Annotated in this window: 53 protein-coding genes (1 of these 53 cut by a window edge); 30 read left to right on the top strand and 23 right to left on the bottom strand. The window is 67.4% G+C overall.

Translation table 11 applies throughout. The annotated features are described in order from the left end of the window. The 3 genes from ACOQFS_RS15095 to ACOQFS_RS15085 all read right to left on the bottom strand — a co-directional run. On the bottom strand, positions 1-488 hold the start of the coding sequence (locus ACOQFS_RS15095; protein WP_421563646.1) for an amidase. Its footprint begins 1,081 nt before the window's first position; only the first 488 of its 1,569 coding nucleotides appear in the window; its start codon is at positions 486-488; its stop codon lies beyond the left edge, outside the window. Positions 489-514: 26 nt separating this feature from the next. After that, positions 515-1,504, bottom strand: coding sequence for a Bug family tripartite tricarboxylate transporter substrate binding protein (locus ACOQFS_RS15090; RefSeq protein WP_421563645.1), 990 nt, complete (start codon positions 1,502-1,504; stop codon positions 515-517). A gap of 76 nt (positions 1,505-1,580) precedes the next feature. Then, positions 1,581-2,945 carry a D-serine ammonia-lyase gene (locus tag ACOQFS_RS15085; protein WP_421563644.1) on the bottom strand — a complete coding sequence of 455 codons (1,365 nt, stop codon included), beginning with the start codon at positions 2,943-2,945 and terminating at the stop codon, positions 1,581-1,583. 93 nt (positions 2,946-3,038) lie between these two features. Here ACOQFS_RS15085 and ACOQFS_RS15080 point away from each other — a divergent pair, with 93 nt between their 5' ends. Then, complete coding sequence (locus ACOQFS_RS15080) at positions 3,039-3,995, top strand: LysR substrate-binding domain-containing protein (RefSeq protein WP_421563643.1); 957 nt, start codon at positions 3,039-3,041, stop codon at positions 3,993-3,995. A 145-nt stretch (positions 3,996-4,140) separates the two neighbouring features. Here the strand turns inward: ACOQFS_RS15080 and ACOQFS_RS15075 are convergent, their stop codons facing one another. Together ACOQFS_RS15075 and ACOQFS_RS15070 are read right to left on the bottom strand one after the other, a co-directional pair. Beyond that, positions 4,141-4,596, bottom strand: coding sequence for a MarR family winged helix-turn-helix transcriptional regulator (locus tag ACOQFS_RS15075; RefSeq protein ID WP_421563642.1), 456 nt, complete (start codon positions 4,594-4,596; stop codon positions 4,141-4,143). 44 nt (positions 4,597-4,640) lie between these two features. After that, positions 4,641-4,769: a hypothetical protein gene (locus tag ACOQFS_RS15070; RefSeq protein WP_421563641.1), complete on the bottom strand. Its 129-nt coding sequence runs from the start codon at positions 4,767-4,769 to the stop codon at positions 4,641-4,643. 40 nt (positions 4,770-4,809) lie between these two features. Between ACOQFS_RS15070 and ACOQFS_RS15065 the strand changes: the two genes are divergently transcribed. Together ACOQFS_RS15065 and ACOQFS_RS15060 are read left to right on the top strand one after the other, a co-directional pair. Next, positions 4,810-6,726 carry an FAD-binding monooxygenase gene (locus ACOQFS_RS15065; protein WP_421563640.1) on the top strand — a complete coding sequence of 639 codons (1,917 nt, stop codon included), beginning with the start codon at positions 4,810-4,812 and terminating at the stop codon, positions 6,724-6,726. 177 nt (positions 6,727-6,903) lie between these two features. Next, positions 6,904-7,188: a DUF6150 family protein gene (locus tag ACOQFS_RS15060; protein ID WP_421563639.1), complete on the top strand. Its 285-nt coding sequence runs from the start codon at positions 6,904-6,906 to the stop codon at positions 7,186-7,188. Positions 7,189-7,243: 55 nt separating this feature from the next. On the opposite strand, the gene ACOQFS_RS15055 is transcribed toward ACOQFS_RS15060, so the two are convergent. Continuing rightward, entirely contained in the window at positions 7,244-8,089 is an 846-nt protein-coding gene (locus ACOQFS_RS15055) for a fumarylacetoacetate hydrolase family protein (protein ID WP_421563638.1), read from the bottom strand. 300 nt (positions 8,090-8,389) lie between these two features. Here ACOQFS_RS15055 and ACOQFS_RS15050 point away from each other — a divergent pair, with 300 nt between their 5' ends. Together ACOQFS_RS15050 and ACOQFS_RS15045 are read left to right on the top strand one after the other, a co-directional pair. After that, a complete protein-coding gene (locus ACOQFS_RS15050) occupies positions 8,390-8,989 on the top strand; it encodes a chromate transporter (protein ID WP_421563637.1) in 600 nt (199 codons plus the stop codon). Next, on the top strand, positions 8,986-9,579 hold the full coding sequence (locus ACOQFS_RS15045) for a chromate transporter (protein WP_421563636.1): 594 nt from the start codon (positions 8,986-8,988) through the stop codon (positions 9,577-9,579). The genes ACOQFS_RS15050 and ACOQFS_RS15045 overlap by 4 nt, the downstream gene beginning before the upstream one ends. Positions 9,580-9,746: 167 nt before the next feature. Here ACOQFS_RS15045 and ACOQFS_RS15040 read toward each other — a convergent pair whose 3' ends face one another. From ACOQFS_RS15040 to ACOQFS_RS15020, 5 genes are all read right to left on the bottom strand, one after another. Continuing rightward, positions 9,747-11,060 carry a Yip1 family protein gene (locus ACOQFS_RS15040; protein WP_421563635.1) on the bottom strand — a complete coding sequence of 438 codons (1,314 nt, stop codon included), beginning with the start codon at positions 11,058-11,060 and terminating at the stop codon, positions 9,747-9,749. 70 nt (positions 11,061-11,130) lie between these two features. Next, a complete protein-coding gene (locus tag ACOQFS_RS15035; protein WP_421563634.1) occupies positions 11,131-12,165 on the bottom strand; it encodes a vWA domain-containing protein in 1,035 nt (344 codons plus the stop codon). Positions 12,166-12,214: 49 nt separating this feature from the next. Continuing rightward, a complete protein-coding gene (locus ACOQFS_RS15030) occupies positions 12,215-13,144 on the bottom strand; it encodes a hypothetical protein (protein WP_421563633.1) in 930 nt (309 codons plus the stop codon). Positions 13,145-13,164: 20 nt separating this feature from the next. Continuing rightward, the gene (locus ACOQFS_RS15025; protein ID WP_421563632.1) at positions 13,165-13,776 is read right to left on the bottom strand and encodes a DUF3617 domain-containing protein; all 612 of its coding nucleotides are present in this window, start codon (positions 13,774-13,776) and stop codon (positions 13,165-13,167) included. 26 nt (positions 13,777-13,802) lie between these two features. Beyond that, positions 13,803-14,300, bottom strand: a complete 498-nt coding sequence (locus tag ACOQFS_RS15020) for a hypothetical protein (RefSeq protein ID WP_421563631.1) — start codon at positions 14,298-14,300, stop codon at positions 13,803-13,805. A 150-nt stretch (positions 14,301-14,450) separates the two neighbouring features. On the opposite strand from ACOQFS_RS15020, the gene ACOQFS_RS15015 reads away from it, so the two are divergent. The 3 genes from ACOQFS_RS15015 (at position 14,451) to ACOQFS_RS15005 (ending at position 18,159) form a co-directional block, all read left to right on the top strand. Then, positions 14,451-15,095, top strand: coding sequence for a response regulator transcription factor (locus ACOQFS_RS15015; protein ID WP_409828662.1), 645 nt, complete (start codon positions 14,451-14,453; stop codon positions 15,093-15,095). Beyond that, entirely contained in the window at positions 15,082-16,803 is a 1,722-nt protein-coding gene (locus ACOQFS_RS15010) for a hybrid sensor histidine kinase/response regulator (protein ID WP_421563630.1), read from the top strand. The genes ACOQFS_RS15015 and ACOQFS_RS15010 overlap by 14 nt, the downstream gene beginning before the upstream one ends. 372 nt (positions 16,804-17,175) lie before the next feature. Further along, positions 17,176-18,159, top strand: coding sequence for a hypothetical protein (locus tag ACOQFS_RS15005; protein WP_421563629.1), 984 nt, complete (start codon positions 17,176-17,178; stop codon positions 18,157-18,159). Between the two features lie 54 nt (positions 18,160-18,213). Here ACOQFS_RS15005 and ACOQFS_RS15000 read toward each other — a convergent pair whose 3' ends face one another. From ACOQFS_RS15000 to ACOQFS_RS14990, 3 genes are all read right to left on the bottom strand, one after another. After that, positions 18,214-19,380 carry an ABC transporter substrate-binding protein gene (locus tag ACOQFS_RS15000; RefSeq protein ID WP_421563628.1) on the bottom strand — a complete coding sequence of 389 codons (1,167 nt, stop codon included), beginning with the start codon at positions 19,378-19,380 and terminating at the stop codon, positions 18,214-18,216. A 168-nt stretch (positions 19,381-19,548) separates the two neighbouring features. Continuing rightward, entirely contained in the window at positions 19,549-20,295 is a 747-nt protein-coding gene (gene rlmB, locus ACOQFS_RS14995; RefSeq protein WP_421563627.1) for a 23S rRNA (guanosine(2251)-2'-O)-methyltransferase RlmB, read from the bottom strand. Positions 20,296-20,402: 107 nt separating this feature from the next. After that, the gene (locus ACOQFS_RS14990; RefSeq protein ID WP_421563626.1) at positions 20,403-21,116 is read right to left on the bottom strand and encodes an ABC transporter ATP-binding protein; all 714 of its coding nucleotides are present in this window, start codon (positions 21,114-21,116) and stop codon (positions 20,403-20,405) included. Here ACOQFS_RS14990 and ACOQFS_RS14985 point away from each other — a divergent pair. Next, positions 21,115-21,822, top strand: a complete 708-nt coding sequence (locus ACOQFS_RS14985) for an arylesterase (protein WP_421563625.1) — start codon at positions 21,115-21,117, stop codon at positions 21,820-21,822. The genes ACOQFS_RS14990 and ACOQFS_RS14985 overlap by 2 nt on opposite strands. 37 nt (positions 21,823-21,859) lie before the next feature. Here the strand turns inward: ACOQFS_RS14985 and ACOQFS_RS14980 are convergent, their stop codons facing one another. The 3 genes from ACOQFS_RS14980 to ACOQFS_RS14970 form a co-directional block, all read right to left on the bottom strand. Continuing rightward, positions 21,860-22,054, bottom strand: a complete 195-nt coding sequence (locus ACOQFS_RS14980; protein ID WP_421563624.1) for a hypothetical protein — start codon at positions 22,052-22,054, stop codon at positions 21,860-21,862. A gap of 185 nt (positions 22,055-22,239) precedes the next feature. Continuing rightward, the gene (locus tag ACOQFS_RS14975) at positions 22,240-23,499 is read right to left on the bottom strand and encodes a PLP-dependent transferase (protein WP_421563623.1); all 1,260 of its coding nucleotides are present in this window, start codon (positions 23,497-23,499) and stop codon (positions 22,240-22,242) included. Positions 23,500-23,620: 121 nt separating this feature from the next. Further along, positions 23,621-24,112: a BON domain-containing protein gene (locus tag ACOQFS_RS14970; RefSeq protein WP_421563622.1), complete on the bottom strand. Its 492-nt coding sequence runs from the start codon at positions 24,110-24,112 to the stop codon at positions 23,621-23,623. Between the two features lie 175 nt (positions 24,113-24,287). Here ACOQFS_RS14970 and ACOQFS_RS14965 point away from each other — a divergent pair, with 175 nt between their 5' ends. The 4 genes from ACOQFS_RS14965 to ACOQFS_RS14950 all read left to right on the top strand — a co-directional run bounded on the left by ACOQFS_RS14965 (position 24,288) and on the right by ACOQFS_RS14950 (position 28,581). Beyond that, a complete protein-coding gene (locus ACOQFS_RS14965; protein WP_421563621.1) occupies positions 24,288-25,976 on the top strand; it encodes a SulP family inorganic anion transporter in 1,689 nt (562 codons plus the stop codon). A gap of 114 nt (positions 25,977-26,090) precedes the next feature. After that, positions 26,091-26,864, top strand: a complete 774-nt coding sequence (locus ACOQFS_RS14960; protein ID WP_421563620.1) for a GGDEF domain-containing protein — start codon at positions 26,091-26,093, stop codon at positions 26,862-26,864. Between the two features lie 10 nt (positions 26,865-26,874). Next, positions 26,875-27,729: a MinD/ParA family protein gene (locus ACOQFS_RS14955; RefSeq protein WP_421563619.1), complete on the top strand. Its 855-nt coding sequence runs from the start codon at positions 26,875-26,877 to the stop codon at positions 27,727-27,729. A 78-nt stretch (positions 27,730-27,807) separates the two neighbouring features. Next, entirely contained in the window at positions 27,808-28,581 is a 774-nt protein-coding gene (locus tag ACOQFS_RS14950; protein ID WP_421563717.1) for a sulfurtransferase, read from the top strand. A 63-nt stretch (positions 28,582-28,644) separates the two neighbouring features. On the opposite strand, the gene ACOQFS_RS14945 is transcribed toward ACOQFS_RS14950, so the two are convergent. Then, the gene (locus ACOQFS_RS14945; protein WP_421563618.1) at positions 28,645-29,433 is read right to left on the bottom strand and encodes a substrate-binding periplasmic protein; all 789 of its coding nucleotides are present in this window, start codon (positions 29,431-29,433) and stop codon (positions 28,645-28,647) included. A gap of 144 nt (positions 29,434-29,577) precedes the next feature. On the opposite strand from ACOQFS_RS14945, the gene ACOQFS_RS14940 reads away from it, so the two are divergent. After that, the gene (locus ACOQFS_RS14940; RefSeq protein WP_421563617.1) at positions 29,578-32,022 is read left to right on the top strand and encodes a putative bifunctional diguanylate cyclase/phosphodiesterase; all 2,445 of its coding nucleotides are present in this window, start codon (positions 29,578-29,580) and stop codon (positions 32,020-32,022) included. Here ACOQFS_RS14940 and ACOQFS_RS14935 read toward each other — a convergent pair. The 4 genes from ACOQFS_RS14935 to ACOQFS_RS14920 form a co-directional block, all read right to left on the bottom strand. Continuing rightward, positions 32,012-32,896, bottom strand: a complete 885-nt coding sequence (locus ACOQFS_RS14935; RefSeq protein WP_421563616.1) for a pirin family protein — start codon at positions 32,894-32,896, stop codon at positions 32,012-32,014. The two genes, ACOQFS_RS14940 and ACOQFS_RS14935, sit on opposite strands and share 11 nt — an antisense overlap. Before the next feature lie 128 nt (positions 32,897-33,024). Further along, positions 33,025-33,579, bottom strand: a complete 555-nt coding sequence (locus ACOQFS_RS14930) for a flavodoxin family protein (RefSeq protein WP_421563615.1) — start codon at positions 33,577-33,579, stop codon at positions 33,025-33,027. A 132-nt stretch (positions 33,580-33,711) separates the two neighbouring features. Continuing rightward, positions 33,712-34,125 (bottom strand): DoxX family protein, encoded by a 414-nt coding sequence (locus tag ACOQFS_RS14925; protein ID WP_421563614.1) that lies wholly within the window; start codon positions 34,123-34,125, stop codon positions 33,712-33,714. 40 nt (positions 34,126-34,165) lie between these two features. Next, complete coding sequence (locus ACOQFS_RS14920; protein WP_421563613.1) at positions 34,166-34,867, bottom strand: pirin family protein; 702 nt, start codon at positions 34,865-34,867, stop codon at positions 34,166-34,168. Positions 34,868-34,972: 105 nt separating this feature from the next. Here ACOQFS_RS14920 and ACOQFS_RS14915 point away from each other — a divergent pair, with 105 nt between their 5' ends. The 5 genes from ACOQFS_RS14915 (at position 34,973) to ACOQFS_RS14895 (ending at position 40,126) form a co-directional block, all read left to right on the top strand. Then, the gene (locus ACOQFS_RS14915; RefSeq protein WP_421563612.1) at positions 34,973-35,911 is read left to right on the top strand and encodes a LysR family transcriptional regulator; all 939 of its coding nucleotides are present in this window, start codon (positions 34,973-34,975) and stop codon (positions 35,909-35,911) included. Between the two features lie 97 nt (positions 35,912-36,008). Next, positions 36,009-37,160, top strand: coding sequence for an NAD(P)/FAD-dependent oxidoreductase (locus ACOQFS_RS14910; protein ID WP_421563611.1), 1,152 nt, complete (start codon positions 36,009-36,011; stop codon positions 37,158-37,160). Beyond that, the gene (gene gluQRS, locus ACOQFS_RS14905; RefSeq protein WP_421563610.1) at positions 37,157-38,209 is read left to right on the top strand and encodes a tRNA glutamyl-Q(34) synthetase GluQRS; all 1,053 of its coding nucleotides are present in this window, start codon (positions 37,157-37,159) and stop codon (positions 38,207-38,209) included. Before ACOQFS_RS14910 ends, gluQRS begins: the two co-directional genes overlap by 4 nt. Next, positions 38,206-38,970, top strand: a complete 765-nt coding sequence (gene trmB, locus ACOQFS_RS14900) for a tRNA (guanosine(46)-N7)-methyltransferase TrmB (RefSeq protein ID WP_421563609.1) — start codon at positions 38,206-38,208, stop codon at positions 38,968-38,970. Before gluQRS ends, trmB begins: the two co-directional genes overlap by 4 nt. A 40-nt stretch (positions 38,971-39,010) precedes the next feature. After that, a complete protein-coding gene (locus ACOQFS_RS14895; protein ID WP_421563608.1) occupies positions 39,011-40,126 on the top strand; it encodes a GGDEF domain-containing protein in 1,116 nt (371 codons plus the stop codon). Between the two features lie 161 nt (positions 40,127-40,287). Here ACOQFS_RS14895 and alaS read toward each other — a convergent pair whose 3' ends face one another. Next, complete coding sequence (gene alaS / locus ACOQFS_RS14890) at positions 40,288-42,969, bottom strand: alanine--tRNA ligase (RefSeq protein WP_421563607.1); 2,682 nt, start codon at positions 42,967-42,969, stop codon at positions 40,288-40,290. Positions 42,970-43,249: 280 nt separating this feature from the next. On the opposite strand from alaS, the gene ACOQFS_RS14885 reads away from it, so the two are divergent. From ACOQFS_RS14885 to ACOQFS_RS14835, 11 genes are all read left to right on the top strand, one after another. Further along, on the top strand, positions 43,250-44,167 hold the full coding sequence (locus tag ACOQFS_RS14885) for a dihydrodipicolinate synthase family protein (RefSeq protein WP_421563606.1): 918 nt from the start codon (positions 43,250-43,252) through the stop codon (positions 44,165-44,167). Between the two features lie 75 nt (positions 44,168-44,242). Then, positions 44,243-45,394, top strand: a complete 1,152-nt coding sequence (locus tag ACOQFS_RS14880; RefSeq protein WP_421563605.1) for a branched-chain amino acid ABC transporter substrate-binding protein — start codon at positions 44,243-44,245, stop codon at positions 45,392-45,394. 34 nt (positions 45,395-45,428) lie between these two features. Next, positions 45,429-46,376 carry a 4-hydroxyproline epimerase gene (locus ACOQFS_RS14875; protein WP_421563604.1) on the top strand — a complete coding sequence of 316 codons (948 nt, stop codon included), beginning with the start codon at positions 45,429-45,431 and terminating at the stop codon, positions 46,374-46,376. Positions 46,377-46,403: 27 nt separating this feature from the next. Beyond that, on the top strand, positions 46,404-47,519 hold the full coding sequence (locus tag ACOQFS_RS14870; protein ID WP_421563603.1) for an NAD(P)/FAD-dependent oxidoreductase: 1,116 nt from the start codon (positions 46,404-46,406) through the stop codon (positions 47,517-47,519). After that, positions 47,516-47,812, top strand: coding sequence for a 2Fe-2S iron-sulfur cluster-binding protein (locus ACOQFS_RS14865; protein ID WP_421563602.1), 297 nt, complete (start codon positions 47,516-47,518; stop codon positions 47,810-47,812). Before ACOQFS_RS14870 ends, ACOQFS_RS14865 begins: the two co-directional genes overlap by 4 nt. Further along, complete coding sequence (locus ACOQFS_RS14860) at positions 47,809-49,167, top strand: FAD-dependent oxidoreductase (protein WP_421563716.1); 1,359 nt, start codon at positions 47,809-47,811, stop codon at positions 49,165-49,167. Before ACOQFS_RS14865 ends, ACOQFS_RS14860 begins: the two co-directional genes overlap by 4 nt. Positions 49,168-49,267: 100 nt before the next feature. After that, positions 49,268-49,897, top strand: a complete 630-nt coding sequence (locus ACOQFS_RS14855) for a TRAP transporter small permease (RefSeq protein ID WP_421563601.1) — start codon at positions 49,268-49,270, stop codon at positions 49,895-49,897. Between the two features lie 177 nt (positions 49,898-50,074). Further along, on the top strand, positions 50,075-51,340 hold the full coding sequence (locus ACOQFS_RS14850) for a TRAP transporter large permease (protein ID WP_421563600.1): 1,266 nt from the start codon (positions 50,075-50,077) through the stop codon (positions 51,338-51,340). A 60-nt stretch (positions 51,341-51,400) separates the two neighbouring features. Then, positions 51,401-52,423 carry a TRAP transporter substrate-binding protein gene (locus ACOQFS_RS14845; protein ID WP_421563599.1) on the top strand — a complete coding sequence of 341 codons (1,023 nt, stop codon included), beginning with the start codon at positions 51,401-51,403 and terminating at the stop codon, positions 52,421-52,423. Between the two features lie 68 nt (positions 52,424-52,491). Then, positions 52,492-53,169 (top strand): GntR family transcriptional regulator, encoded by a 678-nt coding sequence (locus tag ACOQFS_RS14840; RefSeq protein ID WP_421563598.1) that lies wholly within the window; start codon positions 52,492-52,494, stop codon positions 53,167-53,169. A 345-nt stretch (positions 53,170-53,514) separates the two neighbouring features. Then, on the top strand, positions 53,515-55,332 hold the full coding sequence (locus ACOQFS_RS14835) for a hypothetical protein (protein ID WP_421563597.1): 1,818 nt from the start codon (positions 53,515-53,517) through the stop codon (positions 55,330-55,332). The last annotated feature ends 352 nt before the right edge of the window (positions 55,333-55,684 follow it).

The following is a 55,684-nucleotide window of genomic DNA, read 5'->3' as shown; positions in this document are numbered from 1 at the left end:
GAAGATCCCCCGGCGTTCAGGTTGGGATTGAACGGATTGCCCGTGGCGCCCCACACGGTGTTGCGCGAATTGGCGCCCGCGCCCATCTCGGGGATGTTGGTCTTGCCCGTGACGATGGCGCCCGCCGCGCGCAGGCGCGCCACCAGCACGTTGTCCTCGGCCGGAATGTGCTCACGGTAGATCTGCGAGCCATAGGTGGTCAGCAGCCCTGCCGTGGCCTCCAGGTCCTTCACGCCCATGGGCAGGCCATGCAGCAGGCCCAGCGGCTCGCCGCGCAGCACCGCCTGCTCGGCGGCTTTGGCCTCGGTGCGGGCACGGTCGTAGCAGGTGGCGGTGACGGCATTCACCTGCGGGTTCACCGCCTCGATGCGCGCGATGCAGGCGTCGAGCAGTTCCACCGGCGAGATCTCGCGCGTGCCGATGCGGTGGCGCAATTCGTTGGCGGTGAGTTCAACCAGAGCGTGGGTTCCAGCGGTCATCTTGGGCATGTCTCCTTGTGGTGTTCAGGCGGGCTTCAGTCTGCGGTGATGCCGGCGCGCTGCGCAATCGCACGCATCAGCGGCAGCTCCTTGTCGATCAGTTCGGCCAAGGCCTTGGACGACGCATGGGACGGCTCGAAGCCCACGGCGATCATCTTGTCACGCGTTTCGGGGTCGGCCACCACCTGGGCCAGGGCCTGCTCCAGCCGCGTCTTCACGGCCGGCGGCAGGCCGCGCGGCGCGACCATGGCCAGCCAGGTGTCCATCTCCAGGCCGGCATAGCCGCTTTCGGCCAGCGTGGGCACCTTGGGCAGCAGGGCCGAGCGCTTGCCAGAGGTCACCGCAATCGCCTTGATCTTGCCGTCCTTGAGCTGCGGCAGCGCAGCCGACACGGTATCCACCGTGAACGGAATCTGCCCGCCCAGCAGGTCGGTCATCGCGGGCGCACTGCCCTTGTACGGCACGTGCTGGATCTTGAGCCCCGCTGCGTGGAAGAACATCTCGCCCGCAAACTGCGAGGTGGTGCCCGCACCGAACGAGCCATACGAATACTTGTCCGGCCCGGCCTTCACCAGGGCTACGAACTGCTTCACATCCGCCACCGGCACGTCCTTGTTGGCCAGCAGGATCAGGCCCGTGCGCCCGGCAATGCCGATGGGCTCGAAACTCTTGACCGGGTCGTACGGCAGCTTGGCGCGCACGGCCGGGTTCACGGTGAAGGTGGTGCCCGAGCTCATCAGCAGCGTGTAGCCGTCCGGCGCCGCGCGGGCCACCGAGCTGGCGCCGATCACCGTGCCGGCCCCCGCCCGGTTGTCGATCACCACGCTCTGGCCCAGTGTGTCGGCCAGCTTCTTGCCGATCAGGCGGCCCAGCACGTCGGTGGCCCCGCCCGGCGGGAACGGAATCACCAGCGTGATCGGCTTGCTGGGGAAGGCCCCGTCCTGCGCCATGGCGGGTGCCCACGCGGCAGACCCGAAGGCGGCACCGAGGACGGCAGACAAAACAAGCAGCTTCTTGCGGTTCATGGCGTGGCTCCAGAAAAGGTGAATGAAGGACAAAGAACGGGAAGGAAAGAATCAGACAACTGCGGGGCGAGCGCGATCAGCCCCGCGCCGCCAGCACGGACCGCCCGCGCTGCAAAAAGCCCTGAAACTGCGCATCGGGCACCAGCAGGCCGCCGGTGGTCCACACCAGGTGGGTGGTCTGGTGCAGCACGGCGTCGATGCCCGTGCAGCGCAGCCAGGCCTGCCCGGCCGTGGTGCCCGCCAGCATCGCCGGGCCGCTGAAGCCCGCAGCGGCCGAGGGCTCGATGCGCTCGCCCAGGGCATCCAACACCTGCACCAGGCGCGCAAACAGCGTGTCGTCGGCCACCGTGAACACCCCCGACAGCAGCGGCTGCATCAGCCCGGCCGCCAGCAGCGATGCACGCGGCACGGCCAGGCCGTCGGCCTCGGTGCGGTTGGTCAGGCCCCAGTCGTACACCGACGGGTGCTGCCCCACACCTTGCGTTGCATCGGCCATCATTTGCACCATGAAGCATGGCGACTGCACCGGCTCGGCAAAAAAACAATGCACATGCGGCCCCAGCAGCTGCCGGAGGCCAAAGGTGATGCCCGCCGGCGCGCCGCCCACGCCGCAGGGCAGATAGACGATGAGCGGGTGCTCGGCGTCCACCGGCACGCCCTGTGCGGCCAGCTGCTCTTTCAGGTGCAAGGCTGCTGCGCTGTAGCCCAGCAGCAGCGAGAACGACTGCTCGTCATCCACGAAGTGGCACTGCGGATTGGCGGCCGCCTCGGCACGCCCTGCGGCCACCGCGCGCTCGTAGTCGCCCGTGTGCTCCACCACCTGCACACCGCGCTGGCGCAGGCGGTCTTTCTTCCACGCCTTGGCGTCGGCCGACATGTGCACCGTGGCCTGAAAACCCAGGGCCGCAGCGACCACGCCAATGCTCATGCCCAGGTTGCCCGTGGAGCCCACCGCCACCTGGTAGCGGCCCAGCACGGCGCGCGCCTGCGGCGTCGCCAGCTCCCGGAAGTCACCGCCGGGCTCGACCAGGCCATGCTGCAGCGCCAGCCCCTCGGCAAACTCCAGCACCTCGTGCATGCCGCCCCGGGCCTTGATGGAGCCCGCCACCGGCAGGCGGTGGTCGGCCTTGATGAACAGGCGACCCTGGCCCTCCTGCCAGCCGAGCGCGGGCTGCAGGGCAGAAGCAGACAACAGCGGCGACTCCACCACGCCAGCGGACGCCGCCAGCTCGGGAAACACCTCAGCCAGCAGGCCGGCAAAGCGGCCGAGGCGGGCATTGGCCGCCTTCGTATCATCCAGACTAATGGATCGCCCCAAAGCGGACAATGCTGCGGCGGGCTGTGCCTCCCGGGCCGGGTTCGTCCACAGCGCGGGCTGGGCGTTGCGCACGCGGGTGGACAGCAGGGCATCGGGGGTGGTCTGGGGTTCAGCGATCGTCATGGCATTGGGATGTCGAAAAGTCTTGCCGCCATTTTTCGCCGGTCACGCCAACGTCACAAACCATTTATATTGAGCAAGGCATTAGTTTCAATAATGGATATTCGCCTCTCCCCCTCCCTGCTCGTCTGGCTGCGCAGTTTTGATGCAGCGGCGCGCCACGGCAGCTTCACCAAGGCGGCGGCCGAGCTGTGCATCACCCAGGGCGCCGTGAGCCAGCAGGTCAAGCAACTCGAAGACTGGCTGCGCCGCCCGCTCTTTCTGCGCACCCCCCGCGCCCTGGTGCCCACGCCCGAGGGCAAATGGTTGGCCGTGGTGCTGCGCGAGGGCTTTGACGCCATCGAGAGCACCCTGGCCCAGATGCGCCAGCCGCCCGAGGCCGCCATCGCCACGCTGAGCTGTTCCCCGTCTTTTGCCATGAGCTGGCTCACGCCCCGGTTGGGCGACTTCTTTCGCCAGCACCCGCACACCGGGTTGCGGGTGTTTGGCGAGTTCCACACCCTGGACCGCACCCGCATGGTGCAGGGCGGCATCGAGGCCGCCGTGCGGTTCGACCTGGGCGGCTACCGCGACCTGAGTGCCACCGTGTTCCTGGACGAATGGCTCATCCCCGTGGCCAGCCCCGAGTTCCTGGCCCGCCACCCGGGCATCACAACCCCCGAGGACCTGCCGGGCGAGTGGCTGCTGCACGACAGCAGCGCCTGGGACGGTGCGGACCCCTACGAGGAATGGCAGCGCTGGTTCTCCCAGCGCGGCGCCGCGCCTCCGCCCTGGGCGGGCGGGCAGCAGTTCAACCTGTCACAGCTGGCCCTCGGCGCCGCACTCGCCGGTCAAGGCATCGCCATGGGCCGCGCAGCGCTGGTGCTGCAGGACGTGAAAGCCGGCCGCCTGGTGCCGCTGCTGGGGCACAGCGTGGCGTCGCGCGCGGCGTATTCGTTCGTGACCACCCCCCACCCAGGCCCGGCCATGCAGCTGGTGCGCGAGTGGCTGCTGGAAGAGGCCCAGCGGTTTTGCGCGGAGCGGGCACAGGTGCTGGCGGCGCCGCCGGTGTAGGCGTTTGGCCGTGTGGGCGGCAGCCCCACCGATCCGCAGTGCGCGATGGGATGGGACGGTTTCGCGCGTGCCGCCTGAAAATCTGCCACCAAAACCGGCGTTACCGCTTGCTGCTATTGATGCTACAGCTATAAAACTTATAGCTTTACTCGACCGATCCGTGGTGGTCGACTACGCGCTGAGCCAGGCGCATGAACTCTGCGCGCTCTGCCTCGTTCAGCGGCTGCAGGATTTGGTCCTGCACGCGCATCACGCTGGGCTCAAGCATGTGCAGCATCCGGGCACCCTCTTCCGTCAGGTGCAGCAGCCGCACACGCCGGTCCTGGTCTGAAAGACTGCGCGTGAGCAGTCCCCGGGCCTCCATGCGGTCCACCACGCTGCCGATGGTGGAGGTATCGAAATGCACTTGCCGCGCCAGCGTGCGCTGGTCTATGCCTGGCTGCTCGGCCAACGTGTAGAGCACTGCGAACTGCACCGGGGTGACGCTGGCGGCCTCGGCGTCACCCATGAACGCGGCCACCGCTGCCTGCTGCAGCCGGCGGATGCAGTGGCCAGGAAAGAGGGCAAGCGCCGGGCGCTTGTCAGAAGGAAGCGTTGCCATACGGAAGATAGGACCCAGGGGACACCAGCAAAAAGCCCATTGTGTCATCGGCGTATCGTCAGTATACTGACGATCAGAATACTGATAATAACCATCCAAGCCTTGGCTTGTTCGAGCAATTGCAACGCTTCACCCTGAATGACGCCGCCCACCGCGACTGGGATCAGCGGCATCAGGAGCTATCTCACCCACCCACCTTGGAAACCGACCACCATGCAATTCCACCTGAATGGCTTTGAGCCGGGCGACCCGCGTATCCAGCCTGCCGCACCCCATGCCACCTCACCCGCCGAGGCAGTGCCTGCCGAGGTGGACGTGCTCATCGTTGGCTGCGGCCCCGCCGGCCTGACCCTCGCGGCGCAACTGGCTGCGTTTGCCGACATCCGCACCTGCATCGTGGAGCAGAAGGATGGCCCTCTGGTGCTGGGTCAGGCAGACGGCATCGCCTGCCGAACGATGGAGATGTTCGAGGCTTTCGGATTCAGCGGGCGTGTGCTGCAGGAGGCCTGCTGGATCAACGAAGTGACGTTCTGGAAGCCGGATGGCGATCAGCCCGCGCACATTGCCCGGCACGGCCGCGTTCAGGACACCGAGGAGGGGCTGTCCGAGTTTCCTCACGTGGTGCTGAACCAGGCGCGGGTGCACGACTTCTACCTGGAAACCATGCGCAATGCACCCACGAGACTGGCACCGCACTACAGCCGCCGATTCGTGGACGCCACCGTGGACCCGGCACAGCCCGGGCTGCCCGTGACCGTGCGGCTGGAGCGCACCGACGCCGCCCACGCTGGCCAGATCGAGACCGTGCGGGCGCGCTATGTCGTAGGCTGCGACGGCGCACGCAGCGGCGTCCGCAAGGCCATCGGCAGACAACTGGCGGGTGACTCTGCCAACCATGCGTGGGGTGTGATGGATGTGCTGGCAGTCACCAGTTTTCCTGACATCCGCTACAAGGCGGCCATCCAGTCGAGCCAGGGCAACATGCTCATCATTCCACGCGAGGGGGGCTACCTCGTGCGCCTGTATGTAGAGATGGACAAGCTCGCCCAGGACGAACGCGTCGCCAGCCGCAATATCACGCTGGAGTCGCTCATCGAGAGCGCGCAGCGCATCCTGCACCCTTACACACTCGACGTGAAGGAAGTGCCGTGGTGGTCCGTCTACGAAATCGGTCAGCGCATCTGCGACCACTATGACGATGCAGGTGGATGCGCCGACGACCGGGTGCTGCCGCGCATCTTCATTGCGGGTGACGCCTGCCACACCCACAGCCCCAAGGCCGGCCAGGGAATGAACTTCTCGATGCAGGACAGCTTCAACCTGGGCTGGAAGCTGGCAGCCGTGCTGCGCGGGCAGTGCCGCCCCGAGCTTCTGCGCACGTACTCCGCCGAACGGCAGGCGGTGGCCCAGGAGCTGATCGAATTCGACCGCGAATGGGCCGCCATGTTCAGCGACCGGACCGGTGCGGTCAATCCGAAGGCGTTCCAGCAATACTTCGAGCAGCACGGCCGGTTCACGGCGGGTGTGGGCACCCTCTACCGCCCGTCGGACATCACCGGTCCCGGCACCCACCAGCACCTCGCACGCGGCTTTCGGATCGGCACCCGTTTCCATTCAGCCCCCGTGGTGCGCGCCTGCGATGCCCGCCCCATGCATCTGGGCCACGTCGCGCGCGCCGATGGCCGATGGCGGCTGTACGCCTTTGCCGGGGAAGGCAATCTCGCCAGCCCCGCGTTGGATGGGGCCGATGGCCTGGGCGCGCTGTGCCGCTTTCTGGCGGAGTCGCCGACCTCGCCGCTGCGCCGCCACACCCCTGCCGGCCAGCCGCCCGACGCGGTGTTCGACCTGCGCGTGATCCTTCAGGGCAGCCACCGCGATGTGCGCATGGACGCCCTTCCCCCACTGCTGTTGCCCGCGAAGGGGCGCCTGGGCCTGAGAGACCACGAAAAGGTGTTCTGCGCGATGCCGGGCGAGGGGCCTGACATCTATACGCTGCGGGGCATCGACCGGGACAGGGGCGCGCTGGTGGTCGTGCGCCCGGACCAGTATGTGGCGCACGTCCTGCCGCTGGGCGACCATGCGGCGCTGGCGCGCTTCTTTGCGCAGTTCATGTGCGACCGCAACGTGTGAACTCCGCGCAGCGCTCCACGCCCGGGTCGCCCACCGCCCGTGCCCATCGGCGCAGCTGTGCAAACGGCTACTTACACCCCGCAACCCGACCGAGAACCTGCCCGGCGCGATTTTGGATAACCTCGGGGTTTGCCTGCCAGCGATGGCAGCCCGTCCTGTCAGCAGAAAGGGAGTGCCGTGGCCAAGATCTTTGAAGTGAAATATGAGAACCAGGCCCAGGCGCGCGTGTGCGAAGTGGGCTATGAAAGCCAGGCCGACCTGTGCTGGCACGAGGTGGGGTACGACACCCTGGCGCTGGGCGATGCTGCCTGGTTCTTCGTGAACTATGAAAACCAGGCCAGCTTCAAGATCTACAAGGTGAAGTACGAAAGCCAGGCAGACCTGAAAATCTTCAAGGTGAAGTACCCGGAAAAGGCCGGCTGGCGCAACCCGGCCCACCCGCTCAAGGGCAAGCTGGGCTGAGCCGCCGCTGCCGGTGGGCGGGGCCTGGCGCTCGGCGCAAGGTCTCTGAACCTGTTCAGCCGCCCACCATCGTCTGCACCTGCTCGCCCAGGCCGGTGCCACCCAGGCGCACCACGTCGCCGGGCTTCAGAAACCACGGCGCGGGCTTTTGCCCCAGGCCCACGCCGGCGGGGGTTCCGGTCAGGATCAGGTCGCCCGGCTCCAGCGTCATGAACTGGCTGATGTACGACACCACCGTGGGCACGCCGAAGATGAAGTTGCGCGTGCTGCCGTTTTGCACGCGCTGGCCGTTCACCTCCAGCCACAGGTCGATGGCATGCGGGTCGGGCACTTCGTCGGCGGTGGCCAGCCAGGGGCCGATGGGCGCAAAGGTGTCGTAGCTCTTGCCCTTGTCCCATTGGCCGCCGCGCTCCATCTGCCACGCGCGCTCGGACACGTCGTTGGCCAGCACATAGCCCGCCACATGCGCCAGCGCATCGGCCTCGGCCACATGGCTGGCGCGCGTGCCGATGACGATGCCCAGCTCCACCTCCCAGTCGGTCTTGGCTGCACCGGGCGGGATGCGCACTGCGTCGTTCGGGCCGCTGAGCGCAGTCACCGCTTTCATGAACAGAACGGGTTCGGCGGGCGGCTGCAGCCCGGCCTCGCGCGCATGGTCGGCGTAGTTCAGGCCCACGCACACGATCTTGCCCACACCCCCCACGGGGCAAGCCAGGCGCGGCGTGCCGTCCACGGCAGGCAGGCGGGTGGCGTCGATGGCGGCAAGCGCAGCCAGGGTGCGAGGGTTCAGCTGGGCGGGCCCCAGTTCGGGCAGCAGCATCGACAAGTCGCGCAGCCTGCCTTGCGCGTCAACCAGGCCGGGGCGCTCTGCGCCGGGCTGGCCGTAGCGGATGAGTTTCATGAGATTCCTTGGGGCAAAGAGAGCGAGGACACAAAGAGAGCGAGGACGAAACCTCGGTCAGCGGCATGAACGCCGGGCAAAACACGCAGCATAGCGCCCAGCATGGGACCATGGCCCACGCCGCTGACCGCCCCGGCCATGCCGCTGCGCGATGGCTTACCTGCCCGGCCGCGCTGCCCGTTCGCCCGGCCTCGCGGGCTTACCATTGCGCACCGCGTGCTGCTGCCAAATACTCACAATTTGATAGCGGCAATCGCTTTACCATCAAGCGCTGCGGGCCTTTTTTATTCGAATCCATCCATGCCCCCTGCCCCTGACCACGCCCCGCCGCTGCCCTCGGCACCCGCACGGCCCCAGCCCCGCAATCCGGCCGATCTGTTCTGGTCCTTCACCTGGCTGGCGCTGCAGGGATTTGGTGGCGTGCTGGCCGTGGTGCAGCGCGAGCTGGTGGAGAAGAGGCGCTGGATGACGAACGAAGAGTTCGTGGAGGACTGGGCCGTGGCGCAAACCATGCCTGGCCCCAATGTGGTCAACCTCAGCATCATGATCGGCGACCGCTACTTCGGCCTGCGCGGCGCGCTGGCGGCGCTGGCGGGCATGCTCACCTTTCCGCTGGTGCTGGTGCTGGCGCTTGCCGTGGCCTACGCCGAATTCGCCAGCCACCCGGCGGTGGCCGGCGCGCTGCGCGGCATGGGCGCCGTGGCGGCCGGGCTGATTGCGGGTGTGGGCATCAAGCTGCTGGCGTCCATCCGGCACCACCCCCTGGGCCGCCCGCTGTGCGTGGTGTTCACGGCGCTCACCATCGTGGCCATGGCCGTGCTGCGCTGGCCGCTGTGGTGGACCTTGCCCGTGGTGGGTGGCGCGGCCTGCCTGCTGACCTGGAAAAGGCTGGCGCCATGAACCTCGCCATCACGATGGGGCCGCTGGACTGGCTGCACCTGTTCGCCTACTACCTCTCGCTGTCGCTGCTGGCCGTGGGCGGCGCCATCGCCACCGCGCCCGACATGCACCGCTTTCTCGTCGAGCGCCACGCTTGGCTCACCGACCCGCAGTTCAACGCCTCCATCGCCATCGCCCAGGCCGCACCCGGGCCGAACGTGTTGTTCATCGCCCTGCTCGGCTGGAACGTGGGCATCAACGCCGGTGGCTCCGGCCCGGCGGGCTGGCTGCTGGGCGCCCTGGGCATGGCGGTGTGCATGCTGGGCGTGATGCTGCCCAGCAGCCTGCTGACCTGGCTGGCCACCCGCTGGGGCCACCGCAACCGCGAGCGCCGCGGCGTGCGCGCCTTCAAGCAGGGCATGGCGCCGGTGGTCATCGGCTTGCTGCTGGCCACATCGTGGGTGCTGGCCCGCGCCCACGGCGGCGTGGCCGACACCTGGCCCCTGTGGCTGCTCAGCGGCGCCACCGTGCTGCTGGTGTGGCGCACCCGGCTACACCTGCTGTGGATGCTGGGCGCGGGCGCGGTGCTGGGGGCGCTGGGCTGGGTGTGATGCGCTGGCCCTGCCGGCACATCGCAGAACTTGAAAACCCCGCTCGGGCTGAGCTTGCCGAAGCCTTGCGCAGCGCTTCGACAAGCTCAGCGTGAACGGTTCAAGGGGATGCATGCCGCCGCAACAAGCGCACCGAGCACCCCACAACACGCTTCATGATTCAAGATTCAAGACGCGCGCTTGAGCGCCGCCACCTGCCCCACCGGCACGGCCTGCAACGCGGCGCGCAGGTCGTCCATGGGCAGATTGCCGCTGCCCTCCAGCAGCACGCCGTTGGGCAGCAGCATGACGAGGCTCGCGCTGGTGCCGTCCTTGCGGTAGCTTTCCTTGTAGGCCACGCCGTCGCGGCGGTACACGCGCTCCACTTCGTCGGCCGTTTCGCTGTCCAGCGTGCTGCGCGACCAGGACGCCATGCCGATGGCCAAAGCGGGCACCGCACCGATGTCCTGCATGCGCACCTCGATCAGCCGCTCGCCTTCGGAATACTGCGCACTCACGTTGGTGAACTGCACGCCCATGGCGGCGTCGCTGCGCGCCTCCACCGCCGTGCGGGGCATGGCGCCCAATGATGTGGGCAGCAGCGCGCGCAGGGCCTCGGGGGCCAGCGGCGCGGCGCCCTTGCCGCCCAGGGCGGCGCTCATCATGTCGCCCATCGCCTTGCCCGCGGCCTGGGTGTCGCCCCGGGCCTGGGCCTCTTCCATGCGGCGGCTGGCGGACTCGACCTTGGCCGTGTCGATGTGGATGTCGGTGCCGGGCACGGTGATGTTGACGCCTGGCAGCTTCACGGACGACGCGCCGCCCAGCGTGCCCGGTGCGCCCAGGCCCCCGAGACCGCCCAGGCCTCCCGGACGCGGTGTCACGAACGATGTCGCCAGCCCCACCAGCAGCGCCGCCACGATGCCACAGGCGATCACCGCCGCCGTGTAGCCCACGGCGCGCTCCTGCGGCACGCGCATCAGTGTGGGCACGCCCCGGTAGATGAGGTAGACCGAATACAGCGCGGCCAGCACGCCCAGCATGGCCAGCGCAGGCACGGCGCTGAACACGCCTCCCAGCCAGCCCGCCGTGGCGCCGTAGGCGATCAGCTGAAAGGCGCGCGGCAGCTGCGCCTGGCCGCCAAAGCGCGGCGCCAGCGCGTTGGCCACCAGCGCCATCACGAACACCATCACCAGCGACATCCCATAGCCCACCACCATGCCGACCAGCCCCTGCACGACCGGCACACGCACCGACAGGCCGAACGCCCCTATCCCCACCACGCTGGTGCCGATGAAACCCGCCACGGCCGGAATGGCGGCCAGGATGAGCAGATAGCTGGCAACCACCCGTGTGATGGGCAGGTCCTCGCGCTCGATCTGCAGCCAGGCTTCGCCCGGGCGCAGCAGGATGGCCAGCACACGGTCCAGCAGGCCGTGCGCCATGGCAGCGCCCGCCGGGGCCGGGCCTGCAGTCGTCGAGAAGGTATCTTCGGGTGAGTTCATTGCTTGCTCCTGGAGTTGGGGGCAGGAACGCCGTTATGGCGTTTCCCGCCAGATGCGCTTGGCCGCGCAATCACTTGCAGGCCGCGCCTGCTTCGCGAACGATCTGGCGCACGCCCTTCTTCACGCCCATGGCGTTGCCGGGGTGTGCCTCGTGCGGCGCGCTGAGCGCAGCCACGCCGTCCCACCGGTGGCAGACCGGCAAGGTGCGGAAGTTGCTGCCGATGGCCTCGAAAAACCAGGCCGTGCAGGACTTGTCATCGGTACATAGCTTCTGGCAGGCGCGCGCGTCCGCGTTGCGTCCCATTTCGATGGGTTCAAACGGCTTGGACTCCGCACTCAGGCTCGCGTTTTCGCCGGTGGGCCAGGTGCTGAGGTTCATGGCGAACTCGGGGCCTTCCACAAAGTTGCCGCAGGCTGGGGGCGCAGCAGGAGGCGCCGGCAAGGCAGCGGGCGCCTGGGCCACCTCGCGCAGGGCCTTGTTCAGCTCGCCCGCGTCCTTGGCATCCAGATAGCGGCCGCCTGTGCTGCTGGCCAGGCACTGCAGCTGCGCCTTGGCCTTTGGGTTCTTGTCAATGTCAAAGCCCACCACATGGGCCGTGAAATCCACGCCCAGCTTCTCCAGCTCCTTGCCCAGCGCGCAGGGGTCGGCGTGGCAGGTCTCCTCACCGTCACTCACGAGAATGACAGTGGCCTTGCGCTCGCTGAACTTGAGCTGCTCGGCCGCCATGCGAACGGATGCAGAGATGGGCGTCATGCCCTTGGGCTGCAGCGCATTCACAGCCTGCTGCATGCCCACCTTGTCCAGGGAACCAGGCGCCTTGAGCATCTCAATGTCAGCGCAATTGCCCTTGCTGCGGTGGCCGTAGGCCATCAGCCCCAGTTGCTGGCTGGCAGGCCAGGTGGCAAGCATGCTGCCCACGGCCTCACGGGCGATTTCAATCTTGGCTTTGCCGCCGATCTGGCCCCACATGGAGCCGGAGGCATCCAGCACCAGCATGGACTGGCCCGCCCCTTGGGGGGTGCGGGGCGCGGCCTGCTGGGCCCATGCGCTGGCGACAGGCACCAGCAGCGCCGCCGCAAGGGAGAGAGATAAAAGTGAACGCATGCAGAACTCCTTGTTTTCAAGATCCATGGGCGCCAGTGCTGGCCGCCCGTTACTGCCGGACAAAGGTGAACGGCGTGCTGATATGGCAAACCGTCGGGACGCTCAAGCGCACGGTGCTCTCGCCTTCCATGCGGTTCGGGTTGAGCACCCGCACGGTCCAGCCGCCCTCCATCACCTGTCCCTGGGTGGCAGCCAGCGTTCCGCGCCAGTGGTTGGGGGCTACGCGCTGCCAGGTCACTTGCGGGCTGCGAACGATTTGCGATGCATTGAATGGCCGCTGGAACACCACATCACCGGACTGCAGCGCTGGCATCTGCCGGGCAAGCGTCGGCCCAAGGCCTTGCAAACAGGTCCCACTGGTGCGCGGGTTGCCGTGGGCAAACCGCCAAGTGCCATCCCGGGGCTGAATCTCTGGACCCAGCGAGGGCGAACCGCCTTGCCCATGCTGTTGCAGATCCAATTCGCGGGGCCCGGGCTTGTGGACCTCCACCTCAATACCAGCGGGACGGCGACCGCCAGACGAACCTGCAGGGACCTGTGCCGCGGAGCCGCGTGAGCCCGATGAACCTGAAGGGCTTAAAGGGCTTGAAGGGCCTGCAACGCCCGACGGCGGACTGGCTGGCAAGCCCGGCGCGGCAGGCTGCGCACCGGGCTCGCGGCGGCGCAACACCTCGGCACCTGCAAACCCGCCGTCCGGCAGCGGGATGGCCACCCGCGCTTCATTCTGCGTCATTCGGCCACCACATTCGCCCGCCGCCGCGCAGCGCCACACCTCGTCAGGAAAGTCGCGGCTGGCATCGATGAAAGCGCGTTCGGCCTGGTACTGGCTGTCGATGCCCAGCACCACGCGCACCTCTTCGGGGGCCAACGCGCCGCTGCAGTGAACGCCTGCGGCACAGGCGAGCTGGTCCAGCGTCTGGCCGACGGCGAGCGCTGGAGCGCCCAGTGAGCAGGCCAGCGCCGATGCCAGCGCAAACAACTGACGGTCTGTCATTGCCTTCACCGCTTGCCCGCAGGCTTGAGGCCACCACAGTCCGCAGACAGGCGGCGGGCATCCGTGCTCATGTCCATACGGCCATGCTGCCTGCTGGTGAGCACGGCCTTGGTGCTGAAGTGGCTGGCGCTGTGCAGCGTGGTGGTGAAATCGCCCTGGCTGCGCGGCTCCTTGCACACCAGGCGCCCCGTCCAGGTGTTGCCGCTGCGCTTGACCTGTGTGAAGGTGCAGTCGCCCTCGGTCAGCCCTTCGCGGACGGGGTCGGCCTTGGCGTCCTCGGGGCTGATGCACAGGCGCAGTGCGCCATCGGCGCCCATGCCCATGCCGTGGCCCGCCATCTGCTGTTCCATCATCTTGCGCGCTTCGGGCGGCAGGTTCTTCATCTGCTCGCGCATCTGCGCCATCTGGGCGGCCATGTCGGGTTGGCCTGGCATCTTCATGTCGTGTTTGAACTCCCACAGGCCGGGCTGGATGGTCTGGGCGTGGGCGGCGATGCCAACGCAGGCACCAGCGAGAACAAAGGTTGTCTTCAACGCCAGGCCTCCCCAGCGCAGAAGGGCGCCTGCCTCCTTGGACTGCGGGCACACGGAGGGGTTAGCTTGAGTTTCATGGGTCATGCTCGGCTCTCTTTCTTTGACTGTGTTCATTGCGCATCGCGCTCGATGCTTACGCGCCAGCGGATGTCACCGCGCGCACTGCTCAGGGTGCCCTGCACTGCCTCGCCCACCACGGGGCGGCGCGCAAATCGCAGGGTGAAGGGGTCGTCCTGGTCGGCGCTCACCACCAGCAACGCGGTCAGGCCGCCCGCTTGAGTCTGTCGCGCACGAACCTCTCCCACCGAACCCACCCACTCGCAGGGTTCACCAACCGGGTCTTCGCACATGGCACGTCCAGCCACCCACTGCAACTGCAGCACGCGGCTGCCCTGCTTCTGCAAAATGTGCAGACGCGCCAGCTCGGCGCCAGCGAGGGTGCGGATGCGCGGGTCGTCGCGCGTCACACGCCAGTTACCCTGCCAGGGACCGGGCACTGTCTCCAGCGCACGTTCGCCGGCGGACTGTCCGTAGCCCATGCCGGCGGCCAGTGCCACCAGGGGCAGGCACGCGGCAGCCAGCAGCAGGCTGTTTCGGCTCAGTGGCATAGGGCTCCTTTCGACGCATGTGTTTTGTGGGAGTGGATGGTGCCCAGCGCCGGCCAGCGCGGCCATATGCCGATCGGCCTATGCCCGCCATCTGGGCTGCACGCTATCCTTCGAAGCGTGAAAAATGTCACGACACGAGGAGATCTCGCCTTGGACGAACTCGATGGTTTTGCACTGCTGCTGGTGGATGACCACCCCCTGTTCCGCGATGGCCTGATGGCTGCTCTGCGCCACCAGGCCCCAGGTTTGCGCGTAGAGGCTGTAGGTTCGCCGGCCGAGGCGCTGGAAATGCTGGCAAATACCAGCGAGGGCTTTGATCTGGTGCTGCTGGACTATCGTCTGCCCGGAACGGATGGACTTCGGTGCGCAGCACAGGTGATGGAGCGTTACCCGGGCCTGGGCGTGGGACTCATGTCGGGAGCGGACGACCCCACGCTGGGGCGCCGTGCCCAGGACGCGGGGCTTGTGGCCTATTTGCCCAAGACGCTTGAAGTACCTGCCCTGCTGGCCAAGCTTCGCCATCTGGCGGGGGGAGAACCCGCATTTGCCGATGCCGCGCAGCCCCCTGACGCCGCCGACCAGACCCCCACCGGCCCGTATGGTCTGACAACGCGGCAGGTCGACGTGCTGCGCATGCTGGCTTCGGGCGGCAGCAACAAGGAGATCGCACGCGAAATGGGCATTTCACCTGGCACCGTGAAGAACCACCTGAACGCCATCTTCGCCAAAATGGGCGCAGCCAACCGCACTCAAGCAGTGATGATGGCGCGGGCAGTGATCCATGAAGGCTCCTGACGCCGCAGCCCCCTCGGACAGGGTTTTTGCCGACAGCATTGGCTCGCTGTCGCGGGCGCTGCGGGGCTCGGTCGTATCGAACCTGGTCGCAGCGTCGCTGCTGGCCTGGGCCATGCACGGCGGGCACCCAGCGGGCGTGCTGGCGGCGTGGCTTGCGGGCCTGGCGCTGGTCCATACATGGCGACCACTTTTGCGCGCTGTGCTGCGTCAGTCGTCATCGGAGCCCCTGACCGCGGCGCGCAAAGCCCGGCGCGTCGAGGTGGACGCCTTGATTCTCGCGGCGTACTGGGGCGCGTCGTCCGTCATGTTCTTCCACCCGGGCAGCAGCCTGGAGCCGTTTTACTGGGCCTTGGTGCTCGGAGGAACCGCTGCAGGAAGCATTGGCGCACATGCGCACCACCCCCGGGTGATGTGGATCTTCCTGCCCACGTTGATAGCCCCGTTTGCATTGCGCGCGCTGCTGGAATCCGACAGCGACAGCCGTTTTCTGGGTGCGGGCATGTTGTTGCTGTTGGTCTACCTGCTGTACTACGGCAAGCAGCACGCGCGCACCCTGCAGCGCATGATCGCCCTGCGCCACGAAAACAGTGCGTTGGTCGAAGAACTGCAAAGCCAGGCGCATGCACTGCGCGAGGCCAACGCCGCCAAGTCCCGCTTCTTCGCCGCTGCCAGCCACGACTTGCGCCAGCCGCTGCAGGCCATGGGCCTGTACCTCAGCGTCCTGCAGGGCGATGGCCCCACCCTGGCAAGGATGGGGGAGTGCATGGATTCGCTTGACCGCCTGCTCGCACAGGTGATGGACCTTTCGCGCCTGGACAGCGGCCAGACCACCGCGCATCCTGAGCCAGTGGCCCTGCAACCGCTGCTGCAGCGCCTGGCAGACACGTACGAAGCCGCTGCGCGAAAAAAGGGCCTGCAGCTGCGCGTGCACCCTACAACGGCGTGGGCACAGAGCGACCCATTGCTGCTGGAGCGGGTTCTTGCGAATCTGCTGACCAATGCGATCCGCTACACCGAGCACGGGGGAGTGCTGCTGGGCGTGCGCCGCGCGGGTGCCGGCCTGCGCCTGTGCGTGGTGGACACGGGCATTGGCATCCCTAACGAGGCATACGAGGCGGTGTTTGAAGAGTTCGTGCAATTGAACAACGCCGAGCGCAACCCAGAACGCGGTCACGGCCTGGGCCTGCCGACGGTGAGACGCATCGCCGCGTTGCTGGGCCACCCTGTGGGCTTGCGTTCCCGCGTGGGGCGCGGCAGCGTCTTCTCGTTGGATCTGCCGTCTGCCAAACCCAGCGACGCACCCGCCCCGCGCGCGCAGCCGGCCGCTGCAGGACGCCTTCAAGGCCGTGTTCTGGTGGTGGAAGACAACTCCCTTGTGCGCGACGCACTTCTTACCTTGCTGGAAGGCTGGGGCCTGGAGGTGACCACCGCCCCCGACGCACCGGGCGCATTGCTGGCCCTGCGTACCACCGCCTTCGATGCCGTGCTGAGCGATTGGCGGCTGCCGGGCGCCGAAGACGGGTTGGCCGTGCTGCGCCAGGCAGGGGTGCTGCAACCGGGCCTGAAGCTGGCGGCCATGATCACGGGCGAGGACACGCAGCGCATGGCCGAAGCACAACAGGACTTCCCAGTGTTGCGCAAACCCGTGCGCCCATTGCGCCTGCGCGCATTGCTGGAGCGATACCTGCGCGAACACAAGGCGCCATAAGCGGTTTTCCAATAACGAAGCCCCCCGCCGCTAGACACCTCTCAGTTTGGTATCTTTTTGGCCTCTATCGCTTATCTGATAAGCGCATATAGCTATGTTTTTTATAGCATTCAGGCGTGCTGACGCACAGACTCTATTCCACTGAATCCGAGAAATCGGCAGACCAGGGATGTACTGCACAACCCGCGCAAGTCCGCGCTATCACGGACCGCAGGGAGTGGTGCAGAACATTCCCAGAGCTGCCTGCGCGCGAACTCATGGCGTGGGAGCTGCGCCTGGGCAGGCTCAGTGCATCGGGCTTTACACACTTCGCCAGGACTCCGCCACGGCTTCGGTTAGATTGCCGGCACACAACGGAGGGGAAGCATCCAGATGATCGTCGCCAACTACTGGGCCGAGGCCCGCCGCCAGCACGGCCTTGGCCGCCAAAAGATCACCGTGCAGCGCTGGGGCTGGTCAGACACCAGCGAGGCCGAGGCCCAAGCCATGGCCGAGGTGCGCGCCGACGAGGCCCTGGCCCAGGCACAGCGCGACGCTGCCACCCCGCGACGCGAACGCAAGACGGCCTACAACGGCGCCCAGGGCCTGCCGATCCGCGAAGAGGTCCTGCAGCGCCAGGGCGATGCGGTCATCACCCGCAATGGCTACGGCGCCGAGTGCCTGAACACGCCCAACGTGCTGTTTGCCGATGTGGACTTTGAACCGTGCACCAGCACGCAGATGCGCCTGGCCGCCGCCGCGCTGCTGGTGGTGGCCGTGCAGTTGCCAGCGCTGTGGCTGTTGGGCGGAATGCTGGCCTGGGTCGTGGGCGTTGGAGCCTTGCTGCTGCTGACCCTGCCGCTGGCAGCGTTGATGCAGCGCGGCGTGGACGCCGCGCTGGGCGGCCCCCACGTCCGTGCCCTGGCTGGCCTGCGGGCCTTCATTGAGCGCCACCCTGCCTGGGCCGTGCGCGTGTACCGCACGCCCGCTGGCCTGCGCCTGCTGGCCACGCAAGGGCTGGTGGACCCGGTGGGCGCCGAGGCACAGGAGTTTTTTGCCGCCGTGGGGGCGGACCCTGTGTATGTGCGCATGTGCCTTAACCAGCGCTGCTTTCGCGCGCGTCTCACGGGCAAGCCCTGGCGCATGGGCATCCACCAGCACATGCGGCCCAGGCCCGGCGTGTGGCCGGTGCGGCCCGAGCAGTTGCGCCTGCGCGAGGAATGGGTGCGCCACTACGAAGAGCGGGCGGCGCAATACGCGGCCTGCCACTGGATCGAGTCGCTGGGCAGCGGCGCCATGCACCTGGACGTGCGCCCGGTGGTGGAGCTGCACGACCGCCTGAGCGGCGCGCTGGAGCCGCAACGGCCGCTGGCCTGAAAGTGTGGGCGGGCCAGGCCTGACCGCGGCCCGGCCCCGGGCCCACTGCTGTGGTCAGCTGATGCGCCGGCCGTTCTCGGCGTACACAGCCAGGTAGATGGCGTCCGAACCGATGTACGGCGCCTTATTGCCAAAGCCCACGCTGAAGTCGCCAAACGACAACGAGCGGATGGCGCTGAGGCCCGCACGCAGCCGTTCGCGCGTCAGGTCCTTGCCGGCATTCTTCAGGCCTTCGATCATGATCTGGCCATTCAGCCAGCCTTCCAGCGCGCTGCCGCTATTGATGTAGGCGGGGTTGGCACCCACGGCCTTCATCGTGGCCTGGAACTTGCGCACCGCCACCGACTTCTGGGAGTTGGCGTCCGGGAACACCTGCACCAGCGCCATGCCGCGCGAGGCGGCCGCCAGTTTGGGCATCTCGGAGGCCACCACCGTCACCGAAAGACCGGCCAGCGGCACGCCTTGCGCCTTGGTGCGGAAGGCCTGCACAAAGGCCGTGTTGGCCGTGCCCGTGGTGGCCAGCAGCACGGCGCCGGGGCGCTCGGCTGCCACCTTGTCGGCCAGCTCGGCGCCGTTCTTGCCATCGACGGCCAGCGCGTATTCACCGGCACGCTCGACCTTGATGTCTTCAAGCGCCCTGGACATGTCCTTGAGCACTTCCTTGCCGAAGGGGTTGTCGAGGTACACCACCGCAATGCGCTTGAGGCCCATGTCCACCACCTGCTTGACCAGCCGCTGGGTCTCCTCGCGGTAGGTGGGGCGCAGGAAGAACACGTGGCGTGCCTCGGGGCTGCGCAGCGAAGTGGCGCCCGTGACCGGGCCCACGGTGGGGATGCCCTTGGACTCGATCAGCGGCAGGATGGCAGCGGTGTTGGCCGTGCCCAGCGGCGAGATGAGCGCGAACGCCGTCTGGGCGTCCAGCATCTCGGTCACGTTCTGCAGCGTGCGGGCCGCCACATAGGCGTCATCCTTGGGCTCCATGCGGATCTCGCGGCCGTGCACGCCCCCCGCCTGGTTCACTTCGGCAAAGGCGGCCTTCATGCCGGCCACCTGCTCGATACCGGCCTGGCCCAGCGGGCCGCTCAGTGCGATGGAGCAGCCCAGCGTGAGATGGCGGGAAGACAGCGCCTCTTCGGCGGCCATTGCGGTGGGTGCCAAGCCGGGCAGGCCGCAAGCGGCAACGGCCTGGGTGGCACGCAGGAGAAATTCACGACGGCTCATGGTGTGTGGTGGTGCAAAAACGAAAAGGAGGCCGAGGCTACAGGCGCCCGGCCCCCATTCGTGTCGATTGCGTGACATAAAGCCCACGCACCGAGCGAAAACCCCTAGAGTGGAGACCCTACTCCGCCGGCGTCAGCACCGTTGTGGCATGCACCGCCCCAGGGCCGCTCAGGTCCGCTGGCGCAGCGCCTCGTACAGGCACACGCCGCTGGCCACCGAGACATTGAGGCTCTCGACCGCGCCCTTCATCGGGATGCTCACCAGCTCGTCGCAGGTCTTGCGCGTGAGCTGGCGCATGCCGTCGCCCTCGGCGCCCAGCACCAGGGCCACCGGGCCTTTCAGATCGACCTGGTAGATGGTCTTGGGCGCGTCGTCGCTGGTGCCGATGCACCAGATGTTGCGCTCCTTGAGCTCGTTGAGCGTGCGCGCCAGGTTGGTGACCATGAAGTACGGCATGGTCTCGGCCGCCCCGCTGGCGACCTTGGCCACGGTGGCGTTGATGCCCACGGCGTGGTCCTTGGGGGCGATGACCGCATGCGCCCCGGCGCCATCGGCCACGCGCAGGCAGGCGCCCAGGTTGTGCGGGTCGGTCACGCCGTCCAGCACCAGCAGCAGGGGCTGCTCGATGCCAGCGGCTTCCAGGTCTTCCAGCAATTCGTCGAGCGAGGTGGCCTGGGCCACGGGTTCCACCCGCGCCGCCACGCCCTGGTGGCCGTGGCTGCCGGCCAGCTTGGCAATGCGCAGGCTGTCGGCTTCGATCAGCCGGGCGCCGGCTTCGCGCGCACGGTCGAGAAACTGGCGCATGCGGGCATCGCGCCGCGAGGCTTCGTAGTAGATCTCGATGATGGACTTCGGCGCGGTCTTCAAACGCACGCCCACGGCGTGAAAGCCGAAGAGGACTTTGGGGCTGGACATGGGCCGGGATTATCTCCCGCCAATGCCAGGCCACGCCGCTTTACTATCAAAAAAATAGCTACTTGCCCAATATGGATAAGCGCTGAAGGCTGAAAACAATCAAATCTTCACACCACCCGGCCAGCCTCGATGGTGATGCGCCGGTCGCACTGCGCGGCGATGGCGCGGTCGTGCGTGACGAGCACCAGCGTGGTCCCCTGCTCGCGGTTCAGGTCGAACATGAGCTGCATGATGGTTTCGCCCGTCGCAAAGTCGAGGCTGCCCGTGGGCTCGTCGGCCAGCAGCACGGCCGGCTGCACCACAAACGCCCGCGCCAGCGCCACGCGCTGCTGCTCACCGCCCGACAGCACCTTCGGATAGTGCGACAGGCGCTGCCCCAGCCCCACCCGCTCCAGCATGTCGGCAGCGGCCTTGCGGGCGTTCTTGCGCACATCGGCGCGCTCCGACAGCTCCAGCGGCAGCATCACGTTCTCCAGCGCCGTGAGGTTGCCCATGAGCTGAAAACTCTGGAACACGAAGCCCACCTTCTGGGCCCGCAGCGCTGCGCGGGCGTCTTCGTCCAGTGCGAACAAATCATGCCCGGCAAGCCGCACCGTGCCGCGCGAAGGCGTGTCCAGCCCCGCGATGATGGACAGCAGCGTGCTCTTGCCCGAACCCGATGCACCGACGATGGCGGCGGTTTCCCTCGCTGCCAGGCGGAAATCGATATCCCGCAGAATGTCGAGGGTTCCGGTGGAATCCGTGACCGACTTGAAGACATGCTCCACGGCAATGATGGGGTGGGCAGCGGATGTCTCGGGCAAGGGAGAGGATTCGGACATGAATGAAAGGCTCTTTACTTTGATTCGATTTCTGCAACGGCGCCACTTTATCCTGAGCGCATCTCTCGGCCTCGCGCTGGGGCTTTCATCCACCCTCGCGGCCGCGCAAGCCACGGCAGGCGGCAAGGCAGCTGCGGCGCAGGGCCGCAAGCCGGTGATTCTGGTGCTGGGGGATTCGCTGAGCGCCGAATACGGCCTGCCGCGCGGCACGGGCTGGGTGGCATTGCTGGAAAAGCAGCTCGCGCAGGAAAAGCTCCAGGCAGCGGTGGTGAATGCGAGCGTGAGCGGCGAGACCACAGCGGGCGGCCGGTCGCGCCTGCCTGCATTGCTGGCCCAGCATTCGCCGACGCATGTGGTGATCGAGCTGGGCGGCAACGATGCGTTGCGGGGCCTGCCGCTGAAAAACACCGAAGACAACCTGACCTTCATGACCCAGGCTGCGCAGAAGGCCGGTGCGAAGGTATTGCTGGTGGGCATGCAGGTGCCTCCCAACTACGGCACCGACTACGCCAACAGGTTTGCCGGCCTGTTCACCACCGTGGCCCAGGCCCAGAAGGTGGCCGTGGTGCCGTTTTTTCTCAAGGGCGTGGCCGATGGGCCCGACCCGACCAAGCTGTTCCAGCCCGACCGCATCCACCCGCGCGCGGAGGCGCATCCGCAGATGCTGGCCAATGTGTGGCCAGAGCTGAGAAAGCTGATGCGCTGAGCGGCAGCTGGGCGCAAAGCGCTGCAGCCCTGCAGCGTCAGTCGCCGCCGTTCGCGCCCGAAGCCTCGCCGGGGCCCGCCGTATTGCCCTCGTCCTGGCCGTCTGCGGGGTGGCGATCGGTATCGCCGTCGCCCGGCTTGCGCTGGGCCTTGGCCCGCAGCTTGTCTTCCTTCTTCTGCTTTTTGGCGAGTTCGCGCTGGCGCTTTTCGTATCCGTAATTGGGTGTTGCCAAGGTAGTTGCTTCCTTCAGAGTTGAGACCCACTGTAACAGCACGGGGCGCGCGCCCATGGCCCGGGCCAGGGCCCTTGCCCGAGCCTGCTGCTGGCGGGTCCACACTAAGCCAGCCTCCGTCACGGCGCCACTGCGGAAACTACCACCCCGCCGACCCCACCCATCGGCCCCCGCGCCCTGTGGGATCAGCCTGCCGCGAAGGCGCGGTCCAGGGCCTGCTGCAGGTCTTGCTGAAGGTCTTGCACGGCCTCCAGGCCGACGGAAAAGCGCACCAGCGTGCCCGGCCGCAGGTGCGGCGTGGGCCGGGTCCGCATGCTGGCCAGTTGATAGGGAACGACCAGGCTCATCGGCCCGCCCCAGCTGTAGCCGAGCTTGAACAGCCGCAGGCTGTCGCAGAACGCGTCCACCTGCTCCTGCCCATGGCGCGCGTCGATCATGACGCTGAACAACCCTGCCGCCGCGCCCTGCCCGCCCTGGGCCGCGCCGCACAGCGCCTTCCAGTGCGCGTGGCCGGGAGAATCCGGCAGGGCCGGATGCAGCACCTGGGCCACCGCAGGGTGCTGCTGCAGCCAATGCGCCAGCGTGCGGGCCGCCTCATCGTGGGCGCGGTAGCGCAGGCCCACGCTGGGCAGCGCGCGCAGCACCGCCTCGGCATCGTTGGCGCCCACGCCCAGCCCCAGGCGCATGTGGGTCAGCTTGATCTTCATGTGCAAGCCAGCGTCGCGGGTGATCACGCTGCCCATGAGCACGTCGCCGCCGCCGCTCGGGTATTTGGTCAATGCATGCGCAGAAATATCCACGCCCAGGCTGCCCGCGCGGCCCTGGCCGCCGCCATCGCCCAGCAAATCGAAGGGCGCAAAGGCGAGGCCGGCGCCCCAGGTGTTGTCGAGCGCCGTGGTCACGCCCCGCGCGCGGCAGATGCGCACCTGCTCGCACAAGTCCGGGAACTCCATGGTGACCGAGCCCGGTGCCTCCAGCCACACCAGCCGGGTTGCAGGCGTGATGCGGGCGGCCAGATCAGCCGGGTCCAGCGGGTCGTACAGCACATGGCGAATGCCGAAACGTGCCAGTTCACCCAGAGCAAGGTCCTTGCCGGGGCCGTAGGCGTTGTCTGGGATCAGCACCTCATCGCCGGGCTTGAGCAGCGCCAGGCCCACGTTGGCGATGGCCGCCAGGCCGCTGGGCACCAGCACGCACTGCAGGCCACCCTCCAGTGCGCACAGGCGCTCTTCCAGAATGAAGGTGGTGGGCGTGCCGTGCAGGCCGTAGGTGTAGCCGCTCTTGTCCTTCCACTCGCGCGAGCGCATGGCCGCAACGTTGGGAAAGATGACGGTGGAGGCCTTGTGAACGCCGGGCTGCGGGGCCACGAACCCGGCCGGGGGAAGGTAGTCGTGATGAACGAGTCGGGTCGCCAGGTCAGAGGCTTGGGGGGCTGGTTGCTGCATGCGGCAGATGGTAGCGCGCCGCCAGAGCGTGAGCCCTGGCGGCGCGGCGGTCAGGCGTTTACGCGCAGCAGCGTATCGCGGCGGCGCCCGTGTCAGCCTGCAAAAGCGGTGTTGTGCGCAATCAGCTGGAAGAAACCACCAACTGGTTGTTCACCGAGGTCACGCCTTCCACGGCCTTGGCGATGGTTTCAGCACGGTCGCGCGCCACCGTGCTGGGGGCCGGTCCATTCAGCGTGACCTTTCCGTTCACGGTGTCGACGTTGATCTTGAGGGCGCTCAGGTCAGGGTCGCGGGCGAGGTCGGCATTGACCTTGGCGGTGATGGTGGCGTCATCGACGGCACCGGCCACGCGGTTGCCCGCATTGGACATGGCGTTTTCAGCCGATTGCGCGCCTTGTTCCATGCGGCTTTGCGCGTTCTCCATGGCGCCTTCAGCACGCGCGCGGGCATCGGCGGCGGCCTGGTCGGTGCGCTCGATGGCCGAGTCCACGCGCTGGCCCACGGTCTGGTCTTCGGACTTGCCGCAGGCTGCCAGGCCCAGGGCCAGGGCGCTCACAGCCAGGATGCTGGCCACACGTTGGGCGGGACGTTGGGAAAATGGGAGGGAATTCATAGGGTGACTCCTTGCGGTTAAAAACATGGGGCCACTGTAGGCAGCGCGTTTTGAATGCCGGGTCGGACACAGCCGAAGTGCGTGTAGGAATCGGACTCCCGGGTTTGCGGTACATCCAGCAGCCGGCGCCGCCCACGACCAGCGCCTTGCCATCCGCAAGCGCGACAATCGCAGCATGTCCTTATCTACGCTCTCCCGGTGGTTTCCTTTCCTGTCCTGGCCGCGCCCTGACCGCGCACTCATTCAGGGGGAATTCTGGGCCGGCATGACCGTGGGGCTCATGCTGGTGCCGCAGGGTGTGGCCTACGCTGCGCTGGCGGGCATGCCGCTGGTCACCGGCATCTACGCGTCGCTGATTCCAGCGCTCGTGGCCGTGCTGTTCAGCGCGTCCACCCGGCTGGGCGTGGGCCCCACGGCGTTGACCAGCTTGCTGATCGGGGCATCGCTGTCGGGTCTGGCCGAGCCGGGCAGCGCGCAATGGGTGGCCATGGCGGCGTGGATGGCGATCCTGTCGGGTGTGTTGCAGCTGGTGATGGGCGTGGCGCGCTTTGGCTGGCTGCTGAACCTGGTCACCTCGCCGGTGCTCAACGGCTTCACCCAGGCGGCTGCGCTGCTGATCCTCGGATCGCAACTGGCGGCGCTGACGGGGCTGCGCGCGTCAGACTGGAGCGCGCTGCTGTCCACCCCATCGCCGGGTCTGTTTGACCTCACCGCCGCCGGCTTTGGCCTGGGCAGCCTCGCACTCCTGATGCTGGCCCGCCGGTGGAAGGCGAACTTTCCCGCCGCCATCATCGTGGTGGGCGCCGCGGGCGCGCTGAGCTGGGCCCTGGGCTATGCCGACGCCGGCGGCGCCGTCGTGGGCGCGCTGCCATCGGGCCTGCCCTCGCCCTACTGGCCCGGGATGCTGCCCTGGACGGATTTTTCTGCGCTGGTCATGCCGGTGCTGGTGGTGACGCTGGTGAGCTTTCTGGAAACCGCCTCCAGCGCCAAGGTGGAAAGCCAGCGCTCTGGCGAGCAGTGGAACGAAAACCAGGATCTGATCGGCCAGGGCCTCGCCAAGATCAGCAGCGGACTGTGCGGCAGCTTCGCCACCAGCGCCTCGTTCTCGCGCTCGGCCATCAACCTGTATGCGGGGGCGCGCAGCGGCTGGGCCACGCTGTTTGCCATCAGCCTCGTCCTGGTGGTGCTGCTGTGGCTCACGCCGGCGCTCTACCACGTGCCGCAGTCGGTGCTGGCGGCCGTGGTGGTGACGGCGGTCACCAGCCTCATCAAGCCGCGCACGCTGCTGCGGCTGTGGAAGATCTCGCGCGTGGAGGCGGCCATTGGAGGCATCACCTTCGCCCTCACGCTGGCCACCGCGCCGCGCATGTATTGGGGTGTGCTGGTGGGCCTGCTGATGAACCTCAGCCACTTCCTCTACCAGCGTCTGCACCCGCGCATCATCGAGGTGGGGCTGCACCCGGACGGCAGCCTGCGCGACCGGCACCTGTGGCACCTGCCGCCGCTCGCCCCCCGGCTGCTGGCGCTGCGCATGGACGCCGAGCTGGACTTCGCCTCGGCCAGTGCGCTCGAGCGCCGGGTCAGCGAACACCTGGCAGCCCACCCCGAGGTGGTGCATTTGTGCCTGCTGGCCCAGCCCATCAACCGCATCGACGTGACCGGCGTCGAAACCTTTGCCCAGCTGCTCACACTGACCCAGTCCCGCGGCGGCACGCTGCACCTGAGCGGGCTGAAGCTGCCGATCGAGCAGGTGCTGCGGCAGGCCGGCCTGCTCGCGCCTGGCACGGGGCTTGCCATGTACCGCACCGATGCGGAGGCGCTGGCCGCACTGCGGCGCCTGGAAGAGCCCATGGAGCGGGTCTGAACCGGCCCGAAGCCCCGGTTGCCAGCGGGTTTTACCGGGTTTATCCACGTCTGTTCGAGGGCTCTGGCGCCAGGGGGCGCTGTTACACTCAAGCAACTCTTTTCGCTCCCATCTGTGTCTGATTCTGCAGCCTCCCATCTTGTAGATCTGCGCGACCTTCGCCTGGATACTGCACACGCGCTGGTGGCCCAGGCCGGCGGCAGCGAAGCGGCCTTGCACCGCGAATCCCCTTCCAGGTACCTGCAGGGCATCATTGATGGCCTGTGCGAACTCTCCCTCAAAGACCCGCTCACGGGCCTCGCCAACCGCAGGCACTTCCGCGCCGTGCTGGAGCGTGAAATCGACCGGGTGACGCGCTCGGGCGAAGCCGCCTTGCTGCTCATGCTGGACATCGACCACTTCAAGAAGGTCAACGATACGCACGGCCACCTCGCGGGCGATGTGGTGCTGCAGTCGGTCGCCCGCACGCTGGCCGCCTGTGTGCGGCCCATGGACACGCTGGCGCGCTATGGAGGCGAAGAATTTGCCGTGGTGCTGCCGGCCTGCCAGGCCGCGTTTGGCCGCGTGGTGGCCGAGCGCATCCGCCGGGCCGTGGCCAGCACGCCGATCCGCATCTCGCCGTCGGTCGAGCTGAAAGTGTCGGTCAGCATCGGCGGAGCGTTCGCCATGCAGTGGATCCGGTCCACCACCCTGCTGTGGACCGACCGTGCCGACCACCAGCTCTACCAGGCCAAGGCGTCGGGCCGCAACCGCGTGAGCATCGAGGAGCAGCCCGACAGCACCGTCAGTGCCGAAGAGAAAAGCCTGTTGTTTGGCCCGCTCTACAACCCCTCTGGCTGGGGCGACCTGCCACCGCTGGACCCGAACCCAACAGGCAGCGCCTACTGAAAGTTAGATGATGAGCGACGCGCTGTCCCCCCAACCCACCACGCCGGCCGCCCCAGGCGGCCCGGCCACCTCACCTGCCTCCGGCCTGCCGGGCGCCCGCATCATCGCGGTCACCAGCGGCAAGGGCGGCGTGGGCAAGACCTTTGTCTCGGCCAATCTGGCCGCGGCCCTCACCCGCCGCGGCCAGCGCGTGCTGGTGCTCGACGCCGACCTGGGCCTGGCCAACCTGGACGTGGTGCTCAACCTGCACCCCAAGATCACGCTGCACGACGTGTTCACCGGCAAGGCGTCGCTCGAAAACGCCGTGATCGCCGCACCGGGCGGCTTCGACGTGCTGCTGGCGGGCTCGGGCATGGTGGAGTATTCGCGCCTCACACCCGAGGTGCGCAACCAGTTCCTGAGCGTGATCCAGGCGCTCACGCCGCAATACGACGTGGTGCTGCTTGACACCGGTGCCGGCATTTCCGACGTGGTGCTGTTCTCGGTGTCGCTGGCGTCCGAGGTGCTCATCGTGGCCACGCCCGAACCCACCTCGCTGACCGACGCCTACGCTGCCATCAAGGTGCTGGCCATGCAGCAAAAGCGCCAGCATGTGCGCATGGTCATCAACCAGGCGGCGCGCCCGGGCGATGGCCGCGCCATCACCAGCCAGCTGCAGCAGGTGCTGGACCGCTTCGTCAGCACCGAGTCCGGCCGGCCGATGCGGCTCATCCACATGGGCGACATCCCGGCCGACCCCTCCGTGCGCGAGGCCGTGATGCGGCGCCAGCTGCTGCTGCTGCAGACGCCGGGCTGCCCGGCGGCGCTGGCAATGGCCCAGCTGGCCAACAAGATCGAGACCACGCTGCTGTCGCCCGCAGCCTGAAACCATGCCCGGCTGCGCCCCGAGCGCAACCCGGCCCCTGTCACCCACTGGCCCGTTTCGGGCCTTTGTGCTTTTTGCCTGCCTGCCGTGAACACCACCCACACCATCCTCAACGTCTCGTGCTACAAGTTTGTGGCGCTGCCCGACGCCGCCGCGCTGCGCGAGGTGCTGCACGCGCGGGCTGTGGCCGCAGAGCTCAAAGGCACCATCCTGCTGGCCGAAGAAGGCATCAACTTCTTTCTGGCCGGCCCGACCGATGCCGTGCGCGGCTTTGTGGACCAGCTGCGGGCCGATGCGCGGTTTGCCGACCTGGCCCCCAAGGAGAGTTGGTCGGCCGCGGTGCCGTTTCGCAAGATGCTGGTGAAGGTCAAGCGCGAAATCATCCGCATGGACCACCCCGCCATCCAGCCCGCCCATGGCCGCGCCCCATCGGTAGACCCGGCCACGCTGCGCCGATGGCTGGACCAGGGGCACGACGACGAAGGCCGCGAGGTGGTGACGCTGGACACGCGCAACGCCTTCGAGGTGGACGAGGGCACGTTCGACAACGCCATCGACTGGCGCATCGGCAAGTTCACCGAGTTTCCGCCCGCACTGCGTGCGCACAAGGCCGAGCTGCAGGACAAGACCGTGGTGAGCTTCTGCACGGGCGGCATCCGCTGCGAGAAGGCGGCCATTCTGATGCGCGAAGAAGGCCTGCCTCACGTCTACCAGCTCGAAGGCGGCATCCTCAAGTATTTTGAGCTGACCGATGGCGCGCACTACCACGGCGGCTGTTTTGTGTTTGACGAACGCGCCGTGCTGGCCACGGACCTGAGCGCGGCAGACAGCGAAAAACTACAAAATCAATAGCAGCAAAGGCATACCCATAAAGCGGTGGGAGCCCTTTTTGTCTGAAATTTCTGCCCTTTTTCTTCAGCCCCCCGGCTGCGCCTGCGCCAGATTGGCTGCGCACGGCTGCTGCTGCAGGAACTTGCCGTACTCCCCCGACTGGCGCAGCGCCCTGAGCCCCTGGTTGAAGGCCTCCATGCGCTTGGCGCTGGCGGGCAGTTTCTCGCTCATCATCAGGTGGGTGGTGAAATCGGGCGCCAGCAGCTTGGGATGCGCCCGTACGCTGCGCGCCTGCTCGCCGGTGAACTTGGTGCCCAGCAGCTCGCAGGCCACGTTGCGGTCCAGCGGAACCACGTCCACGCGGCCTGCCAGCAGCTTGTTGAGGTTGCTCACGTCGTCTGGCGCCACGTCTGCGCGCAAAGTGCCGTCCTTCACCATGCGCCAGAACGCGGGCGTGTAGGTGTAATCGGTCACCACACCGATGCGCAGCCCCGCTAGGTCGCTCAGGCTGCTCCAGGTGAAGTTGCGGTCACTGCGATAGAGGAGCTGCCACTGCTCGGTCAACACGTTGTCGCTGATGAGGAACCCCTTGTCGCGCTCGGCATTGCGGCCCCAGGCGGCGGTGGCGTCCCACTTGCCATCCCGCGTCTCCACCAGCGCGCGCGTCCAGGGCAAGAACACAAATTCCACCTGCACCCCGGCCTTGGCAAACGCCTGGCGCACGATGTGCAATGACATCCCCTGGTCAGCCCGCGCCGAGCTGGCATAGGGCGGCAGCTCGCCCGTGGCGATGCGCAGCGTCTCGGCCTGCGCGCTGGCGCCTCCCACCAACACCAGCAGCAAGGCCCATAAAAAGCAAAGATGGCGTCGCATGGTGTGCTCCCCTTCGTGTATCCACCGGTGGGAACCAACGTAACCAGCTGTGTGCGTTGTGTCAATGTTCGCGCGCCGACATAATGGCCGCACCCGCGCTGGCAGGATCATTGCTTGCGCACCCGACAACCCAGCCGTGCAGTCATGGCGCAGGTCTTCCCAGTCCACGGCACCATGCGTTATTTCAAGCCCTCCTCGCTGACCGCCAAGACCCTGGCCTGGGTGGTCGTGGCCAGTCTGGTGGCGTTTGCCGTCATCACCGGGGTCACGGTCTGGCAAGAAAGGACCCGGCTGCTGGCACGGGCCCACGAACAGGCCCAGCGCAGCGTGCAGCAGAACCTGCCCGCGCTCAGCGACAGCCTCTGGAACTTCAACAACGCCGGCCTGCGCGCCTTGCTCACCGGCATGGTGGGCGAAGGCGCCATCGTGCGCGCCGACATCCTGGACGGTGAACGCGCGCTGATGACGGTCTCGCGCCCGGGCGAGGCGCCGCCCATCGATACTACCTGGACCACCCCCATCGCCAACCCGACCAGCACCATCGCTGGCCAGCCGCCGCTGGGCGAGATCCGGGTGTACGAGTCCTACGCCGCCTTGCGCGCGCAACAGGCCGAAACCGCCTGGCGCATCGCCATGGCCCAGCTGCTGCAGATCGCGAGCATCGCCGCCATGTTGGTGGTCATCGTGCGCTGGCTCATCATGCGCCACCTGTCGGCCCTGGCGCGGGCCGTCACCGGGCTGAACCCGTTGGACCAGCAGGACCGCATCCGCCTGCAGCGCCCGTCCAACGGCGCACAGCCGGACGAGCTGGATGCCCTGGTGGATGCGCTCAACCGATTCCATGCCGAACGCGCCACCGAAGCCGAGCTGCGCCTGCAGGCCGAACGCGCGCTGCGCGCGCGTGTGCAGGAGATCGAGGCCACGCTGGGCGCGCTGAGCGACGGTGTGCTGGCCCTCAACAGTGCGGGCGAGGTGGCCTATGCCAACAGTGCGGCGGCACGCCTGATGGGCATGACCGAGCCAGAACTGCAGGCGCAGCCCTGGCACCAGCTGTTCCGGCTGCTGGACGAAGCCAGCGGCGAGCCGCGCTGCGAATGGCTGGACCAGGCCCGCCAGTCCGACAGGCCGCAGCGCGCGCGTGGCGAGTTGCGCATCGCCCCGAAGCAGGCGCGGGCCTTTGTGGCCGAAATCAACGCCGTGCCCCTGCACAACCCGGGCGACGTGGTGCTGCTGCTGGTGCTGCGCGACATCTCGGACGAAATCGACAAAGAGCGGCAGATCGTCTTCCAGGCGTTCCACGACCCGCTCACCGGCCTGGGCAACCGCTCCAAGCTGGCACGCGACCTGCCGCAGGACCTGGCCCGCTGCCGGGCGTGCGAGGGCCGCCTCGCGCTGCTGTTCATCGACCTGGACAACTTCAAGGACATCAATGACACCCTGGGCCACCAGGTGGGCGACCTGCTGCTGCGCCAGCTGGCGCTGCGCCTGCAGGCCACCGTGATGCCCCCGGCCTGGGTCACGCGCCATGGCGGCGACGAGTTTCTGGTGGTGCTGCCGCAGCTGAACGGGGACGAGCAGGCCATTGCGCTGGCGCAGGAGCTGATGAACCAGATCCGCCGCCCGTTCAACCTGGAGGGCTACCAGCTGCACGTCACGCCCTCGGTGGGCATCAGCCTCTTTCCGGACCACGGCAGCACCCCGGCCGAGCTGGTGAGCCGCGCGGACATGGGCATGTATGCCGCCAAGAAGCTCGGGCGAAACACCCACTGTGTCTTTGACGACCGGCAGCTGCAGGAATCGTCGCGGCGGCTGAGCGTGGAGAACGGCCTGCGCACCGCGCTGGCCCAGGGCGAGTTCTGGCTGGCCTACCAGCCCAAGGTGGACCTGGCGACCGGCCGGGTGACGGGTGTGGAAGCCTTGCTGCGCTGGGAAAGCCAACAGCTCGGCCGCATCCCGCCCGCCAGCTTCATCCCCATTGCGGAGGAAAGCGGCCTGATCATCGACATCGGCGACTGGGTGCTGCGCGAGGCCATCGCCGCCGCACGGCGCTGGCGCGACATGCTGGGCAGCGAAATGCCGGTGGCGGTGAATGTGGCGGCGGCGCAGTTCCGCAGCCCGCGCCTGCTGCAGACGCTGCGCGCCATCGCCACCGAAGACCGCGACATTCCGCGCCTGATCCAGCTCGAAGTGACAGAAAGCGCGCTGATCAGCGGCCTGGAGGATGTGACCGGCAAGTTCATCGCCATCAAGGAGCTGGGCTACAGCATCGCCATCGACGATTTCGGCACCGGATACTCATCCTTGTCGTACCTGAAGAACCTGCCGGTGGATACGCTCAAGATCGACCAGGCCTTCATCCGCGACCTCCACCGCAGCACGCAGGACGTGACCATTGTCTCGGCGGTGGTGCGCATGGGCCAGAGCCTGGGTTTTGCCATCGTGGCCGAAGGGGTGGAGGAAGCCCGCCATGTGCAGATCCTCCAGGGCCTGGGCTGCGACCAGGGCCAGGGCTACCACTTCAGCCGCCCCGTGCCCGAGGCAGAGCTGATCCCCCTGCTGCAGCAGGGGTGTGGCACGGTCAAGGCTTGAAGCGCCTGGGTGGCAGCGGTATGAACTCCGTCTCGCCCGGTACGGGGGCAAAACGCTGGGCCTCCCAGTCTTCTGCCGCCTGCACGATACGGTCCTTGCGGCTCGACACAAAGTTCCACCAGATGTGCCGGGGCGCGTCCAGCGGCTCGCCGCCCACCACCATCAGCCGCACGGCGGTGTCACCCGCCGTCAGTTGCAGCGGCTGGCCCGCCGGCTCCACGGCCAGCACCTGCGCGGCCAGGGGCTCGCCATTGAGCACCACCGGGGCATCCACCGCGTAGACACCCATCTCCGGCACCAGCGCCGGAACCTCCAGCGCGGCGCCCGCAGGCAGCTGCACGTCGAGGTACAGGGTGCGCGACACCGTGGCCACCGGCGATGTGTGGCCAAAGGCTTCGCCGATCAGCACCCGCACCGTGGCCTCGCCCACGCGCACTTGCGGTATGTCCGCCGCCGGTGTGTGCTCGAACGATGGCTCGACCTCTTCCGCTGCCAGGGGCAGCGCGGCCCAGAGCTGGATGCCGTGGTTCACATACGGGCGGTCGGCCAGGCTCTCGGGGCGGCGCTCGGAGTGCACGATGCCCCGCCCCGCCGTCATCCAGTTGATGGCACCCGGCTCGATCTGCTGCACGCAGCCCAGGCTGTCGCGGTGCAGGATCGCGCCTTCGAACAGGTAGGTGACGGTGGCGAGGCCAATGTGCGGATGCGGCCGCACGTCGTGCCCCGCATCCGGCATGACGGTGACGGGTCCGAAATGGTCAAAGAACAGGAAAGGGCCCACGGCCTGGCGCTGCGCCGCAGGCAGCAGGCGCCGCACCGTGAAGCCACCGCCCAAGTCCTTGGCATGGCCGGACAGTCGCAGCGCGGCGCTCATGCCGGCGTCTCCGAAGCACGCTCGGCGCGGGTGGTGAAGGAAGGGTGTCTGGTGTGCATGGGGCGACTCCTTGAAGGCATGCGGCCAAGGTGGCGGAGGTGGCCACCGCCAGCCTACCAGCAAGCGCCTCAGCCGCCCAGCTTCGCGGCGATGGCTGCCACGCGTTGGCCAAACTGCTTGCCGGTCTCCAGGTCGCCCGGGAACATCTCGGCGGCCGATGCGTCCGAGGGCGACTGCGCCATGGCGCCGCTGAACGAGCCCATCCAGTTCACGTCATTGCGCGTGGCGGCCTTGGAGTTGGCGGGCATCATGCCGTTGCCCACCCACAGGCCGCCGTGCTGCATGGCCAGGTGGAACAGATAGTCCAGCGTGACCTGCTTGTCGCCGTTGGTGCTGGCGCTGTTGGTGAAGCCTGCGAACAGCTTGTCCTTCCAGGCCTGGCTGAACCAGGGCTTGGACGATGCATCGGCAAATTTCTTGAACTGCCAGCTGGGGCCGGCCATGTAAGTGGGCGAGCCGAAGATGATGGCGCTGGCGCCGGCCAGCGTCTCCCAGCCGCCGTCGGGCAGGTTGCCCTCGGCATCAATAGCGATGAGCTGGGCGCCCGCGCCCTCGGCCACGGCCTGCGCCAGGCGTTGTGTGTGACCGTAACCCGAGTGGTAGACAACTGCGATCTGTGCCATGAGAGAACTCCTGTTGAAACGTTGAAAGGAACTGACGAAAGGGAGAGCGAAATTTCAGGCGACCCGCGCGGATTGAATGCCAGAACATGCACCCCTGCGGGTTGCAGGCCCTTTTCATTCACGCATGCCAGGTCATCGGCCTGCGCGGCGAGCGTCCACGCTCCAGCCACCGGCGCCAAACGCAGCCAGGGCCAGCAGGCCGCCGGTCACACCCACGTTCTTGAAGAACATGAGCTGCTGCATCATTTGCTGGTCGGCCGGCAGGCTCCAGTAGGCGTGGAAGAAGAAGCTGGCGACCAGCGTGAAGAAGGCCAGCGCGAGCGCTGCAAACCGCGTGCCCACGCCAAAGATGAGGGCGAGGCTGCCACCGATCTCGACGACGACCGCAATGGCAGCCGCCACCGTGGGCATGGGCAGGCCCACCGATGTGATGTAGCCCACGGTGCCGGCAAAGCCGGTGAGCTTGCTGATGCCCGCAGGCAGGAACAGGGCGGCCAGCAGCAGGCGCGATGCCAGGGCCAGAAGGTTTTGCAGGGATGTGAACATGGTGAAGAACTCCTGAGTGAAAGTGGGTACGAAGTAAAGATCACGCGGCCAGGTCAAACACCAGCACCTCGGCGCCGTGGCCACCGGTCAGCGTCAAGGCGGTTTCGTTTTCCATCAGCAGCGCATCGCCGCCCGACAGGGCTTGGCCGTTGGCGATGAGCGCACCACGCACTACGTGCACGTAGGCCTTGCGGGCGGGGTTGAGCGCCAGCGAGGCCGACTCCGCGCCGTCCAGCAGGCCCGCATACAGGGCGGCATCGGCGTGGATCTTTACCGAGCCCTGTGCGCCGTCGGGCGAGGCCACCAGGCGCAGCGCACCGCGCTTTTCAGCCTCGGCAAAGGTCTTTTGCTCGTAGCTGGGCGGAATGCCGCGCACGTTGGGCTCAATCCAGATCTGCAAGAAGTGCGTGGTCTGGCCCACCGCGTGGTTGAACTCGCTGTGCTGCACGCCAGTGCCCGCGCTCATGCGCTGCACGTCGCCCGGCGGAATGCCCTTGATGTTGCCCATGCTGTCCTTGTGGGCCAACTCGCCCGAGAGCACGTAGCTGATGATTTCCATGTCGCGGTGCCCATGGGTGCCAAAGCCCGTGCCCGGCGCAATGCGGTCTTCGTTGATTACGCGCAGGTTGCCAAAGCCCATGTGGGCGGGGTCGTAGTACCCGGCAAACGAGAAGCTGTGAAAGGAGTTGAGCCAGCCATGGTCGGCGTGGCCCCGGTCTTGCGATTTGCGAACAGTCAGCATGGTGTTGGCTCCTTTGAAGACTCGACTGTAGGACTGCAGACCTGCTCGCGGGGGCAGATGGATTGATGGCAATGTTCAAATAATCTGAATTAACATCCAACCACCATGCAAAACTCCCGCGATGTCCTGACCCCCGATGCGCTCACCATGCTGCAGGTGATCGCCGAGGCCGGCAGCTTTGCCGCTGCCGCACGGCAGCTGGGCCTGGTGCCCAGCGCCCTCACCTACCGGGTGCGCCAGATCGAGGATGCGCTCGACGTGCTGCTGTTCGACCGCAGCGCACGCCAGGCCCGCCCCACCGAGGCCGGGGTGGAGCTGCTGCGCGAAGGCGCGCGCCTGCTGCAGGACATCGACGCCGTGGCCCACCGCGTGCGCCGCGTGGCCACGGGCTGGGAGCCGCAGCTCACGCTGTCCATCGACGGCATCATCTCGCCCCACACCATGCTGGAGCTGGTGGACGCGTTCTACGCCCTGCAACCGCCCACGCGCCTGAAGCTGCGCGACGGCATCATGACCGGCACGCTGGAGGCCTTGACTTCGGGCCGCGCCGACCTCGCGGTGGGGGTCTCCGTGGCGGGCACGAATGTCGCCGGCCTGCAGCAAGGCACGCTGGGCGATGTGTTGTTCGTCTACGTGGTGGCGCCCCACCACCCGCTGGCCTCGGCCCCCGAGCCCATCAGCGACGCCACGCTGCGCGAGCACCGCGCGGTGGCCGTGGCTGATTCGGCCACCCGGGGCGGCGCCACCATGGGCCTGCTGGGCGGGCAGGACGTGCTGACGGTGGACACCATGCAGGCCAAGGTGCAGGTGCAGCTGCGCGGGCTGGGCGGCGGCTTTCTGCCGGAGCCCATGGTGCGCCCTTACCTCGAAACCGGCCGCCTGGTGGCGCGCCGCGTGGCGCGGCCCGAGCGCAACGTGCGCGTGCATTACGCCTGGGGCGGCCCCGGCTTCACGGCGCCGGGCCGCGCGCTGCAGTGGTGGCTGAACCAGCTGCAAAGCCCCGCCACGCGCCGCGCCCTGCTGGAAAACCACCATCATTTCTGACCCTTGCCGGGCGCCCGGAGTGCGTGGGCGCGTGTAGAGTGGCCGCTGTTGGTTCTGCATCGCGTTTCCATTGCCTACCGTCACCGAAAGGCCTTCCATGAACACACCCGATCCTCTGCCCGCCAAACGGCTGCGACGCACCAGCGCCCCGCCCTCCTCCCAGGCCTCTTCCGCCACACCCCCTCCTCCCCCCACCACCTTCTCCGGCAAGCCCCAGCGGCATTTCGCCATCATCGGCGCAGGCATGGCTGGCGTGGCCTGCGCGCGCACGCTGGTGCAGGCCGGGCACCGGGTGACGGTGTTCGAGAAATCGGCCCAGGCCGGCGGCCGCACGGCCACCATCGACAGCCCCTTTGGCAGCTTTGACGCGGGCGCGCAGTATTTCACCGTGCGCGACCCGCGTTTTGCGCGCGCCATCGACACCGTGCCCGGCGTGTGCAAGCGCTGGAGCGCCAATTCCGTGCAGGTGCTGGACGCCGCGGGCCGCGTGGCCGCCGTGGGCCTGGCAAACCGCGAAGCCCACTGGGTGGCCAGCCCCGGCATGCAGGCCCTGGTCGCCACCTGGGCCGAGCCCTTGGCGCGCGCAGGCCAGTTGCTCACCAGCACCCGCGTCACACGCATCGAGCCCGACGCCCTCAACGCCCCGGGCTGGCAGCTGCGCACCGAAGGCGCCGACGGCAGCCACCGCGTGCATGCCGGGTTCGATGCGGTGCTGCTGGCCCAGCCCTCGGTGCCCGCGCAGGCGCTGATCTCCCGCTCGGGCCTCAGCACGCCGCTGATCGATGCGCTGTCCACCGTGGCCATCGCCCCGTGCTGGACCCTGATGCTGGCCTACCCCCATGCCGTGCGCCCCGGCCTGACCACGCTGGGCCCGCAGTGGAACGCCGCGCGCAGCACGCACCACCGCATCGCCTGGCTGGCGCGCGAGTCGTCCAAGCCGGGCCGCAATGTGGTGGAGCGCTGGACGGTGCAGGCCAGCCCCGCCTGGTCGGCCGAGCACCTGGAGGACGACGAGGCGCGCGTGCAGGCCAAGCTGATCAAGGCCTTTGCCGAGGTCACCGGCATCCGCGCCGAGCCCTCGCACACCGACACGCGCCGCTGGCGCTATGCCCAGACCACCCACCCGCTGGGCAAGACCCACCTGTGGGACGCCAAGACCGGCCTGGGCGCGTGCGGCGACTGGTGCCTGGGGCACCGGCTGGAGGATGCATTCATCTCGGGCCTGGAGCTGGCGCTGGCCGTGGCATGAACCCGGGGCAGCCGACGGGTGCGCGCAGCCCCGCGCGCTACGTCGGGCAATACATCGGGCGCTTCGCCCCTTCGCCCACCGGCCCGCTGCACGCGGGCTCGCTGGTCGCCGCACTGGCCAGCTGGCTGGACGCGCGGGCGCACGGCGGCCAGTGGCTGGTGCGCATCGAGGATGTGGACACGCCGCGCTGCGTGCCCGGGGCGGACGCGTTCATCCTGCAGCAGCTGGCCACGTGCGGGCTGGTGCCCGACGCGCCGCCGCAGTGGCAATCGGCACGCGCACCCCTGTACCAGCGGGCGCTGGACCGGCTGGTGGCGCAGGGCGACGCTTACCCCTGCGGCTGCTCGCGCAAGGACATCGAGGACGCCCAGGCCGCACTGGGCCACGCCCGTGAACGCCATGCCGCCATGCCCTACCCCGGCACCTGCCGCCACGGGCTGGGCGGCCGGCCGGCACGTTCCTGGCGTTTCAACGCCACAGATTTCAAGCAAAAAGCCCCTTCAACGCTTGATGGACAAGCGCGTGCAGCTATCAATTCAGGAGTTGAAGCTACACCACATATTGCGCCGCATGTTGCACCCCGTGCTGCGGCGCAGGCAGACGCCGTGCATTGGACCGACCGGCGCCTGGGCGCCCAGCACCAGGATGTGGCCCATGCCGTCGGCGACTTTGTGCTGCGCCGCGCGGACGGGCTGTGGGCCTACCAGCTGGCCGTGGTGGTGGACGACGCCGACCAGGGCGTGACCGACGTGGTGCGCGGCGAAGACCTGGCGGACAACACGCCGCGCCAGATCCTGCTGCAGCAGGCCCTGGGCCTGCCCACGCCGCGCTATCTGCACACGCCCCTGGTGTGCGGCGCCAACGGCGAGAAGCTGTCGAAGCAAAACGGCGCCCGGGCGATCGACCTGGCAGAGCCCGTGCAGGCGTTGGCCCAGGCCGCAGCGGCGCTCGGCCTGCCGCCGCTGGCACATCCATACAACATTTGCGTGCCGGATGCGCTGACGCAGTGGGTCGCGGCGTGGCGACGAAACTACAATGCCCCATCGTGACCGAACTGACTCCTGCTCCCGCCCCCCAGAGCGCAGCCACTGCTACGGCTGCAGCCACCCGCACGCCAGGCCAAGCGCCTACCGGCGTGACCCACCCCAAGACCATCAAGAGCTACGTGCGCCGCGCCGGCCGCACCACCACCGGCCAGGCCAAGGCCTTTGAAGAACTCGGCCCCCGCTTCGTCGTGCCCTTTGCCCAGCAGTTACTGGATGCCCCCGCCGTGTTCGGCCGCAACGCACCGCTGGTGCTGGAGATCGGCTTTGGCATGGGCGAGGCCACGGCCCACATCGCGCGCGTGCGCCCTGGCGACAATTTCCTGTGCTGCGAAGTCCACGAACCCGGCGTGGGCGCATTGCTCAAGCGCATCGGCGAGCAGGACCTCACCAACATCCGCATCCTGCAGCACGACGCGGTCGAAGTCATCGACCACATGCTGGCCGAAGGCAGCCTCGATGGCGTGCACATCTTTTTTCCAGACCCCTGGCACAAGACCAAGCACAACAAGCGCCGCCTGGTGCAGCCGCCGCTGGTGGCCAAGCTGGCGGCGAGGCTGAAGCCCGGTGGCTACCTGCACTGCGCCACCGACTGGGAACCCTACGCCGAGCAGATGCTGGAGGTGCTGAGCGCCGAGCCTCTGCTTCAGAACACCGCTTCCGGCTTCGCACCCCAACCCGACTACCGCCCGCTGACCAAATTCGAGAACCGCGGACTGCGGCTCGGGCACGGGGTCTGGGACGTGGTGTTTGTGCGCCGCAACTGACACCCACCTCATGCTCCGACCGGCCCGCCGCGCAACCCCCATGAAGCCCATCCTGCAAAACCTGGTGGAGATGACGGGCCACCGAGATCACCTGCGGCTGGAGGTGTCGGTACTGTCCACGTTGCAAAAGCTCAGCAGCATCCTCGAAGTGCGCGCGCTGGAGCTGTTCACCGACGAAGGCGTGACCTATGTGCGCCCCCGCACCTGGGTGGAAGATGGCCAGCTGGTGTCCACCAGCTCCGAAGCGGCGGCCGACCCGCGGCGCGAAACCCTGGAGCACTACCCCGCCCTGCGTGTGTGCGTGGAAGACCATGGCGACAGCGCACTGGCGTCGCCGCGCAAGGGCCGCTATGTGCTGTGGCTGCCCGTGTGGATGCATGACAAGGTCAGCACCTGCCTGGAGATCACGCAGTCCCGGCCGTTTTCGGCGCACAAGCTCGACGTGCTCAAAGGCATCTTTCTGGTCTACCAGAACTACCAGAGCCTGCTGGACTACAGCGAACGCGACGCACTGACCGGCCTGTTCAATCGCAAGACGTTCGACGAGCAGTTCTCGCGCCACAACCTGTCACCGTTGAATGGCCATAACGGCCATAACGGCCTGAATGGCTTGAGCGGCACGAGCGAAATGAACGGCCGGGGAAGCCACCCCAACGGCGCGGCGGAATCGCCGGGCTCGGGCGATGCCGCGGCGGCACCGCCCGAGCCCGTGCAGCAGTGGCTGGCGGTGGTCGACATCGACCACTTCAAGCAGGTCAACGACCGGTTCGGCCACCTCTATGGCGACGAAGTCCTCATCCTCATCGCCAACATCCTGCGCAGCTCGTTCCGCAGCCACGACCGCATCTTCCGCTTCGGTGGCGAGGAGTTTGTGGTGCTGCTGCGATCCACCACGCTGAGCACGGCGCACAAGGTGTTCAACCGTTTCCGCCAGGCGGTGCAGGAGTACAACTTCCCCCAGGTGGGACGTGTCACGGTGAGCCTGGGTTTCGTGAGCACCGCCCGGGGCTCGCCCGTGGAAATCCTCGGCCAGGCCGACCAGGCGCTTTACTTCGCCAAGGAACATGGCCGCAACCAAGTCTGTTTCTACGACGACCTGGTCACCAGCGGGCATCTGGCGGCCAAGGTGGCGAACGACGACGTCGAGCTGTTCTGACCGCTTGAACGCTGCCGTCTGCAGCAGCGAGGCCACCTCTCAGCAGCGGATGCCCGCCAATGCGCAGGAAAAGTCGCCAGGGGCCGTGAGCCCAGGCCAGCGGCCCCCTCAGCGCATGCCCCGGCACGGCGCACAGCACCGCACCGGGCTTCGCAGAAGGATCAAACCCGCTCGGCCACCCAGCCCTGCACCGACTGCAGGGCGGCGCCCAGCTTGCTCGCGTCGGTGCCGCCGGCCATGGCCATGTCGGGCTTGCCGCCGCCCTTGCCGCCCACCTGCTGGGCCACAAAGTTGACCAGCTCGCCCGCCTTGACTTTGCCCACGCTGTCGGCCGTCACACCCGCAGCCAGCTGCACCTTGTCGCCGTCCACGGCGGCCAACACGATGGCGGCGGTCTTGAGCTTGTCCTTGAGCTTGTCCATGGTGTCGCGCAGGGTCTTGGCGTCGGCGCCGGGCAGTGCAGCAGCCAGCACCTTCAGTCCCTTGATGTCCACGGCCTGGTTCACCAGTTCATCGCCCTGGCTGGAAGCCAGCTTGCCCTTCAGAGCCGCCACTTCCTTCTCCAGCGCGCGGGCGTTGTCGAGCGCCTGGGCTATGCGGGCGTTCAGCTCCGACGCCGAGGTCTTGAGCGTGCCGGCCGCCTGGTTGACGGTGCCTTCGAGCTGCTGCAGGTAGGCCAGCGCGTTGATGCCCGTCACGGCCTCGATGCGGCGCACGCCCGCGGCCACGCCGCCTTCGGCCACCACCTTGAACAGGCCGATGTCGCCCGTGCGCTGCACATGGGTGCCGCCGCACAGTTCGCGGCTGGTGCCGATGTCGAGCACGCGCACGGTCTCGCCGTACTTTTCGCCAAACAGCATCATCGCGCCGGTCTTCTGGGCCGACTCGATGTCCATCAGGCGGGCCTGCGTGGGATGGTTGGCCAGCACCTCCTCGTTCACCAAGCGCTCAATCTCGCGGATTTGCGCGTCCGTGACCGGGGCGTTGTGCGCAAAGTCAAAACGCGTGCGCTCGGCGTTCACCAAGCTGCCCTTTTGCTGCACGTGGCTGCCCAGCACTTCGCGCAGGGCCTTGTGCAGCAGGTGGGTGGCCGAGTGGTTGCGCACCGTGGCGGCGCGCACCGCCGTGTTGACCAGCGCCTGCACGGTGTCGCCCACGTTCAAGGTGCCGGCCTCCAGCGTGCCGTGGTGGCCGTACACGTCGGCCTTGATCTTGAGCGTGTCGCCCACCGCAAAGCGGGCCGAACCGCTGGTGATGACGCCTTCGTCGCCCACCTGGCCGCCGCTTTCGGCGTAGAAGGGGGTGGTGTCGAGCACCACCACGCCGTTTTGACCCTCTTTCAGGGCCGCAGCGCTGGTCCCATCGACATAGATTGCTACGATTTTTGCAGTCTCTGCCAGGCTGTCATAGCCGGTGAACTGGTTGACCGCGCCGGTGTACTCCAGCGCCTTGTCCATCTTGAACTTGCCGGCGGCGCGACCTGCAGCCTTCTGCTTGTCCATAGATTGGCGGAAACCTTCTTCATCAACAGACAAACCGGCTTCGCGCAAGATGTCCTGTGTCAAGTCCAGCGGGAAACCATAGGTGTCGTGCAGTTTGAAGGCAACCTCACCTGACAGCTTCCAGCCCGCACCCGCAGGCACATCGCCCATCGGATCAGACCGGCTTCCAGACGACTCATTGATGCGGGCAATCTCTCCGTCCAAGATGTTCATGCCGTTGGCCAGCGTCTCAAAGAAGCGCTCCTCCTCGGCCTTGAGCACCTCGGTGATGCGCTGCTCCTGCTCGCGCAGCTTGGGGTAGGCGTCGCCCATCTGGCGCACCAGTTCGGCCACCAGCTTGTGGAAGAACGGGGTCTTCTTGCCCAGCTTGTAGCCGTGGCGAATGGCGCGGCGCACGATGCGGCGCTGCACGTAGCCGCGGCCTTCGTTGCTGGGGATCACGCCGTCGCTCACCAAAAATGCCGTGGCGCGGATGTGATCGGCGATCACGCGCAGGCTCTTGTTGTTCAGGTCGGTCACGCCGGTTTCGCGGCCGGCGGCCTGGATGAGCGCGTCGAACAGGTCGATCTCGTAGTTGCTGTGCACATGCTGCAGGATGGCGGCCAGGCGCTCCAGGCCCATACCCGTGTCCACGCAGGGCGCGGGCAGCGGCGTGACCGAGCCGTCTTCCTTCATGTCGAACTGCATGAACACGTTGTTCCAGATCTCGATGAAGCGGTCGCCGTCTTCCTCGGGGCTGCCCGGAGGGCCGCCGGGGATGTGCGGGCCATGGTCGTAGAAGATTTCGGAGCACGGGCCGCAGGGGCCGGTGTCGGCCATCATCCAGAAGTTGTCGCTCTTGTAGCGGCCGCCCTTGTTGTCGCCGATGCGGATCACGCGCTCGGGCGGCAGGCCGATTTCCTTGGTCCAGATGTCGTAGGCCTCGTCGTCTTCCTGGTACACGGTGGCCAGCAGGCGCTCGGGCGGCAGCTTGTAGACGGTGGTGAGCAACTCCCACGCCCACTTGAGCGACTCGCGCTTGAAGTAGTCGCCAAACGACCAGTTGCCCAGCATCTCGAAGAAGGTGTGGTGGCGCGCGGTGTAGCCCACGTTCTCCAGGTCGTTGTGCTTGCCACCGGCCCGCAGGCAGGCCTGTACGGACACGGCCCGGTTGTAGGGGCGCTTGTCGGTGCCCAGGAACACGTCCTTGAACTGCACCATGCCCGAGTTGGTGAACATCAGCGTGGGGTCGTTGCCCGGCACCAGGGGGCTGGACGCCACGACGGTGTGGCCCTTGGAGACGAAGAAGTCGAGGAAGGACTTGCGGATGTCTGCGACGGAAAAAGTGGGTGTGCTGCTCATGGTGTGGTGGGGTGGTTTCACACGGTGGCCCGCCGTGCAGGCCAATGCCTGCGGGCGGCCCAGCGGGACCAACCTTTCATTATAGGTTTGGCACTGCGCAGGGCCGAAAGGCCGGGCTGCCCTTGCCGCCGCACCGCCGCGCAACCGTTTGCAGGCGCGCGCAGCCATCGCCGCATCATGAAAAACCGGCGGAACACAAAATTTTCTCTTTGCGATCTTCAAATATCTCGTTAATATATTTAAAACATACCAATTCACCACCCCTCAGGAGTCCTTTCGCATGAACCCCCAACCCCGCTGGCAAGGCATCTTCCCCGCCATCACCACCAAGTTCCACGCCGACGAGTCCATCGACGCCGAAGGCACGGCCCGCCACATCGACTTCCAGATCCGCAATGGCATCCACGGCCTGGTCACCTGCGGATCGCTGGGCGAAGCCAGCACACTGAGCCTGGAAGAAAAGCTCCAGGTCGCCAAGATTGCCCTGGAAGCCGCCGACGGCCGCGTGCCCGTGCTGGCCAATGTGTCCGAAACCAGCACCCGCGAGGCCCTGCGCTACATCGACGGCGCCAACCAGCTCGGCGTGGCGGGCTACATGGTCATGCCCTCGGTGATTTACGTGGCCGATGCGCGCGAAGCCATGGCCAATGTGCGCGCCATGGCCGCAGCCGCCCAGCGCCCGCTGATGGTCTACAACAACCCGGTGGCCTACCGCGTGGACCTGAAGCCCGAGCACATGCTGGAGCTGGCCGACTGCGAATGGATCGCTGCCATCAAGGAAAGCACGGGCGACATCCGCCGCATCACCGACCTGCGCAACACCGTGGGCGACCGTTACCAGCTCTTCCTGGGCGTGGACGATCTGGCCTATGAAGGCTTGGCGCTGGGCTGCGACGGTCTGCTGGCGGGCGTGGGATGCGCCTTCCCGCGCGAAACGGTGGCGTTGTATGACCTGATGAAGGCGGGTCAATTTGCCGAGGCCCTGCCGCTGTACCAGTGGATGACGCCCATGCTGCACCTGGATGTATCGAACAAGCTGGTGCAGAACCTCAAGCTCATCGACGTACTGGTGGGCGTGGGCACCGAGCACATGCGCCGCCCCCGCCTGCCGCTGGTGGGCGAAGAGCGCGCATTTGTCGAGCGCGTGGTCAAGAAGGCGCTCGACACTCGCCCGACCCAGTACCAGTCTGTGGCCTGACAAGCCACGCCCTTTCCGTCACCGGGCCGGACGAGACACCGGCCTTTTCCAACCCGCACACACAAGAGGTTTTCCATGACACGTGCATCTTTCGGAATTCGGACGCTCACGCCCGCTGCCATTGCGGCCCTGCTGCTGGCAGGCCCCGCCCACCACGCCAGCGCGCAGGAGCAGGTCGTCAAGATCGGCCACAGCGGGCCGCTCTCGGGCCCCAATGCCTTTGCAGGCAAGGACAACGAGAACGGCGTGCGCCTGGCCGTCGAGGAACTCAACGCGAAAAAGATCGTGGTCGAGGGCAAGACGCTGAAATTCGAACTCGTGTCGGAAGACGACCAGTGCGATGCGCGCACCGGCGTGAGCGTGGCCCAGAAGCTCGTGGACAGTGGCGTGAAGTTCGTCATGGGTCCGTACTGCTCGGGCGTGGCCATCCCCGCGTCGCGGGTCTACAACGACGGCGGCGCCATGGTGTCCACCGTGGGCACCAACCCCAAGGTAACGGAAGGCGGCTTCAAGAACCTGTTCCGCATCATCGCCAGCGACACGCAGATTGGCTCCAACATGGCCGTGTATGCCGCCCAGGTGCTCAAGGTCAAACAGGTGGCCGTGATCGACGACCGCACCGCCTTCGGCCAGGGCGTGGCCGACCAGTTCACCAAAGAGGCCAAGAAACAAGGCCTCACGGTGGTGGGCCAGGAGTTCACCACCGACAAAGCCACCGATTTCCTGTCCATCCTCACCAGCCTCAAGGCCAAGCAACCACAGGCCATCTTCTTTGGCGGCTACGCGCCCCAGGCCGCGCCCATGGCACGGCAGATGAAGCAACTGGGCCTCACGGCCAAGCTGCTGGGCGGTGACACCCTGTGCAGCCCCGAGGTGGGCAAACTGGGCGGCGACGCCGTGAACGACACCGTGTTCTGCGCCCAGGGCGGCACCATGCTCGACAAGGTGGCCAACGGCCCGGCCTTCAAGGCCAAGTACAAGGCGCGGTTCCAGCGCGATGCCGATGCCTATGCCGCCTCCTACTACGATCAGGTGATGTTCATGGCCGATGCCATGCAAAAGGCCAACTCCACCCTGCCCGCCAAGGTGGGCGCGCAGATGGTTCAATCCAACCACCAGGGCGTGGCGGGCAGCTACGCCTACGATGACAGGGGCAACCTCAAGCAGGCGCCCATCACGGTGCTGACCTTCCGCAATGCGGCCCCTGTGCCTTTGGCCAGTTACTGACCTCGTTCTCAGCCCTCACCCCTGAAGCAACTCCATGAAACGCATCCAGATCCTTGATTCCCACACCGGTGGCGAGCCCACCCGGCTTGTCGTCGGCGGCTTCCCTGACCTGGGTGCGGGCAGCATGGCCGAGCGGCGCGAGCGGCTGGCGCGTGAACACGATGCCTGGCGTGCCGCCACCGTGCTGGAGCCACGCGGCAGCGACGTGGTGGTGGGCGCCCTGCTCTGCACACCACAAGACCCGGCCAACGCAGCGGGCGTGATCTTCTTCAACAACAGCGGCTACCTGGGCATGTGCGGCCACGGCACGATTGGTCTGGTCGCATCGCTGGCCCACATGGGCCGTATCCAGCCCGGCGAGCACCGCATCGAAACCCCGGTGGGCACGGTCACGACCACCTTGCACACCGATGGCTCGGTGAGCGTGCGCAACGTGCCCGCCTACCGCCTGCACCACCAACTGGCGGTGGACGTGCCGGGCTATGGCCGCGTGGTGGGCGATGTGGCCTGGGGTGGCAACTGGTTCTTTTTGATCTCCGATCACGGCCAGCGTGTGGCCAGCGACAACCTGGAGACGCTGATGCACTACAGCTGCGCCGTACAGCAGGCCCTGAAGGACCAGGGCGTTCGTGGCGACAACGGCGGCGAGATCGACCATATCGAGCTGTTTGCAGACGATGACCAAGCCGATGACCCCGCCGATAGCCGCAACTACGTGCTGTGCCCCGGCAAAGCCTATGACCGCTCGCCCTGCGGCACCGGCACCAGCGCCAAGATTGCCTGCCTGGCCGCCGATGGCAAGCTGGCACCGGGCCAGGTCTGGCGCCAGGCCAGCATCATCGGCAGCCAATTCGAGGCCAGCTACACGCTGCAGGACGATGGCAAGCTCATCCCCACCTTGCGTGGCCGCGCCTACATGAGTGCGGAAGCGACCCTGCTGATCGACGACGCAGACCCGTTCGGCTGGGGCATCCGGCTGTAAAGCAACTTTTCCCACTGCACAGGCCCCATGCACACCACCGACGTCCTTGTGATTGGCGCTGGCATCGTCGGCGCGGCCTGTGCCCACACGCTCGCGCAGGCCGGGCTGTCCGTGCGAGTCATCGACGCGCGGCTGGGCGGTGCCACGGCGGCGGGCATGGGGCATCTGGTGGTGATGGATGACAACCCGGCTGAGCTGGCGCTGAGCCAGTCGTCGCTCGACCTTTGGCACGCCTGGGCACCGCAGATGGATGCAGGCTGCGCCTTCACCGCCTGCGGCACGCTCTGGCTGGCCGCCAATGAGGAAGAGATGCAGGCTGCGCATGCCAAGCGGGCCACCTTGCAAGCGCAAGGCGTGGCCTGCGAGATGCTGGATGCTGCGGCCCTCGCCCGCGCCGAGCCCGCGCTGCGCCCCGGTCTGGCGGGCGCGCTGAAGGTGCAGGGCGACAGCGTGGTCTACGCCCCGCGCGCCGCGCAATGGCTGCTGGACCAGGCCGCAGCGCATGGGAAAATTGTTCTTGAACAGGCCGAAGCCACCCACATCAACGGCCACGCCATCACCCTGCGCGATGGCAGCCAGCGCAGCGCGGGCGCCATCGTACTGGCCAGCGGCATCCAGGCCCCGCAACTGTGCCCGGGCCTGCCGCTGCGCCCCAAAAAGGGCCACCTTGTCATCACCGACCGTTACCCGGGCACCGTGCACCACCAACTGGTGGAGCTGGGCTACATCACCAGCGCCCACCACAGCGATGGCACCTCGGTGGCCTTCAACGTGCAGCCCCGGCCCACCGGACAGTTGCTGATCGGCTCATCGCGCGAGTTCGACACCACTGACCCAGCCATCCACCACGCCGTGCTGGCGCGCATGCTGCAGCGGGCGCTCGGCTACCTGCCGGGGCTGGCGGACTTGAACGCGATCCGCACCTGGACGGGGTTTCGCGCCGCCACGCCCGACAGCCTGCCCATCATCGGCCCCCACCCCACGCACCCCCACTTGTGGCTGGCCGTGGGCCACGAGGGCCTGGGCGTGACCACCGCGCCTGCCACGGCGCAATTGCTGGCAGCACAGATCGCCGGCAGCACACCGCCCATCGATCCAAGACCCTACGCGGCGCAGCGTTTTGATTGGCAGGTCGCGGCATGACATCGACATCCAAGACCCCACGCACTGTGCAGATCGCCGTCAACGGCGTTCCCCGACAAGTGCCAGCGGGTACCAGCGTGGCCGCCGCGCTGGCGCAACAACCGCCAGGCATCACACGCACCTCCATCACCGGCGAGCTGCGCGCGCCACTGTGTGGCATGGGCGTGTGCCACGAATGCCGCGTGCGCATCCAGGGCCGCATTCGCCTGGCCTGCCAGACGGTGTGCGCCGAAGGCATGGCCATCGACACCGATGCAGGCACCGCCCCCGGGAGCGCCATGCCATGCCCATGAACCCACCCACCCCCATGCACGAACGCTGCGACATCCTCATCATCGGCGCAGGCCCGGCGGGCATGGCCGCAGCCCTGGCCGCTGCACCCAGCGGTGCAGCCATCACGGTGGTGGACGACAACCCCCAACCCGGCGGCCAGATCTGGCGTGATGGCCCGCAGGTGGCCTTGCCGCCGCTGGCACAGCAGCACCGCACGGCCCTCGCCCAGCACACCAACATCCGCGTGCTGACCGGCACCCGGGTGGTGGGCCTGGGTACCAGCCAGCCCACCGACAAGGCCCCCGCCCTGCTGCTGGAAGACGCCGACCGGGGCTGGACCCAGCACAGCCACCGCATCGTGCTGTGCACCGGTGCGCGCGAGCTTCTGTTGCCCTTCCCCGGCTGGACATTGCCCGGCGTGACGGGTGCAGGTGCGCTGCAGGCGCTCATCAAGGCCGGGCTGGACGTGCGTGGCCAGCGCATCGTGATTGCTGGCACCGGCCCGCTGCTGCTGGCGGCGGCCGCCACCGCCACGCAGGCCGGCGCCACCGTGGTGCGCATTGCCGAGCAGGCCTCCTGGGCAGCACTGGCGGGCTTTGCGGCGCAACTGCCGCGCTGGCCTGCCAAGGCGCTGCAGGCCCTCACGCTGCTGAATACCGGTTTGCGTGCGGGCACCCATGTGCTGGAGGCACAAGGCACCCCCCAGGTGCAGTCCGTGCGACTGCGCAAGGGGGCGCACGCAGAAGAATCCATCGCGTGCGACCGCGTGGCCTGCGGCTTTGGGCTGGTGCCCAACACCCAACTGGGCCAGTTGCTGGGCTGCGCGCTGGGCGGACCACTCAGCGGCGGTCAGGCACTCGCAGTGGACTCACACATGCGCACCAGTGTGGACGGCGTATTTGCCGCCGGTGAAGCCACGGGCTTTGGCGGCAGCGAGCGTGCCCTGGTGCAAGGCGCGATCGCGGGCCATGCAGCAGCAGGCCATGTGCAGCAGGCCCAGGCGCTGCGCGCACAACTGGTGCGCTGGGAAGGTTTTGCCCACGCGCTGCAGGCGTCGTTTGTGCTGAACGAACAGCTCAAGGCCCTGCCCCGCCCCGACACCCTGGTGTGCCGCTGCGAGGACGTGGCCTATGCCGACCTGGCTCCGCGCCAGGGCTGGATCGACGCCAAGTTGCACACCCGCTGCGGCATGGGCGCCTGCCAGGGCCGCATTTGCGGCGCGGCCACGCAGCACCTGTTTGGCTGGACGCCCGCACCGCCCCGGCATCTGCTGGCACCTGCGCGCATCGCCACGCTGGCCGTCAGCGGTGAGCCCACGCAAGGCGCCACGCAGACGCCATCTGTCCGGCCGGCGACCCAGGCCGCCACCGTGTGACTCGCACTGCTTCGACCCACAACGCAGGCACTCATCTTGCTTATAAATATATCAATCAGATATTAAAAGCGCACCGCCCTGTACTGCCGCCCGAGCCGCCATGCCTGAAAACCGATCAATTCCCCCCGCCATCCCGCCCCGTGCTCCCGTGCGCTGGGTGCTGGCGCTGTCCTCACACATCCTGCGCGTCGAGCGACATGCGCTCACCGGCCTCATGACGCTGCTGGTGCTGCTCATCCTGTTCAACGTGGCAACCCGCTACTCCGGCATGCCCATCTACTGGGTGGACGAAGCGGCGGTCTACACCGTGGTATGGCTGACCTTTGTGGGGGCATCGGTGATGACACGGCTGCGCATGGACTTTGCCGTGGGCCTGCTGACCGACCACCTGGGCGCGCGTGGCACCAAGGCCGCCAAGGTGGTGGCCACATCGGGCGTGCTGGTGTTTGGCGTGGCGATGCTGGTGATGTGCTGGGTGTGGATGGACCCGGTGGGCATTGCGCGCAACTGCTTTGACGCCAAGGAGTTCGCGGCCGAGAGCTTCAACTTTCTCTACACCGAGCGCACGCAGACGCTGAACTGGCCGACCTGGGTGCTGCAGCTGATCCTGCCGCTGTTTTCGGCCACCTTCACCGTGCACGCGCTGGCCAATCTGCTCGAAGACCTGGGCGCCGCAGAACGTGTGCAGCACGCCGGCTTTGACGTGGCCAACGCCGACGCCGTGAACTAAGAAGGTGTGAACGAACCCGCCATGCCCGCTCATACCACCAAAACACACCCGCTCGTCGTTGCAAATGCTCGCCATAGCCCGCGCTATGGCTGTGCTTTGCGCCTAGACCGGCCGCATTTTGGCGGCCTGCTCGGGCTCGCCGGATTCATTCACACCTTCTGACCCGGAGGCATTCCCATGCTCACCACCCTCTTCTTCCTCGCGGCCCTGATGGTGGGCGTGCCCATCGGCGTGTGCCTGTGCCTGTCGGGCGCCGTCTACATCCTCAGCATCAACAGCCCGGTGCTGTTCCAGTCCTTTCCCATGCAGATGTTCGGCGGGGTGGACAGCTATGGCCTCATCGCCATTCCGCTGTTCATCCTGATCGGCGAGATCATGAACAGCGGCGGCATCACGCGCCGCCTGGTGGACCTGGCCATGGCCTTCATCGGCTCGGTCAAGGGCGGGCTCGCCTACGTCAACATCCTGGCCAACATGCTGGTGTCGTCCATCATCGGCTCGGCCACCGCGCAGGTGGCCATCATGTCGCAGGTCATGGTGCCCGAGATGGAGAAGCAGGGCTATGACAAGACCTTTGCCGCGGGCCTCACGGTGTACGGCGGCATGCTCGGGCCCATCATTCCGCCATCCGTCATGTTCGTGGTGTACAGCGTGCTGGCGCAAGTCGCGGTGGGCGACATGCTGGTGGCGGGAATCATCCCGGGCATTCTGCTCACGGTGCTGTTCTTCGTCGTCATTGCGCTGATGGGTTTTGTCTACCACTACCCCCGCAGCGAGAAGCGCACCCTGGCCCAGCGCGCGCGCACCGCCGCCCAGGCCAGCCCCACGCTGCTGATTCCCATCGTCATCGTGGGCTCCATCCTGGGCGGCCTGGCCAACCCGACCGAATCAGCCGCCGTGGGCGCCGTGGCGTCGGTGCTGGTGGGGCGCTATGTCACGCGCGAATTCCAGTTCAGCGCCCTGCCGCGCATCCTGCTGCGCTCGGCCATCTACTCAGCCGTGGTGCTGTTTCTGGTGGCGGCGGCCGCCGTGTTCTCGTGGCTGCTGATCTACGGCAAGGTGCCCCAGATGGTGGCCGCGTGGGTGCAGACCGTGGCGCACGACCCGGTCACCTTTTTGCTGCTGGCCAACGTGATCCTGCTGGTGATCGGCACCGTCATCGACGGCATTCCCGGGCTCATCATGACCGTGCCCATCCTGCTGCCCATTGCCACCGAGGTCTACCACATCGACCCGCGCCACTTCGGCGTGGTGGTGGTCATCAACCTGGTGCTGGGCCTGATGTCGCCGCCCGTGGGCCTGAGCTTCTTTGTGGCCTCGGCCGTCACCGGTGCCAGGCCCGGAAAGATGTTCATCGTCACCCTGCCGTTTTTCATCATCAGCTGCGTGGCGCTGGTGATGTTGTCGCTGTTCCCCAGCCTGTCGCTCGGCCTGCTCAAGTAGTAGCCCGTCGCCAGGCAGCCCCCCGCCCTGTCCCCACGTTCTTTCATCACGGAGTTCACCATGACGCACCAAACCGCTCGCACCGTCACCCGCCGCCACTTCATCCAGCGCCACGCCGTGGCCGCAGCCGCCGTCACGGGGCTGGGCTTTCCGGCCCTGGTGCGCGCGGCCGATGCCAAGGAGTTCCGCCTGGGCCTGATCACACCCGCAGGCCATTCGTGGAACCGCGCCGCGCTGCAGTTTGGCGAGGCGCTGAAAAAGGAAACCGATGGCCGCCTGAGCGTCACCGTGTTCCACTCGGGCCAGTTGGGCAACGAGGCGGCCATGATGCAGCAGCTGCAGTCCGGCGCGCTCGACATGGGCTGGATCCAGGCCGCCGAGCTGGGCTCGCGCGTGTCCAGCATCGCGGCCATCAACGCGCCCTACCTCGTGCGCTCCACGCCCGCCGTGGCCAAGCTGGTCAAGCACCCTGCGGCCACCAAGCTGCTGGAGGTGCTGCCGCGCGAGACCGGCACCATTGGCCTGGGCTGGGGCATCACCGGCATGCGCGCCGTGTTCTCCACCAAGGACATCAACGTGCCCACCGACATCAAGGGCATGAAGCTGCGCATCAACCCCACGCCCGTGTACCGCGACTTCTATCAAATGCTGGGCGCCGCGCCCACACCCATCCCCACGCCGCAGGTGTTCGACGCCATGAGCAACGGCCAGGTGGACGGGCTGGAGGCCGACATCGAGTTCTCGTGGAACCAGCGCTTCGACAAGGTGGCCAAGACGCTGCTGCAGATGAATGCGTTGTTCATGCCCTTCGCCCCCCTGGTCTCCGGCCGCATCTGGCAGGGGCTGGACGCCAAGGACAAGGACCTCATCCGCAAGCTGGTGGCGCAGTCGCTGGATGCGCAGATCAACGACATCGTGACCACCGAGGCCGGGCTGATCGAGAAATTCAAGGGCACCTCCATCGCGTTCAAGACGGCATCGGCCTTCAACCCCGACAGCACCATCCAGGAGTTCGACAAGCTGTGGCTGCCCAAGGCGCCGCAGATTGCCGAGCTGCGCAAGGCGGGCGCGAGCCTGGCCTGACAGCCTTGGGGCGCGCAGCGCCAGCCACTAAGATGCGACCCGCAGCCCGCTCCACCTGACCACCGCCCATGACCACCCGCAGCGTCTCATCCCCCTCACGCGACCCCGCCGCCAAGCGGCGCGCGGCCGACGTCGCCTATGACGCCATCGAGGCCATGATCTCCACACTGCAGCTGCAGCCCGGATCGCCCGTGGTGGAGGGCGAGATCGTGGAGCGCACCGGCCTGGGCCGCACACCGGTGCGCGAGGCGCTGCTGCGCATGGTGTCCATCGGGCTGATCGCGCAGCAGCCCCGGCGCGGGCTGCTGGTGTCGCACATCGACCTGGCCGACCACCTGGACGTGATCGAGACCCGGCGTGTGCTGGAGCGCCTGATCGCCTCGTGCGCCGCGCGCCGCGCCACAGGGCCGCAGCGCCAGGCCATCGTGCGCTGCGCCGAGCAAATGGTGGAAGCCGCCGCGCGCGGCCACCTGGACGACTACATGCAGGCCGACCACGCCCTGGACGTGGTGGTGCACCAGGCCAGCCAGAACCACTCGGCCGTCAAGTGCGTGCAGCCGCTCATCGTGCAGTGCCGGCGCTTTTGGTATGCCTACCAGCATGAAGGCGAGGTGTCCGAAGGCGCGCGCGCCCACATGCACCTGGCCCAGGGCATTGCCAGCGGCGACGAGGCCCAGGCCATGGCCGGCGCCGGACAACTGATGGACTACCTGGAGCGGTTCGCGCGGCGCATCATCGACCAGTAAACCACCAGGGCCGCCAAGGCATGGACGGCACAGCGTGCGGCCGTTCACCGCCACTCAACGCCTCAACGCCCTCAAGCCACACGGATCGAGGCTGCAGGCAAGCACCCCGCGCACTCCCCTTTTTTTGCCCCAACGAACCAGCGGTAGCGCTGGGCCGACGGGCGGTTTGAAACGTTTTGCGACAGGTCGCGACCGTCGGTCGGCACCTGCCGTCTGTCGCTTTTGCAGCGTGTGGATCGCTGTGTTTTCGCGGGCCCGGCGATAGGCTCGCGCCGACCCGCTCGACTGCGTTGCGTTGAGCGGGTTCCAGACAGACCAACACGCAACACACCGGGAGATTTTTCCATGCGTCCACAATTTCTTTCGCACCATTCACCCCGCGCCGCACGGGCCACGCGGATCGCTCTGGCGCTTGCCGCATGCTTCGGCACCGCCTCGCTGCACGCCGCCACCGCAACCCCTGGCGGCGCGCCCGCCGGGTTCCAGCGCTGCGCCGCAGAGGGCGAGCGCTGCAGCTTCGCGGGCACCGCCAAGGTGGTCTACGGCAGCGGCACCACCTGGACCGCCCCACGCGCTTTTTCGTTCGGCGTGAAGTGCCACAACGCGGTGTTTGGCGACCCCCTTCCGGGCACGGTCAAGGCCTGCCATGTCAGCGCACCCACGCCCGCACCGGCACCCGCTCCAGCGCCCCCAGCCAAAGCCCCCTCGGCGCCGGTGCTCAACGCTCCGCCGCCCGGGTACACGCTGTGCGCCGTCGAAGGACAGACCTGCAAGTTCACCGGTACGGCCAGCGTGGTCTACGGGGCCGGCAGCACCTGGACCGCGCCCCGCAGTTTCAACCAGCAGGCGGCCTGCAACAACGCCACTTTCGGTGACCCGCTGCCCGGCGTGGCCAAAGCCTGCTATGCCGGCAGTCCCACACCTCCACCCCCCGCACCTGCACCTGCACCTGCACCTGCGCCTGCGCCTGCGCCCGCGCCCGCGCCCAGCACCAGCTTCCACTTTTCAGACTGCCAGCCGGGCGCGGCACCCGGCTGCGTTCCTGGCAGCAATGCCAACCCCGGCACGCGCGATGCGCCGAAGCAGAACCTGGCCGGCATATCGCTGAACGCCCTGCCCGCAGGCACCTCGCTGCTGTTCGCTCGCGGCGGCGCTTGGTCAGTGGGAACGATGACCTTCGAGAACATGAATGCGCGCGCCAGCGCGCCCATCACGCTGGAGGCCTATGGCAGCGGGCCAGCACCGCTGCTGGCCACCAGCAACAACACTGTCGCGATCTTCGAGCTCGGGGGAAGGTACTTCAACACCTCAGACGACGGCGGCTACGTTTTCCGCAATCTGCGCCTTCACGGTTCGAACAACTCGGCCTGGGGTTTCTGGCTGAGTGGCAACGTGCGCGATGTGATCATCGACAACGTGGAGATCACCGGCTTCGAGATCGCCATCCACTCGCAGGCCCGTGCACCGCATGGCGTGCGCAATGTGCAGATCCTCAACAGCCATTTGCACCACAACGCCAGCATGGGCATCCTCGGCCAGTTCCGCGACAGCGTGATCGAGGGCAACCGCTTCGAGGCCAACAACTTCAGCGGCAGCGGCTTCAACCATGGCACCTACCTCTCGGGAAGCGACGGTCTCAGCGGCTCCAACATCGTCCTGCGCAACAACCGCTACGTGCGCAACTCGGTCGTGAACGGCGTGTGCCATGGGGGCAACATGACGTTTCATGGCCAGATGGACGGCGTGCTGATCGAGGACAACCGCATCGAGCAGGACGCGGCATCGGAAGGCTGCTGGCTGATGTCGATCACCCAGGGGTATGACACGGCCGAGTGGTTTCGCAACTTCACGGTGCAGAACAACACGCTGATCAATGGAGGCAACACCGGCATTGCCGTGCAGTCGGCGCCGGGCATCGTGCTGCAGGGCAACGTCATCATCAACACCCAGCCCACGTACCAGGTCGGCATCCATGTCGGGAGCACCGAATACCGCAATGGCGACGTGCCCGACAGCAGCGCCGTAGTGCGCAACAACACGGCCTGCTACCCCAGCCCGCGCGCGGGCAGCACCGTGGTGCAGGTGAATGCGCCGCTCAGCGTGGTCACGCAGAACACCACCGTGACCGGCTCCGCCGCCTGGGCCGGCGTCTGCGCGCGATAGGCCTGCAGCCCTTGGCACGGCCGGGATGACCCTGATGGGCGTGCCACCTTGGCGACGCAGTCGGCGCCCGGCTCCGTGCTAGTGTCGTGGGCTGGAGATTTGTCGGACAAGCCGGTCTGCCAAGACCGTCGCCAGGCAAGGCGCAAACCGCAGCGATGGCCGCAGCTGTCGCGAAGGTTTGCAACACGGCATGGCGAAGGGCCTCGGTGTGTTGGCGACATGACTCTCCAGCCCCATCATCCGTGCTGCCTATTGGGAGTCTGCGCGGCAGAAGGAGCATCGGCAGCACCACGCGATCCTCGGTTTTCGCGCGTTTCGCTTCGATGCCTTCTACCGCGCCGACGCCCAGGCC

It is taken from the genome of Paracidovorax sp. MALMAid1276 (assembly GCF_049198005.1).
Lineage (GTDB): Bacteria > Pseudomonadota > Gammaproteobacteria > Burkholderiales > Burkholderiaceae_C > Acidovorax.
This window is presented reverse-complemented; position numbering and strand designations above follow the sequence as displayed.

What these genes read in the sequence shown, in the direction of transcription:
- ACOQFS_RS15020 (WP_421563631.1), bottom strand. Translation starts at nt 14,300, where the DNA reads ATGCCACTGAGCCGAAACAGCCTGCTGCTGGCTGCCGCGTGCCTGCCC.
- ACOQFS_RS14975 (WP_421563623.1), bottom strand. Translation starts at nt 23,499, where the DNA reads ATGCAGCAACCAGCCCCCCAAGCCTCTGACCTGGCGACCCGACTCGTT.
- ACOQFS_RS14970 (WP_421563622.1), bottom strand. Translation starts at nt 24,112, where the DNA reads ATGAATTCCCTCCCATTTTCCCAACGTCCCGCCCAACGTGTGGCCAGC.
- ACOQFS_RS14850 (WP_421563600.1), top strand. Translation starts at nt 50,075, where the DNA reads ATGCTCACCACCCTCTTCTTCCTCGCGGCCCTGATGGTGGGCGTGCCC.
- ACOQFS_RS15040 (WP_421563635.1), bottom strand. Translation starts at nt 11,060, where the DNA reads ATGAACTCACCCGAAGATACCTTCTCGACGACTGCAGGCCCGGCCCCG.
- ACOQFS_RS14880 (WP_421563605.1), top strand. Translation starts at nt 44,243, where the DNA reads ATGACACGTGCATCTTTCGGAATTCGGACGCTCACGCCCGCTGCCATT.
- ACOQFS_RS14840 (WP_421563598.1), top strand. Translation starts at nt 52,492, where the DNA reads ATGACCACCCGCAGCGTCTCATCCCCCTCACGCGACCCCGCCGCCAAG.
- ACOQFS_RS14985 (WP_421563625.1), top strand. Translation starts at nt 21,115, where the DNA reads ATGAATGAAAGGCTCTTTACTTTGATTCGATTTCTGCAACGGCGCCAC.
- ACOQFS_RS15070 (WP_421563641.1), bottom strand. Translation starts at nt 4,769, where the DNA reads ATGCCGCTGATCCCAGTCGCGGTGGGCGGCGTCATTCAGGGTGAAGCG.
- gluQRS (WP_421563610.1), top strand. Translation starts at nt 37,157, where the DNA reads ATGAACCCGGGGCAGCCGACGGGTGCGCGCAGCCCCGCGCGCTACGTC.
- ACOQFS_RS15025 (WP_421563632.1), bottom strand. Translation starts at nt 13,776, where the DNA reads ATGACCCATGAAACTCAAGCTAACCCCTCCGTGTGCCCGCAGTCCAAG.
- ACOQFS_RS14940 (WP_421563617.1), top strand. Translation starts at nt 29,578, where the DNA reads ATGGCGCAGGTCTTCCCAGTCCACGGCACCATGCGTTATTTCAAGCCC.
- ACOQFS_RS15055 (WP_421563638.1), bottom strand. Translation starts at nt 8,089, where the DNA reads ATGAAACTCATCCGCTACGGCCAGCCCGGCGCAGAGCGCCCCGGCCTG.
- ACOQFS_RS15065 (WP_421563640.1), top strand. Translation starts at nt 4,810, where the DNA reads ATGCAATTCCACCTGAATGGCTTTGAGCCGGGCGACCCGCGTATCCAG.
- ACOQFS_RS15090 (WP_421563645.1), bottom strand. Translation starts at nt 1,504, where the DNA reads ATGAACCGCAAGAAGCTGCTTGTTTTGTCTGCCGTCCTCGGTGCCGCC.
- ACOQFS_RS14930 (WP_421563615.1), bottom strand. Translation starts at nt 33,579, where the DNA reads ATGGCACAGATCGCAGTTGTCTACCACTCGGGTTACGGTCACACACAA.
- ACOQFS_RS14860 (WP_421563716.1), top strand. Translation starts at nt 47,809, where the DNA reads ATGAACCCACCCACCCCCATGCACGAACGCTGCGACATCCTCATCATC.
- ACOQFS_RS14870 (WP_421563603.1), top strand. Translation starts at nt 46,404, where the DNA reads ATGCACACCACCGACGTCCTTGTGATTGGCGCTGGCATCGTCGGCGCG.
- ACOQFS_RS14990 (WP_421563626.1), bottom strand. Translation starts at nt 21,116, where the DNA reads ATGTCCGAATCCTCTCCCTTGCCCGAGACATCCGCTGCCCACCCCATC.
- ACOQFS_RS14965 (WP_421563621.1), top strand. Translation starts at nt 24,288, where the DNA reads ATGTCCTTATCTACGCTCTCCCGGTGGTTTCCTTTCCTGTCCTGGCCG.
- ACOQFS_RS14845 (WP_421563599.1), top strand. Translation starts at nt 51,401, where the DNA reads ATGACGCACCAAACCGCTCGCACCGTCACCCGCCGCCACTTCATCCAG.
- ACOQFS_RS14945 (WP_421563618.1), bottom strand. Translation starts at nt 29,433, where the DNA reads ATGCGACGCCATCTTTGCTTTTTATGGGCCTTGCTGCTGGTGTTGGTG.
- ACOQFS_RS14910 (WP_421563611.1), top strand. Translation starts at nt 36,009, where the DNA reads ATGAACACACCCGATCCTCTGCCCGCCAAACGGCTGCGACGCACCAGC.
- ACOQFS_RS15085 (WP_421563644.1), bottom strand. Translation starts at nt 2,945, where the DNA reads ATGACGATCGCTGAACCCCAGACCACCCCCGATGCCCTGCTGTCCACC.
- alaS (WP_421563607.1), bottom strand. Translation starts at nt 42,969, where the DNA reads ATGAGCAGCACACCCACTTTTTCCGTCGCAGACATCCGCAAGTCCTTC.
- ACOQFS_RS15010 (WP_421563630.1), top strand. Translation starts at nt 15,082, where the DNA reads ATGAAGGCTCCTGACGCCGCAGCCCCCTCGGACAGGGTTTTTGCCGAC.
- ACOQFS_RS14915 (WP_421563612.1), top strand. Translation starts at nt 34,973, where the DNA reads ATGCAAAACTCCCGCGATGTCCTGACCCCCGATGCGCTCACCATGCTG.
- ACOQFS_RS15080 (WP_421563643.1), top strand. Translation starts at nt 3,039, where the DNA reads ATGGATATTCGCCTCTCCCCCTCCCTGCTCGTCTGGCTGCGCAGTTTT.
- ACOQFS_RS14855 (WP_421563601.1), top strand. Translation starts at nt 49,268, where the DNA reads ATGCCTGAAAACCGATCAATTCCCCCCGCCATCCCGCCCCGTGCTCCC.
- ACOQFS_RS15075 (WP_421563642.1), bottom strand. Translation starts at nt 4,596, where the DNA reads ATGGCAACGCTTCCTTCTGACAAGCGCCCGGCGCTTGCCCTCTTTCCT.
- ACOQFS_RS14920 (WP_421563613.1), bottom strand. Translation starts at nt 34,867, where the DNA reads ATGCTGACTGTTCGCAAATCGCAAGACCGGGGCCACGCCGACCATGGC.
- ACOQFS_RS15000 (WP_421563628.1), bottom strand. Translation starts at nt 19,380, where the DNA reads ATGAGCCGTCGTGAATTTCTCCTGCGTGCCACCCAGGCCGTTGCCGCT.
- rlmB (WP_421563627.1), bottom strand. Translation starts at nt 20,295, where the DNA reads ATGTCCAGCCCCAAAGTCCTCTTCGGCTTTCACGCCGTGGGCGTGCGT.
- ACOQFS_RS14895 (WP_421563608.1), top strand. Translation starts at nt 39,011, where the DNA reads ATGAAGCCCATCCTGCAAAACCTGGTGGAGATGACGGGCCACCGAGAT.
- ACOQFS_RS14885 (WP_421563606.1), top strand. Translation starts at nt 43,250, where the DNA reads ATGAACCCCCAACCCCGCTGGCAAGGCATCTTCCCCGCCATCACCACC.
- ACOQFS_RS15035 (WP_421563634.1), bottom strand. Translation starts at nt 12,165, where the DNA reads ATGCGTTCACTTTTATCTCTCTCCCTTGCGGCGGCGCTGCTGGTGCCT.
- ACOQFS_RS14955 (WP_421563619.1), top strand. Translation starts at nt 26,875, where the DNA reads ATGAGCGACGCGCTGTCCCCCCAACCCACCACGCCGGCCGCCCCAGGC.
- ACOQFS_RS14925 (WP_421563614.1), bottom strand. Translation starts at nt 34,125, where the DNA reads ATGTTCACATCCCTGCAAAACCTTCTGGCCCTGGCATCGCGCCTGCTG.
- ACOQFS_RS15045 (WP_421563636.1), top strand. Translation starts at nt 8,986, where the DNA reads ATGAACCTCGCCATCACGATGGGGCCGCTGGACTGGCTGCACCTGTTC.
- ACOQFS_RS14835 (WP_421563597.1), top strand. Translation starts at nt 53,515, where the DNA reads ATGCGTCCACAATTTCTTTCGCACCATTCACCCCGCGCCGCACGGGCC.
- ACOQFS_RS15050 (WP_421563637.1), top strand. Translation starts at nt 8,390, where the DNA reads ATGCCCCCTGCCCCTGACCACGCCCCGCCGCTGCCCTCGGCACCCGCA.
- ACOQFS_RS15005 (WP_421563629.1), top strand. Translation starts at nt 17,176, where the DNA reads ATGATCGTCGCCAACTACTGGGCCGAGGCCCGCCGCCAGCACGGCCTT.
- ACOQFS_RS14875 (WP_421563604.1), top strand. Translation starts at nt 45,429, where the DNA reads ATGAAACGCATCCAGATCCTTGATTCCCACACCGGTGGCGAGCCCACC.
- ACOQFS_RS14865 (WP_421563602.1), top strand. Translation starts at nt 47,516, where the DNA reads ATGACATCGACATCCAAGACCCCACGCACTGTGCAGATCGCCGTCAAC.
- ACOQFS_RS14935 (WP_421563616.1), bottom strand. Translation starts at nt 32,896, where the DNA reads ATGAGCGCCGCGCTGCGACTGTCCGGCCATGCCAAGGACTTGGGCGGT.